The following is a 56,171-nucleotide window of genomic DNA, read 5'->3' as shown; positions in this document are numbered from 1 at the left end:
TGACACGATGGTGGCTTGGGCTAATAATTGACTGACCGATCGTTTAATTCAAGAGGCTTTCGAGAGCCCGCGGACGTGGTGAGACAAAACGGGAGAGAAACGTGGACGAAATCCTGATCGACGATCGGGGGTCTTGGCGCGTCGTCACGCTGAACCGTCCGGACCGGCTGAACTCTTTCAACGAAGCGATGCATCGCGCGCTGGCCTCGGCGCTCGACGGGGCGCGCGATCCGGCCTGCCGTGCCGTGCTGCTGACCGGCGCGGGCCGCGGCTTCTGCGCCGGGCAGGACCTCGCCGACGTCACTGTCGCGGAGGGCTCCGCGCCCGATCTCGGCGTCACCATCGAGACCTTCTACAATCCGCTGGTGCGGCAGATCCGCGGGCTCGACAAGCCCGTCGTCTGCGCCGTGAACGGCACCGCGGCCGGCGCCGGGGCCAATATCGCGCTGGCCTGCGATCTGGTGATCGCGGCGCGCTCGGCGAAATTCATCCAGTCATTCGCCAAGATCGGCCTGGTGCCGGATTCCGGCGGCACCTGGTTTCTGCCGCGTCTGATCGGCGACGCGCGGGCGCGCGGGCTGGCGATGCTGGCCGAGCCGATCAGCGCCGAGACCGCTGCGAATTGGGGGCTGATCTGGCGCGTCGCCGACGACGACAGGCTGATCAGCGAAGCCGAGGCGCTGACCGCGCATCTCGCCACCCAGCCGACCCAGGGGCTGGCGCTGATCAAGCAGGCGCTGGCGGCGGCGGCGACCTCGACGCTCGATGCGCAGCTCGATCTCGAACGCGACCTGCAGCGCCAGGCCGGGCGCACGCCGGACTACGCCGAGGGCGTCGACGCCTTCATCGGCAAACGCGCGCCGACATTCACCGGGAGAGCGCATTGACCATGACGACCGACCTCGCGCCCGACGAACTGGCGCGCGCCTGCGCCGACGCGATGTGGGCCAACGACCACGCCAGCAAGGCGCTCGGCATGCAGATCGTCGAGATCGGCGAAGGCCATGCGACGCTTTCGATGACCGTCACCACCGAAATGGTCAACGGCCACGGCATCGCGCATGGCGGCTTCATCTTCACGCTGGCGGATTCCGCCTTCGCCTATGCCTGCAACTCGCGCAACGAGAACACCGTGGCGGCGCAGGGCGCGATCAGCTTCATCCGCCCGGGCAAGCTCGGCGCCAGACTGGTGGCGAGCGCGCGCGAGGTCACCCGCGCCGGGCGCTCGGGCATCTACGACGTCCGCGTCACCTCGGGCGGCGTGGTGATCGCGGAATTCCGCGGCAATTCGCGCGCGATCGGCGGGACGCTGGTGCCGCCGCAAGACACCGAACAACGCTGAGGGAGACCAGAGCGATGGCCGCGAGCATCCATCAGTTCAAGACACCGGCGGGCTACAGCGCCGAACTCGACGAAACCGAACGCGCCTCGCGCGACGAGATCGTGGCGCTGCAGACCAGGCGGCTCGGCTGGACGCTGAAGCACGCCTATGACAACGTCGCGCATTACAAGACCGCGTTCGACCGCGTCGGCGTGCATCCGTCGGATTTTCGCGAACTCGCCGACCTTGCGAAATTCCCGTTCACGCAGAAGAACGATCTGCGCGACAACTACCCGTTCAGCATGTTCGCGGTGCCGCGCGAACAACTGGTCCGCGTCCACGCCTCCTCCGGAACCACCGGCAAACCGATCGTGGTCGGCTATACGGCGAACGACATCGACACCTGGGCCACGGTGATGGCGCGGTCGCTGCGCGCGGCCGGCGCCCGCCGCGGCATGATCCTGCACAACGCCTATGGCTACGGCCTGTTCACCGGCGGCCTCGGCGCGCATTACGGCGGCGAGAAGCTCGGCTGCACCGTGGTGCCCGTCTCGGGCGGCATGACCGAGCGGCAGGTGCAACTGATCAACGATTTCCGCCCCGACATCATCACCGTGACGCCGAGCTACATGCTGGCGATCCTCGACGAATTCAAACGGCAGGGCCTCGACCCGCGCAAATCGTCGCTGAAATACGGCGTGTTCGGCGCCGAGCCCTGGACCAACGCGATGCGGGCCGAGATCGAGCAGGCGTTCGACATGGACGCCACCGACATCTACGGCCTGTCGGAAGTGATGGGCCCGGGCGTCGCGCAGGAGTGCGTCGAGACCAAGGACGGGCTGCACATCTGGGAGGATCACTTCCTGCCCGAAGTGATCGATCCCACGACCGGCGCGGTGCTGCCCGACGGCGAGACCGGCGAGCTGGTATTCACCTCGCTGACCAAGGAAGCCTTCCCCGTGATCCGCTATCGCACCCGCGACCTGACGCGGCTGCTGCCGGGCTCGGCGCGGCCCGGAATGCGGCGGATGGAGAAGATCACCGGCCGCTCCGACGACATGATCATCCTGCGCGGCGTCAACGTGTTCCCGACCCAGATCGAGGAAGTGCTGCTCGGCACCGACTGGTGCGGCGGCCATTTCATCATCGAACTGACCCGCCAGGGCCGGATGGACGAGATGACCGTACTCGCCGAAGCGCGCCCGGAAAGCTGGGACGGCGCGGGACTCGTGCCCCACGCCGAGCGCGTCGCCACCTACATCAAGAACACCATCGGCATCAGCACGACGATCAAGGTCGTGCCGCCCGACACGCTGGAGCGCTCACTCGGCAAGGCGAAGCGCGTGTACGACAAGCGGCCGAAGGGGTGAGGCGCGAAGCGCTCGACTACGGCTGATCGCAGAACGCTTCCCTCTCGTTCGTCATTCCGGGGCGCGAGCGCAGCTCGCGAACCCGGAATCCATAACCCCTGTGCTCGTTGTTGGGCACGGCATGCGTCAATCAACTTCAACGAATTCACCGAGAGTCCAGGGAGTATGGATTCCGGGTTCGCCGCTGCGCGGCGCCCCGGAATGACGGACCTGGATGTGACCGCTTGTTTCAGAGATTCCGGGTTCACGCAGCTTCGCTGCACGCCCCGGAATGACGAACTTGGGACTGTTACAAGTGATCGTAGTCGACCACCACGCGGTCACTGGTCGGTTTCGCCTGGCAGGTCAGGATGAATCCCGCCTGCAATTCCCACGGCTCCAGAGAGTAGTTCAGCTCCATCGGCGCTTGCCCTTCGACCAGCTTGGCGCGGCAGGTCGAACACATGCCGCCCTTGCAGGCGAACGGCAGGTCGACTCCGGCGCGCAGCGCGGCGTCGAGGATCGCTTCGCCCTCCGCGACCGGCACCTCGCGGCGCTTGCCGTCGATGATCAACGACGCGATCGCCTTCGGTGGCGCGCCGGGCGCCACGACCGCTTTCGGCCGCGGCTTGCCGCCGAGGCCGGAGACGAAGCGCTCGACGTGAATGCGCTCCTCCGCGAGGCCGAGTTCGCGACACGCCGCCTTGACATCGTCGCTCATTCCGGTCGGGCCGCAGACGAAGACGTGATCCACCGACGACGCCGGCACCATCGCGGTGAGCAGCAGTCGCACCTTGTCGCGATCGAGCCTCCCCTGCATCACCGGCACGTCCTGCTCCTCCTGAGAGAGCACGTGGAACACCGCGAACCGATCGAGATAGCGGTCCTTCAGCGTCTCCAGCGACTCGCGGAACAGGATCTGGTCGGTGGTGCGGTTGCCGTAGAACAGGAAGAACCGGCTCGCCGTCTCGCGCGCCAGCACGCCCTTCACCAGCGACAGGATCGGCGTGATGCCCGAGCCCGCGGCGAAGCCGACATAGGTGCGTACTTCGCCGACCGCGTGCGCGACGCCGAACCGGCCGGTCGGCGTCATCACGTCGATGGTGTCGCCGGCTTTCAGCTCCTCGGTCGCCCACACCGAGAACGCACCGCCATCGACCTTCTTCACCGCGATCCGCAATTCGCCGTCGTCGGGCCCGGAGCAGATCGAATAAGAGCGCCGCACCTCCTCGCCGTCCATCGTCGTCCGCAGCGTCAAATACTGGCCCGGCGCGAACCGATAGGCATCGGCCAAGTCCGGCGGGATCGCGAAAGCGAGCGAGATCGCGTCGCCGGATTCGCGACGCAGGTCGCTGATGGTGAGCGGATGGAAGCGCGGGATGGTGGCGGAGATGTTCATGGGTGCGGCAACCGGGTCAATGACACTTGAAGTAATCGAACGGCTCACGACAGGCCTTGCAGCGCCACAACGCCTTGCAGGAGGTCGAGCCGAATTCCGACAGCTGCTCGGTGTCGATCGAGCCGCATTGCGGACACGCGATTTCCAGCGTGCCGAACAGAGCGCGGCGGGAGCTGGCGATCTGCGGCGGCGCGATGCCGTAGTCCTTCAGCTTGGCGCGGCCTTCCGCGCTCATCCAGTCGGTGGTCCAGGCCGGCGCCAGCACCGTTCTGACGCGCGCGTCGCTGATGCCGGCGCGCGCCAGCGCCATCTCGATTTCCAGCGTGATCATGTTCATCGCCGGGCAGCCCGAATAGGTCGGCGTGATCGCGATTTCGACGCGACCTTCAGCGACGGAGACCTCGCGCAGCACGCCGAGATCGGCGATGGTCAGCACCGGAATCTCCGGATCGACCACGGTCGCGGCGGCGTCCCAGGCGCGCTGGCGCAACTCGGCGTCGCCGGGCGCGGGACTCACCATGTCAGGCCCGGCAGCGAGCGCTGCATGTATTGCAGATCGGTGAGCAAGCGGCCGAGATGCTCGGTGTGCCGGCCGCTGCGCCCGCCCTGCTGCATCCAGGCATTGCCCGGCAGCGTCAGCGTCGCCTCCGACAGCACCGCCGCGATCGTGCCCTGCCAGCGCTCGCGCAATGTCGCCGGATCGATCGCGATGCCGGCGTCGATCAGGCTGCGCTCGCCGTCGTCGATATCGAACATCTCGCCGGTGAAGGGCCACAGCGCGTCGATCGCATCCTGGGCGCGGCGGTGGCTTTCATCGGTGCCGTCGCCGAGCCGGATCATCCATTCCGAGGCATGGCGGAGATGATACGCGCTTTCCTTCTCGGATTTGGCGGCGATCGCCGCGAGCGTCGCATCGCGCGAGCCCATCATCGCCCGCCAATAGGGATCGGCGAACGCCGAGTAGAACAATTGCCGCGCGATGGTGCGGGCGAAATCGCCGTTCGGCTGTTCGGCGAGCAGCAGATTGCGATACTGCCGCTCGTCGCGCAGATAAGCGAGCCGATCCTCGTCGTGGCCCCTGCCCTCGACCTGGCCGGCATAGCTGTAGAGTTCGCGCGCCTGACCGATCAGGTCGAGCGCGATGTTCGACAGCGCCATGTCCTCTTCGAGCATCGGCGCATGGCCGCACCATTCCGACAGCCGGTGCCCGAGGATCAGCGCATCGTCGGCGCGGCGCAGCGCGTAGATGAAGAGCGGCGTGTCGGCAATCTCGATCGAGGTGGTGGACATCGGCTGTTACTCTGCTTAGGCGCTGATCAGTTGCACAGCGGCGTCATCCCGAGGTGCGCGCGCAGCGAACCTTGACGGATCCGGCGACGGGTGCCGGCGGCCATCGACGTGAACTACATATGCCCGACGTCGTCGGGCACCTCGTAAAACGTCGGATGGCGATAGATCTTGCTCTCGGCGGGCTCGAACATCATGCCGGCCTCGGCGGGATCGGACGCCGTGATCGCGTTCGACGGCACCACCCAGATCGACAGGCCTTCGCCGCGGCGGGTGTAGATGTCGCGCGCGGCCTGCAAGGCCATCGTCGCATCGGCGGCGTGCAGCGAACCGACATGCTTGTGCGCGAGCCCATTGCGGCTGCGGATGAAGACTTCCCACAGCGCTGTATTCGGCGTGCTCATTGATGATCCTCCCAAAGGAAAGCGGAGCGCTTACGCCGCCAGTCTGTTCTTGCGCTTTTCGGCATAGGCGACCGCGGCGTCGCGAACCCAGGCGCCGTCGTCATGCGCCTTGCGCCGCGCCGCGAGGCGATCGCGGTTGCACGGGCCGTTGCCGGCCAACACCTGCTTGAATTCATCCCAGTCGATCGCGCCGTAGTCCCAATGCCCGGTCGCCTCGTTCTTCGTCAGCGCCGGATCGGGAAGCGTCAGGCCGAGGTAATGCGCCTGCGGCACGGTGGCATCGAGGAATTTCTGGCGTAGCTCGTCGTTGGAGAAGCGCTTGATCTTCCATTTGGTCGAGGTGTCGCTGTGCTGGCTCGCCTGATCCGGCGGGCCGAACATCATCAGGCACGGCCACCACCAGCGGTTCAGGGCGTCCTGCGCCATCGCCTTCTGCTCGGCGGAGCCGCGGCAGAGTGTCAACATGATCTCGTAGCCCTGACGCTGGTGGAACGACTCCTCCTTGCAGACGCGGATCATCGCGCGGGCATAGGGGCCATAGGAACAGCGGCACAGCGGGATCTGGTTCATGATCGCGGCGCCGTCGACCAGCCAGCCGATCGCGCCGATATCCGCCCAGGTCAGCGTCGGGTAGTTGAAGATCGAGGAGTACTTCGCCTTGCCGCTCAGCATCTGATCGACCAGCTCCTCGCGCGAGGCGCCGAGCGTCTCGGCGGCGGCGTAGAGATACAGCCCGTGACCGCACTCGTCCTGCACCTTGGCGAGCAAGGCCGCCTTGCGGCGCAGCGTCGGCGCGCGGGTGATCCAGTTGCCTTCCGGCAGCATCCCGACGATTTCGGAATGGGCGTGCTGGGAAATCTGCCGCGTCAGCGTCTTGCAATAGGCCGCCGGCATCCAGTCGTTCGGCTCGATCCGCTCCTCCGCGTCGATCCGCGCCTGAAACTGCGCGGCGCGGCCGGCATCCTCCAGATTTCGGTCGTCGCCGTCGGAGACATTGAGCGCCTGGGTGTACATCGTCGTTCCTCCCTGGAGCAGTTATGCGGATTATAATTGACCAATTGGACGGTCAATGCAAGTGTCGGAACCGGATCATCCGCAGGTCGCGCATGACGCACTGCGGCAAGCAAGGTAGAGCGCCGAAATGGCCCGCACACGTGCGAACGATTACGATCAGAAACGCCTCGGCATCCTCAGCCGTTCCGCAAAGCTGTTCGCCGAGCACGGCTACACCGGAACCTCGATCACCATGATCGCGGAGGCCTGCGGCGTCTCCAAGGCGCTGATGTATCACTACTACCGCTCCAAGGACGCGGTGCTGTTCGATCTGCTCGCCGACCATCTGCAACATCTCGTCGGCGTGGTCGAAGCCGCCGCGCATTCAGATGGCGACGCAAACGAGCGGCTGTTCGCGATCGCGGCGGCATTGCTCGAGGCCTATCGCGGCGCCGACGCCGAACACCAGGTGCAGATCTCCAGCCTCAAGCTGCTGCCGCCCGAGCAGCAGGAAGAGTTGAAGGCGCTGGAGCGCAAGCTCGTCAGCCTGATGTCGGATGCGATCAGCGCGGCGATCCCCGCCGCGACGGCCAGGCCGCATCTGTTGAAGCCGCTGACGATGTCGCTGTTCGGTATGCTGAACTGGCACTATCTCTGGTTCCGCGAAGGCAAGGGCCTGTCGCGCGAGACCTATGCCAGAATGGTGACGACCCTGATGGTCGCCGGCGCCGAGCAGGCGATGGAGGAGACCGAGGGCGACGCCAAAACCGCGTCCGGCGCGGCGCGCAAAAAGTCCGCGCGTCCGGCGGCCGCCGTGGCGCGGCGGGCTTAGCAAAAACCGTCATTGCCGAGGTGCGCGCCCTTGCGCGCCTCGCTGCGCGCGCCCTGGGGCGACGGGATGTGTCGTGCCCAAAAAGAAACGGCCCGCTTGCGCGGGCCGAGAATTCATTGATCAGACAATCGGCGCGCGATCGGCAGATGCCGATCAGAGCGGCTTGCTGAAGGTCTTGCTCAGATTGTCCTGAGCGGACTTGGCGCTGTCGCCGACCAGCTTGCCGAAATATTCGGTGCTCGACTTGGCACGCGACACCAGCACTTCACCGTGCGAGCGAACCAGATCGGACTGGATCTGCACCGCTTCGTTGATCGACTTCGCCGACGCGAGCCGGTCGAGGCCGGCGAAGAACGCCTGCGTGTCGGAGAAGAAAGCATGCTGGATGTTGCGGGTGATCTTGGCGGCTTCGCTGACCGAATTGGTGACGGCCTCTTCGATCGCGGCGGTGACCTTCTCCGAACCCGCATGGAAGTCGGCGGCCTTGTCCTTGGCGGTGCCGGCAGCGCGCTTGATGAAATCACGCGTCGCTTCCGGGACTTCCAGATTCTGGAAATTCTTGAACGCGTCGGTGACCGGAGCGAACGCCTGCTTGACGGTGTCGAACGCAGCTTCGTGAGTGTCGGTTGTCATCGGGTGTCTCCATCCTCGGTGGGTGAGCTATGGTCTCGCCCTGTCCTGATGCGGCCCGGGGCAAATTCAACATGGCACAATCCATGTTGCATTGCAACAAAATTGTGCAATGCAACATTCCGCGACGGGCTTAACCCTTTGATTGCGGGGGACAATCGAGTGGTAAAAGAGATCTTAACGGGTGCGTCTTTGCGCCTCCTGTCCTGAAACTGCTCATCCCCTCGGGAGGACGCCGCGGCCGCCCAAGCGCCCTATTTGGATCGTGGCTTCGGTGACGGATCGTCGCCAGCTGCCTCGCGACCCTGGCCGATCGCCGCGGTGAGCTGATCGAGCCGCGCTTCGATCGCCGACAGCCGGGCGGCGAATTCGTCCATCTGCGCGCGCGTCGGGACGTTGAGGCTGGCGAGATATTTCTCCATCATCTCGCCGAACTGCTTCTGCGCCTCCGCGGTGGCGCCGCCGACCTGGCCGACCACCTTGGCGACTTCCGGCGAGGCCATCGCCTGATTGGCGAGTGAGGTGAAGCCTCTGCTCATCTCGCCGAGCATGGCCTGCCACGCCGCGGCGGGGTCGTTGTCCTTGTCGGCCATTGTCGTCTCCTCGTTTGACTTACGCGCTCGCCCAGACGTCGAGCACATAGCGATTGCATGCGCCGAGATCGTCGATCCATGTCGACGCCGCCGCAGCATCGGCGCCGCTGCGCTCGCGATGGATCGCCATCAGCGCCGCCCTGACGTCGGGCTCCATTTTGCCGCCGTCGCCACAGACATAGATGATCGCGCCCTGCTCGATCAACGTGAACACCCGATCCTTCTGCGCGGCAATCAGATGCTGCACATAGGTCTTGGGCCCCTCGCCGCGCGAGAACGCGGTATGCAGCTCGACGACGCCCTCGGCCGCGAAGCCCTGCAGCTCGTCGGCATAGAGATAGTCCTGCGCCGGATGGCGGCAGCCGAAGAACAACAGCGCCGGACCGAGCGTCGCGCCGTTCTGCTTGCGCGCGGCGCGCTCCTGCAGGAAGCCGCGAAACGGCGCGAGCCCGGTGCCCGGCCCGATCATGATCAGCGGCACGCGGTCGTCGTCGGGCAGGCGGAAACCGGCTTTGGTCGCGCGCACCGTGGCGTGGATGTTGTCGCCGACGCTTCGGCCGGCGAGCCAGGTCGAGCAGACGCCGCGATAATGACCACGGCCGGACAATGCCGGGCCATCGACCACAGCGACGGTGATCGCGGCGCGCGACGGATCGCGCAACGGCGACGACGAGATCGAGTAGTAGCGCGGCGCCAGCGGCGACAGCATTTCCAGGTAAGCGTGGAACGGCAGCTCGCAGGCGGGATGCTCCTGCATCAGATCATAGACCGACTTGCGCTTCGCCAGAACGCCGGCGCGATAGGCCTCGTCGGCCGCGCCATCGCCGCCGGCGAGCGCTTGCAGCTTCGGCCGGGTCTGCGGACAGCGCGTGTGCTCGGCCATGGCTACGATCTGCTTGCGGGTCGCGACCTGCTGCAGTTCGACGAAGTCGCCGAGCAGGCGGCCGACCGAAATCGCTTCGCCGACCGGCAATTGCGCGCGGCGGCCGGGCGCGACCTGCAGCTTGATCTGATCATCCGGCGCAAAGCCGAGCCGCTGCGCGACGGCGGCGACCAGCGCGGGATCGTTGCGCGGCATCACGCTGAGGTGGTCGCCGACGCGATAGCTGATCCCTTCCGGCAGCGCGATCTCGATATGGCGGGTCGAGCGCCCCGAGGCGGCGCAGTCCTGCAGCTCGCGATTGGCGAGCACCTTCATCGGCACAGCGCCACCCGCTGCGGCGACCGCATTCCCCGCTGCGGGCGCCACCGGCTCGATCCGGTACAGCGGCGCATCATCGACCGCGCGAGCGAATTTGGCGTCGATGCCGAACTCCTTCACCGCCAGCGGGCCGAGTTTGGCGAACCAGGATTCGAACTGGCCTTCGAGATCGTCGCGGGCGTCGCCCTCGCCGCGCAAGAAGATGTTGCGGCCGCCATGCGCGGCGAGCCGCTCGTCGACCAGCCGGGGGATCGCCTGATAGGTCGCGGTCCAGTCGCGATTGCCACAGCCGAACACGGCGTAGCGCAGCTTGGCGAACGCATCCTTCGGCAGATCGCCCGACAGCCATTGCACGAACTGGGTCGCATTGTCCGGCGGCGCGCCGTTGTAGGAGGCGGTGAAGATCAGCACGCCGCCCTCTTCCGGCAGGTGCCCGACATATTGATCGAGCGCGCCGAGCCGCGTCGAAAAGCCGTTGAGTTCGGCGAGATCGGCGACGCGGGTCGCCAGCTCCTCCGCGGTGCCGAGGTTGGAGCCGTACAGCACCAGCAGCGGCGTGTTGTGGTCCGGACGCGCGCGCGGCGCGGCCTGGGCCAGTGCCGGCGTCGAAACTTGCGATGCGCCGGCCGCGACGAAATCGCCGCGATCCTTGTCACTGCGCGGACGCACCTTGATCTTGAAGCCCTCGGGCTTGATCGTCAGCGTCTCCTTCAGCACCATGCGATAGCGCTGGTGATCGATCAGCTTGAAGCGCTGCAGGATCATGCCGAGCGCCAGCGCCGCCTCGTGCATCGCGAAGCCCCGGCCGATGCAGGCGCGCTGGCCGTTGCCGAACGGCTTCCAGGCATTGGCGGGCCGCTTCGATTCGGCTTCCCGCGAAAAATTCTCCGGATCGAACGCGTCCGGGTTCGGCCCCCAGATCGCCGGGTCGCGATGCAGCGCCAGCACCAGCACGGTGACGAAGGTGCCGCGCTTCAGATGATATTTGCCGCCGATCACTTCGTCCTTGATCGGCGCGACGCCGTAAGCCGGCGCCGGCGGCCACATTCGCAGCGTCTCTTTCAGAATCTGCGTGATGTAGCTGAGCTGGTTGACCTGCTGATAGCTCGGCCGGACGGCGGTGTCGGGGCCGAGCACGCGGTCGACCTCGTCATACGCCTTCTGCAACACGTCGGGATGCTTCAGCAGCGCGTAGATCGCGCAGGACAACAGCCCGCTGGTGGTCTCGTGGCCGGCGATCAGGAACGTATTGATCTGGTAGCGGATGTTGACGTCGTCGAGCGGCTCGCCGGTGGCGCGGTCGACGCCCGCCAACATCGCGCCGAGCATGTCCTTCTTGTCGGCGGCGCTTTCCGACGCCTTGCGGCGCTCGGCGATGATTTCGTCGACCATCGCATTCATGAAGACGACATCGTCGGCGAGCGTCTCCCGCCGCTTCTTCATCCAGAGATTTTCCAGCGGCAGGCCGCGGGTCATCATGATGGTCTCGAGCGAGCGCACCAGCGATTCCACGAAGGGGTGGTAGTCGCGGCGATAGAACGAATTGAAGCGATAGTCGAAGCCGCACAGGCCGATGGTGTCGAGCGTCAGCGCGGTCATGTCGTGGACGACGTCGATCTCGTCGTCGGCGTTGAGCCGTTCCCACTTCTTCACGAGCTGCTCGGCGATATCGACCATGCTCGGGTGATACGACTGCATCGCGCGGCCGCCGAACGGCGTCAGCAGGATGTTGTGCGCCTTGCTCCAGTTCGGCTCCTTGGTGTCGGCGGTGAACAGGCCGTCGCCGCCGACCGCGCGCGCCCGGCGCAGCGCGCCGCGCACCGCCTTGTCGAACCGCTTCTCGTCGCTGATCTCGTCGACCAGATCGTAACCCGACACGATCACCAGCGGCGCGCCCATCATGTCGAGCCAGAAGATCGGCCCGAGCTCCTTGGCGAGCCGCACCAGATGCTGCACCGGGGCCGTCGTATCGAGCGACAGCATGTTGCCGACCACCGGCTTCTTCGGCGGATGCGGAATTGGATCGAGCTTGTTGGTGGACGGCATTGCGGAAGTCTCTCCCTGATCCGGTCATGCTAACGCGCGACGTCATCTCGAGAGCCCGGCGCAGTCGGGCGTCTCAAAGGATCGTCCGCCGACAGCCATTGCCGCATCCGTCGAGGCGCTCGCTTCGCTCGGGCGCTTCAGGATGACGGTGCTGTAGCCCGTAGACGGCCTCCCCTTCAACGACGGCTTGTATCACCCAAACCTGCGCCGCCGCCATTCGATCAGCCTGGCGCTGACCTCTTCGGGCTGTTCCTGCTGCGTCCAATGGCCGCTGTCGCGGATCAGCACCTTCTCCAGATCGGGAACGAGCTTCTCCATGCCGTCGGCGGCGGACGGCGGCAGAACGGCGTCGTTCTCCGCCATGATCATCAGCGACGGCACCCGCACGGTGTGATCGAGCTCGGCGGCGCGCCGCCAGTTGCGGCTCATGTTGCGATACCAGTTGATGCCGCCGGTGAAGCCGGTGCGGGTGAAGGCGTCGACGAACACCTGCTTCTCGTCCGGCGTCAGGATCGGGGCACGCGCGTCCCTGCTGGCGTCGTAGGCCGCGACCATCTGCGGAAACGCCATGTTGGTCGACGGCGTCGCGCCGAGGCCCGCGGTGGTCGTCGCGGCCGCATCGGCCTCCGGCTGTCGCGGCAGCGGCTTCTTCATGAAGGCGTCGAATGTCTGTTCGACACGGCTGTCGAAGATCCGGTCCGGCTCCTGTGAGGCATTGAACTGCACGATGTACATCGTCTCGCCGAACCGCTTGCGGAACAGGTCGATCGGATCGGCCGGCGCGCGCGCGGTGTGCGGCGTATTGATGCCGACCACGCCGGCGACGCGGGAGGGATGCCGCAGCGGCATCTGCCAGACGACAAAGCCGCCCCAGTCGTGGCCGACGAAGATCGCCTTGTCGATCTGCAGATGATCGAGCAGCGCGACGAGGTCGCCGGTGAGATGCTCGATGTCATAGGCCTCGACCGGCTCCGGCCGCGAGGTCGCGCCATAGCCGCGCTGGTCCGGCGCGATCACACGGATGCCGGCTTCACTCAGCGCCTTGATCTGATGCCGCCACGAGAACGCCAGCTCCGGCCAACCATGACACAGCACCATCGGCGGCGCGTCGGTGGTCGGGCCGGCCTCGTAGTAGCCCATTCGGATGCCGTTGAATTCGGCGAATTGCAGCGGCGGCATCTCGATCATCGGGAGTCCTGCGTCAGGAGGTGGGCGCGGCATAGGCCATCGCGAACGGCCCGGCGCGATCGAACGGCTGGAATTCGCCCTCCGGCTGCGCCAAACGGTCGGCGATCGCCCACAGCACCGCGGCGTTCACGGTGAGACCGATATGGCTGGCGAGCAGAACCTCGATGTTCTCCGCGTTCGGCGAAGGCCGCAGCAGCGAGGTGCGCCAGTTCACGATGCCGTCGGTGCGCGAATAGATCGACGTGGTCGGCACCGGCATGTCGCCGGCGAGCGCCTTCAGATCATCGAGCCGGACGCCGTCGAGCGGTTCGCCCGACAGCTTTTCATAGACCCGTCGTGCATTGGTCGCGGTGATGTCGCCGGAGAACGGACTGCCCAGCGTGATGATGCCGCGGATCGTCTCCGGCGCGTGCAGCGCGAGGTCGCGCGCATAGACGCCGCCGAGACTCCATCCGACCAGGCTGACCTTGCGGCCTGAAGCCGCATGGACCGCGTCGAGTCGCCGCCGCAACCGGTCCCGCATCCGGTAGACGCCGCCGAAATTCCGGCCGAGCTCCCAGGCGAAGGTCTGATAGCCGAGATGTCGCAGATAGCGCCGCAGCGGCGCGGTCGACAGGTCGCTCGCGAGCAGCCCCGGCAAAACCAGCACCGGATGTCCGTCGCCTTTCGGCGCCCGCAGCAGCAGCGGCGACAGCAGCACGCTGGCGTTGAACTCGAACAGGCTGCGGGCTTCCGCCAGCAGCAGCGCAACGCTCGGCGGTCGCAAGCGATCGTGCTTAGCCGCGCGGTCGACAGCCGCCATCCTGCCTCCTGTGGTGGTCTACTTCTTGTCTTTGCTCAGGGAGTTGCCGAGCCCCGCCATGCTCACGAACATATCCTGAAAACGCTCGGCGATCTTCGGATCGAAGGTGAACCAGCTCTGCATCAACGCCTCGGGCGAGACCTTGTCGATGTTGGACAGCATCTGCTGCTGCAGCCTGTCCATCACCGCCGTCTGCATCGGCTGCACGTCCGGCAGGCCAAAAAACGCCCGTGCTTCCTCGGGGGTGCAATCGATCTCGACGTTGACTTTCATGGCCGCTCCAGACTGGCGTTGCGCCTGGAGCCATTCCGGTTCTGATCGACTCAGAGCCGGCGCTCCAGATGATTGATGTGACGCGTCTTCTTCACGCGAACCGGGACCCGCTTCGCTCGAAAACGCTGGAAGTCTCAGCGACGCCCGGCGGAGCATCCTGAACACAACCGCCAGTATCGCCGCGAGTAGCGCTTCGATGCAAGCGATCTGAACCGTGGCGCGCGGCCGTCAGCCGAACCGCTCGACGGCGAAAGGCGTCGGATCAGCAAACGGCTCCTCGCCGGTCATCATCTCGGCCAACAGCCGGCCGGTGACCGGACCGAGCGTCAAGCCATGATGCTGATGGCCGAAATCGAACCACAGCCCGGGGTGGCGCGGGGCCCGGCCGATCACCGGCAGCATATCCGGCAGGCACGGCCGCGCACCCAGCCATGGCTGCTGCTCGATCGCGTCGCCGAGCGGAAACAGATCGCGCGCCATCGATCGGGCCTGATCGACCTGAGCCGGCGAAGGCGGCGCGTCGCGGCGGGCGAACTCCGCGCCGGTGGTGAGCCGGATGCCGCGGGTCATCGGCGCCAGCAGATAACCGCGGTCGGCGTCGAGGATCGGATGCTGCAGCACCGCATTGCCGCGCGAGGTGAAGTGCTGGTGATAGCCGCGCTTGACGCCGAGCGGAATGCGATAGCCGAGCGGCTTGAACACGAGGTCCGACCATGGCCCCAGCGTCACCACCACCTCGCGCGCCGTGATCGGGCCGTCGTCGGTCGTGATCCGCCAGCCGCCGCCCTGCTGCTGCAGCGTGCGCGCATCGCCGCGCGCGAACCGTCCGCCCTTGCGCAACAACAGCGCAGCATAGGCTTTCACCAGCGCGCCAGGATCGGGAATGAAGCCCGGCTCCAGCCAATGGATGGCGCCGGCGAACTTGCCCATCAGACTCGGCTCCCGCGTCGCGATCGCGGTGTGGTCGAGCACGTCGGCGGTGACGCCGAACTGCTTCGCGCGTGCGAGATCGGCGACGCTTTTGTCGAAGGATCGCTCGGCGCGAAACAGCTTGATCCAACCGGTCTTGCGCAACAGCTCCGGCACGCCGGCCTCGGCGATCAAGGCTTCGTGCTCGGCGAGGCTCTGCCGGATCAAAGGCAGCGACGCGCGCGCGGTGCGTGCCGCGCCCTCCGGTGACGACGCCTGAAAATAGCGCAGCAGCCAGGGCAGAAACTCCGGAAGGCCGGACAGCTGATAGCGCACATCTGCCGAGCCGTTAAAGGCGTAGCGCAGCAGATGCCCAAGATCGCGCGGAAACATATAGGGGAATACGGAGGCGACTTCGATCAGCCCGGCATTGCCATAGCTGGTCTCGTCGCCGGCCGCGCTGTTGCGATCGACCAGCACCACATCGCGGCCACGCCGCTGCAAGTGCAGCGCGGCGCCGACACCCACGATTCCGGCGCCGAGCACCAGAACATCAGTTTCGTTTTCTTTCATGAGACACCAAGTTTCATGAAACACCAAGTAAGGGCAGTGTGCCGATTAAGCAAACCGCCGACGCGTTCCACATCCGCAAATTCGCTTGCGCGGTCCGGAAACTCTGGCAACATGACGGCTTCGTTGCAACAGCGTGTCGCGCTTCACTACAATCACGGCCGGAGTCGGAATGACGATTTTGAACAAAACGGGGTTGCTTGCGGCCGCCGCTTGCATCCTCGCCCTCGCCACTCCCGCCTCCGCGCAGACATTGCGCTACGCAAATCAGGGCGACCTCAATTCGCTCGATCCCTACACGCTGAAAGAGACCACGACGATTGCGCATCACGCGCATATCTATGAAGGGCTCATCACCCGCGACAAGGATCTCAAGATCGTTCCGGCGCTGGCGGAAAGCTGGGAAACGCTCGACCCGAAGCACTGGCGCTTCCATCTGCGCAAGGGTGTGAAATTCCACAACGGCAATCCGTTCACCGCGGACGACGTGATCTTCTCCGCCGAACGGGTGCGCGCCAAGGGCTCGAACTATCTCTCCAACGTCCCGTCCGACGCCAAATTCGTCAAGATCGACGACCACACCGTCGACGTGTTGCTCGATACGCCAAATCCCATTCTGGTCTCGCAATGGGACAACTGGTTCATCATGGACAAGGAGTGGTGCACCGAGAACAATTCGGTAGCGCCGACGCCGGCCGCCGCGACGACGCCGAGCTATGCATCGCTGCATGAGAACGGCACCGGTCCGTTCGTGATCGACCTTCATCAACCCGGCGTGAAGACCGTGTTCAAGGCCAATCCGAACTGGTGGGGCAAGCCCGAGCATAATCTCAAGGAAATCGTGTTCACGCCGATCGGCTCGGCCGCGACGCGCGTCGCCGCGCTGCTGTCCGGCGAGGTCGACCTTATCGAGCCGGTGCCGATCCAGGACATCGAGCGCGTCAATGGCAGCGGCACGGCGACGGTGCTGACCGGGCCGGAACTGCGCACGATCTTCCTCGGGATGGATCAGAACCGCGACGAACTGCTGTACTCCAACGTCAAGGGCAAGAACCCGTTCAAGGACATCCGCGTCCGCGAGGCATTCTACAAGGCGATCGACGTCGATCTGATCAAAACGCGGGTGATGCGCGGGCTGTCGACGCCCACGGCGCTGATGATCGCGCCGCAGTTGTTCTCGCTGTCGAACGACTTCACCCGGCCGAAGTCCGACGCCGCGGCGGCGAAGAAGCTGTTGGCCGAGGCCGGCTATCCCGACGGCTTCGAAGTCACGATGGATTGCCCCAACGATCGCTACGTCAACGACGCGGCGATCTGCCAGGCGGCGGTCAGCATGCTGGCGCGGATCGGCGTCAAGGTCGAACTGCTGGCGCAGCCGAAGGCGCAATATTTCGCCAAGGTTCTGAAACCCGGCGGCTTCAAGACCTCGTTCTTCATGCTCGGCTGGACTCCCGCGTCGCTCGACTCGCACGGCGTGCTGCACGACGTCATGGGCTGCGGCAACGACCCGACCGACGCGACCCGCGGCGAAGCCAATCTCGGCGGCTATTGCAACAAGGAGCTCGACGCACTCACCGACAAGGTTCTGATCGAGACCGACCCCGGCAAGCGCGACCAGTTGATCAAGCAGGCATACGAGATCGGCATCAAGGACTATTCGTACATCCCGCTGCACCAGCAGGCGCTGGCCTGGGGCGTGTCGAAAAAGGTGAAGCTGACCCAGCGCGCCGACAATCGGGTGCTGCTGCATTGGGCGACCAAGCAAGATTGAGCGGCGCTGATCACGAGCAACGTTGAAGCGCCGCCATGCTGGCATTCACGCTCCGCCGGATGTTGCAGGCGATCGGGGTCATGATCGTCGTCTGCGCGCTGTCCTTCGCGATGTTCCGCTTCGCCGGCGATCCGGTCAGCCAGATCGTCTCGATCGACACCTCGACGGCCGAGCGCGCCGAAATCCGCAAGTCGCTCGGGCTCGACGACCCAGTGCTGCTGCAGTTCGGCCGCTACTTCGTCAACGCAGCGCAGTTCGACTTCGGCATGTCGTATCGCTTCCGCGAGCCGGTCGCCAAGCTGCTGCTGGAGCGGATGCCGGCGACGCTGGAGCTCGCGACCTGCGCGACGGTGCTGGCGATGACGCTCGGCATTCTGCTCGGGGTCTACACCGCGCTCCGGCGCAACTCCTGGCTGGCCACGCTGATGCAGGCGGTCTCGCTGATCGGCATCTCGCTGCCGACCTTCCTGATCGGCATCCTGCTGATCTATCTGTTCGCGGTGGTGCTGGGCTGGCTGCCGTCCTACGGCCGCGGCGAGACGGTTCGGTTCGGCTGGTGGACCACCGGCCTGCTCACCACATCCGGCCTCAAATCGCTGATCATGCCGTCGATCACGCTCGGCCTGTTCCAGATGACGCTGATCATGCGGCTGGTGCGCGCCGAGATGCTCGAAGTGCTGCGCACCGACTACATCCGCTTCGCCCGCGCCCGCGGACTGACCACCCGCGCCATCCATTTCGGCCATGCGCTGAAGAACACGCTGGTGCCGGTGATCACCGTCGCCGGCCTGCAATTCGGCTCGGTGATCGCCTTCGCGATCATCACCGAGACGGTGTTCCAGTGGCCGGGCATGGGGCTGCTGTTCGTGCAGGCGGTGCAGAACGTCGATATTCCGATCATGGCGGCGTATCTGCTGGTGGTGTCGCTGATCTTCGTCACCATCAATCTGGTGGTCGACATTCTCTACACGCTGGTCGATCCGCGGCTGCGCGCCAGCGCCGCGCGACGGACATAGCGGAGCCGCCGATGACCGAGATGCTCGCGCCCGAGGGCCACGATCCCGCAACGCCGCGCGGCCACTGGCTCGCCCGTGTCGCCGACAGCGATGTGTTCTACGCGTTCCGCCGCTCGCCGCTGGCGATCGGCGCCGCCATCGTCACGTTGCTGTTCTTCGCGGTCGCGATCTTCGCGCCGCTGCTCGCGGTGCAGAACCCGTTCGATCCGGCGCAGCTCGAACTGATGAACTCGCGGATCGCGCCGCTGTGGACCGCCGATGGTCAGGCGCCGTTCCTGCTCGGCACCGACGAACAGGGCCGCGACGTGCTGTCGGCGATCCTGTACGGCCTGCGGATCTCGCTTCTGGTCGGCGTGCTCGGCGTCGGGCTCGCCGCGGCGATCGGCATCGTGCTCGGCCTGATCGCCGGCTATTTCGGCGGCTTCGCCGACACCGTCATCATGCGGATCGCCGACGTCCAGCTCACCTTCCCGGCGATCCTGATCGCACTGCTGATCGACGGCGTGGTGAAGTCGGCGCTCGGCAACAAGCTCGACGAACGCACGATGTTGGCGGTGCTGGTGGTCTCGATCGGGCTGAGCTTCTGGGTGCAATACGCCCGCACGGTGCGCAGCTCGGTGATGGTGGAGCGGACCAAGGACTATGTCGCGGCGGCGCAGCTGATCGGCCTGCCGGCAGCGACGATCATGCGCCGGCACGTGCTGCCGAACACGATGGGCCCGGTGCTGGTGATCGCCACCATCAATCTCGCGCTCGCCGTCCTGACCGAGGCGACGCTGTCGTTCCTCGGCTCCGGAATGCCGGAAACCATGCCCTCGCTGGGCACGCTGATCCGGATCGGCAACAACTATCTGTTCTCCGGCGAATGGTGGGTGATCGCCTTCCCCGGCATCGCGCTCGCGACGTTGATCTTGTCGATCAATCTGCTCGGCGACTGGCTGCGCGATGCGCTCAACCCGAAACTGCGATGATGCGAGGACCGACTCGATGACCGAACCGGTTCTCTCCGTCCGCGATCTGCGGGTCGAATTCGAAAGTCGGCGCGGCGTGCTGCGCGCGATCGACGGCGTCTCGTTCGAGATCGCGCGCGGCGAAGTGCTCGGGGTGGTCGGCGAATCCGGCGCGGGCAAATCAGTGACCGGCGCCGCGGTGATCGGACTGATCGATCCGCCCGGCCGGATCGCCGGCGGCGAGATCAGGCTGTCGGGGCTGCGGATCGACAATGTGCCGGCGGAGGAGCTGCGCAGGATCCGCGGCAAGCGGATCGGCATGATCTTTCAGGACCCGCTGACCAGCCTGAACCCGCTGTACCGGATCGGCGATCAGTTGACCGAAACCATCCGCACCCATCTCGATCTGGCGGCGCCGGCTGCGCGCAAGCGCGCGATCGATCTGCTCGCCGAGGTCGGCATTCCCGCGCCGGAGAAACGCATCGATGCCTATCCGCACGAGTTCTCCGGCGGGATGCGACAGCGCGTGGTGATCGCGCTGGCGATCTGCGCCGAGCCCGAACTGATCATCGCCGACGAGCCGACCACCGCGCTCGACGTCTCGGTGCAGGCGCAGATCATCACGCTGATCAAGCGGCTCGGCCGCGATCACGGCACTGCGGTGATGCTGGTGACCCACGACATGGGGGTGATCGCCGAGACCTGCGACCGCGTCGCGGTGATGTATTCCGGCCGCATCGCCGAGATCGGCCCGGTGCGCGACGTCGTGCAGGAGCCGCTGCATCCCTATGCCAAGGGCCTGATGGGCGCGATCCCGACGCTTGCCGGCGACGCGCCGCGGCTGACGCAAATCCGCGGCGCGATGCCGCGGCTGTCGGCGATCCCGCCGGGCTGCGCCTTCCATCCGCGCTGCGACTTCGCGTTCGAGCGCTGCCGCATCGAACGGCCGGAGCCGCTGGCCCACAGCGCGCAACAGGTCGCCTGCCATCTGTTCGATGCCGGCTCGACGGAGCACGCAGCATGAGCGCGGCGCTGGTCGAGGTCCGGCATCTGCGGCAGGTGTTCGACGTCTCGAAGCCGTGGCTCAACCGCGTGATCGAGGGCGGCAAACCGGAATATCTCAAGGCGGTCGACGGCGTCTCGTTCGAGATCGCGCGCGGCGAAACCTTCGCGCTGGTCGGCGAGTCCGGATCGGGCAAGACCACGGTGGCGCGGATGGTGGTCGGCCTGCTGCAACCGACCTCCGGCCACGTCACGATCGACGGCGTATCGATGAGCGATACGGCGCAGGCCGGCGCACGGCGCAAGCTGCGGCGACGCATCCAGATGATCTTTCAGGACCCCTATGCCAGCCTCAATCCCCGGATGCGGGTCGACGCCATCATTGCCGAACCGATCCGCGCCTTCGATCTGATCCAGGGCAGCGACGACATCCGCGGCCGCGTCGGCGAATTGCTACAGCTCGTCGGCCTGCACCCCGACGACGGGCTGAAATTTCCGCACCAGTTCTCCGGCGGCCAGCGCCAGCGCATCGCGATCGCCCGCGCGCTCGCCTCCGAGGCGGATTTCATCGTCTGCGACGAGCCGACCTCGGCGCTCGACGTCTCGGTGCAAGCGCAGATTCTCAATCTGATGCGCGACCTGCAGGACAGGCTCGGCCTGACCTACCTGTTCATCAGCCACAATCTCGCGGTGGTGCGCCACATGGCGAGCCGGATCGGCGTGATGTATCTCGGCCGCATCGTCGAGATCGCCGAAGGCCGCGAGTTGTTCAGCCGTCCGCAGATGCCGTACACGCGGATGCTGCTCGGCGCGGTGCCGGACCTCGCAATGTCCGGCCGCCAGCGTATCCCGGTGAAAGGCGAAATCCCCAACCCGATCGATCCGCCGACCGGCTGCGCCTTCCACCCGCGCTGTCCCGAAGCCTTCGATCGCTGCCGCGCCGAACGCCCGGAGCTGATCGACGGCGTGGCGTGTCACGCCGTGAATAAATGACCGAGAGCGGATCCGAGGACCGCCTCATCCTACCCAAACTCTCGACCTGATTGCAGCGTCGTCCTTCGAGGCGCGCTGTTACTTGCGCGCCTCGAAGGACGGTCGAGTTCGGAGCTGGAGCGACACTCAGGTCGGCTTCAGCGACGGCGAGGAATGCTCCATCTCGTAGTCCTCGATCTGCTTGGCGCGTTCGGATTCCGACGCCGCGCGATGGTCGGTTCCGATCGCGACATAGACCGCCGGCAGCACGAACAGCGTGAACAAAGTGCCGATCAACATGCCGGACACCACGACGAGGCCGATCGAGAACCGGCTCGCGGCGCCCGCGCCCGAGGCGGTGAGCAGCGGCAGCAGGCCGGTGACCATCGCCGCGGTGGTCATCAGGATCGGCCGCAGCCGGACCCGCGCCGACATCTCGATCGCCGAGCGCTTGTCGAGCCCTTCCTTGAGCTGCAACTCGCGGGCGAACTCGACCATCAGAATGCCGTGCTTACTGATCAGGCCGACCAGCGTCAGCAACCCGACCTGGGTGTAGATGTTGATCGTCGCGACGCCGAAGAACAACGGGATCAGCGCGCCCGAAACCGCCATCGGCACCGAGATCATGATCACCAGCGGATCGCGCAGACTTTCGAACTGAGCGGCCAGCACCAGGAAGATGATGATCAGCGCGAAGCCGAAGGTGATGGCGAGCTGGTTGCCCTCCTGCACATATTGCCGCGCATCGGCGAGATAACTGTGGCTGAAGCCGGACGGCAGGTTCTTGGACTGCTGCTCGAGGAAGTCGACCGCCTGCCCGACCGTCACGCCCGGCATCGGCACCGCCTGGAAGGTGGCGGAATTCAGCTGGTTGAAATGCGTCAGCGCGTTCGGATCGGTGCCGGTCTCGATCGACACCAGCGTCGACAGCGGCACCTGCTGCCCGGTCGAACTCGGCACGTAGTAGCCGTCGAGCGAGTTCGGCGACAGCCGCAGTGCGCGCGGCACCTGCGGGATCACCTGATACGACCGGCCTTCGAGGTTGAATCGATTGGTGTAGTTGCCGCCGAGCAGCGTCGCCAGCGAGCTGCCGATCTGGGCCATCGTGATGCCGAGATCGTTGGCCTTGTTGCGGTCGATCTTCACCCGCACCACCGGCTGGTTGAAGTCGAGGTCGCTGTCGGAGACGATGAACAGGCCGCTCTTGCGCGCGGCGTCCTTCAGCTTGACCATCTCCTCATAGACCGCGCGGAAGCCGGTGGTGGAGTTGATCACCATCTGGATCGGCAGGCCGCCCGGGCCGCCCGGCAGAGACGGCAGGTTGAAGGCGAAGGCGTTGACGCCCTCGATCTTGCTGAGTTCGGCCTGCACCAACGGCTTGAGCTTGAGCGACGAGCGCGTGCGTTCGTCCCACGGCTTCAGCAACATACCGGCGACGCCGTTGTTCGGGCCGGCGGTGCCGTTCAGAATGAAGCGAAGGTCGGTCTCCGGAAACTGCGCGAACGCCTTGTCGAGCTTGTCGCCGTAGAAATCGGAATAGTCGATATTGGCGTATTTCGGCGCCTTGGTCACCGCGAACACGATGCCCTGATCTTCCTCGGGCGCAAGCTCCTTCGCCGTGTTCATGTACATGAACCCGACCAGCCCGAGGATCACCACGGCGAACATCGCGGTGATCGGCCGGTAGTCGAGCGAACGATCGAGCTGGCGTCCGTACCAGCGCGTGGTGGCGCCGAACACCTGATCGACCTTGCGGGCGAACCAGCTCTGGTTCGCCTGATGCTTCAACAGCACCGAGCACATCATCGGCGACAGCGTCAGCGCAACAACGCCGGACACGATCACCGCGCCGGCGAGCGTGAAGGCGAATTCGCGGAACAGCGCGCCGGTGAGACCGCCGAGGAAACCGATCGGCGCGTACACCGCGGCCAGCGTGATCGTCATCGAGATCACCGGGCCGACGATTTCGCGGGCGCCGATCAGCGAGGCCTGGACGGGACTCTTCCCCTCCTCGAGATGTCGATGGATGTTCTCGACCACGACGATGGCGTCGTCGACCACGAGGCCGATCGCGAGCACCATCGCCAGCAGCGTCAACAGGTTGATACTGAAGCCCATCGCCAGCATCGCCGTACAGACGCCGATCAGCGATAACGGGATCGTCACCACCGGGATGATCACCGATCGGAACGAGGCGAGGAACAGGAAGATCACCACGATGACGATCGCCACCGCTTCGATCAGGGTCTTTTCAACCTCGGTGATCGACGAGCGGATGAATCCTGTGGAATCGTAGGCGACCTTCATCTTCAGCGACGGCGGCAGGTTGCGCTCGATCTCGGGGAACAGCTTGCGCACACCACTGACGATGTTCAGAGGGTTGCCTTGCGGCGTCGCCTGGACGCCGATGAAGATCGCGCGGTCGCCGGACAGGGCGACGCTCGAATCGGTGCTCTGCGCGGCCAGCTCCACCGTGGCGACGTCCTGCAATCTGACGAAGCCGCCGTCCTTGGCCTTCACCGTCATCCGCTTGAACTGCTCGACATTCTGCAGGTCGGCGTTGGTACTGACGTTGGAGACCGTGAAATAGCCTTTGGTCTGGCCCGCGGCGGCCTGGAAGTTGTTGGCGCGAATTGCGGCGGCGACGTCGTCGGGCGACACGTTGCGGCCGGCCATCTTCAGCGGATCGAGCCAGACGCGCATGGCAAAGGTCTGGCCGCCGAGAATATCGGCGGAGGCGACACCTTCGACGGTGGACAGAACCGGCTGCACCACGCGGGTCAGATAGTCCGAGATGGCCGACCCCGACAGCTCGGTACTCGAGAAGCCGATATACATCACCGCGGTGGTCTGACCGGTCGATTTGACGATCACCGGGTCGTTGGCTTCCTTCGGGATCAGATATTTGACCGAATTGACCTTGGCGAGCACTTCGGTCAGCGCCTGGTTCGGATCGAAGTTGAGCTTGATGTAGACCGTGATCAGGCTCTGGCCCTGGGTCGAGGACGAGGTGATGTAGTCGACGCCCTCGGCGGAGGCGACCGCCTGCTCGATCGGCGTGGTGATGAAGCCCTGCATCAGGTCCGGCGACGCGCCGGGATACGCCGTGGTGATCGTGACCACGGTGTTCGACAGCTTGGGATACTGGCGGATCGGCAGCGTGGTCGCGGCCCGAAAGCCGATCAGCAAAATCAGCATGCTGACGACGACCGACAGCACAGGCCGCTTGATGAAGATATCGGTGAGGGCCATTCCGGTCGCTCCGTGACGCACCCCTCCCGCGCACGCGGCGGCGCGAGGTTGCGATTTGATCATTGTTTCCGGACGACGCCGATCGCCGGCCGGACAGATTTGTCATCGCCGGGACGCGCAGCGCGCGCCCCGCGCCTCGCTCAGTATCGCGGCGGCTTCGCCGGGATCTGCGGCATCGGATCCTTCGAGATCGCGACCGCGGCGCCGGACTGCAGCTTGAGCTGGCCGACCGCGACGACGCGATCGCCGGCCTTCACGCCGCTGAGGATCACGGCGCGGCCGTTGACCCGGTCACCGGTGCGAACGAAGGTCCGCACCGCGGTGAGATTGACCTTGCCGTCCTCGGCCTTCTCCTCGTGGATGAGGAAGACGGAGTCGCCGTACAGCGTGTAGTCGACCGCGGTTTCCGGAACGGTGACCACCGCCGGCTTCTCCGGCAGCACCACCGTCGTGGTCGCGAACATGCCCGGCTTCAGGATCTTCTCGGGATTCTCCAGCGTGCCCTGAACCCGGATGTTGCGGGTGTCGGAGCTGATCTGCGGCTCGATCGTGGTGATCTTGCCTTCGAACACCTTGCCCGGATAGGCGTCGACCGAGACGCGAACGACCTGCCCGACCTTCAGCGTGCCGCTGTCCTTTTCGGTCACGGTGAAGTTCGTATAGACCCGCGACAGATCCGTCAGCGTGACGATCTGGGTGCCGGCGGTGAGATACTGGCCGACCTCGACGCGACGCACGCCGAGCACGCCGTCGAACGGCGCCCGCACCAGCTTCTGGGAGATCACCGCTTCGGTTCGCGCGATGCCGGCACTGGCCTGATCGAACGACGCCTGGGCCTGATCGACGGTCGCCTGCGGTCCGAACTGCCGCGCGGCGAGCTGCTTGGCGCGGTCGAGCGACAGCTCGGCCACCTTCGCCTGCGCCCTGAAATTGGCGAGGTCGGCCTGCTCCGGCGCATCGTAGAGCTGCAACAGCTTGCTGCCGGCTTTCACCTCGGCGCCCGCGGTGAACAGGATATCGGTGATACGGCCGTTGACGTCGGAGGTGACGTTGACCTGGTGCACGGCGGCGAGATCGCCGACCGCGGTCAGCAGATTGGGCACCACCTCGGCGTTCGCCTCGGCGACCGACACCGTAATCGGCGGCGGTTTGTTGTTGGCGAAGAACTGCGCGATCATGTGGCTGCGGAAGGCGTTGAAGCCGACCAGCCCGCCGACGAGCAGCGCCAGCAGCAACCCGACGATGATGATCCATCGGGTCATCCGCACCGGGCGGGGACGCGGCTTTTCGGGGGTCGACCGCGCGGCGGACGGGTTTTCTGTCGCAATCGTCATCTATGCACTCTCTGTCGTTTCCGCGCGCGTCTGTTCGGGCGAAAGCTCGCGATCCAGATGGGCGGCAATTACGTCGTCGTTCAGTCCAATTCCACGCAAAATAAATTCACAGGTCTGACGCTCGAGATCGGCCGCGTCGCCGTACCCCAGGCACGGCGGCGACGGCAGCCGCGTCAGCGCCGTCATCACCAGCATATGGTGCGCGAACCAGAACAGGTTCAACGGCTGCTGCCCAACCCGCGTCGCCTCGCCCGCCGCCACCGCGCGATCGAGCGACGCTGAGAACTTCGGCCCGATCAGACCGGAGACCTTCTCGAACACCAGCCGGGCGAATTCGCCATCGTCGAGCTGGCTCGTGACCAGAAGCCGCAACCGTTGCGCCTCCTCCTGCTCCGGTCGATCCGAAACATGCAGGAAATACGCGACCATATTGCGAACAACCACGACCAGCGTTTCGGTCGAGGGCGGCAGATCGAGCAGGTGAATCAGCCCGGGGTCGGCCTCGCACTCGTCCGCCAGAATCTCGGCGTAAAGCGCCGATTTGCTCGGAAAATGCTTGAACAGCAACCCTTCCGAGATCGAAGCCGCGGTGGCGACGCTCTTGGTCGTGGTCCCGGCAAAGCCGTTTCGGGCAAAACACCGCTTCGCCGCGCCCAGAATCAATTCCCGGCGCAGATCGCGCGTCATTCGCAATGAACTCATGTTTGTGAGTAGTCACTCACCCGCCGGGTTGTCAATTGTGTGTCGCTGCGATGCACTAAATCGTGAGCGTTGAAATTGCCACAAGGCTGCCTCTTCACACGCAGTCAGGGTCAATAAAGTCGAAACTGGTTGAACGGCGGTCGCCCGCAAAGGCCGGGAGGGGGCCGATCCGGCGAGACCTGCCGCGCGCCACCGCGCGCGCTCTCTGTCAGCGCCCGGTATCCACGTCGCCGCAAAACGATCTATAAAGAGAAAAACGGGAATGACATGGAAACGGCTCCGATCGAGTTGGCGGCGGCGTTCGATCTCGAACGGCTGACGCGCGATTTCTACGACGATCCCTACCCCACCTATCACGCCCTGCGGACGCACGAGCCGATCAAGCGGTTGCGCAATGGCGGCTATTTCCTGACCCGCTACGACGATCTGGTCGAGGTCTACAAGAACACCACGCTGTTCAGCTCCGACAAGAAGCGCGAGTTCGCGCCGAAATACGGCGACTCCCTGCTGTTCGAGCACCACACCACCAGCCTGGTGTTCAACGATCCGCCCGCGCACACCCGGGTGCGACGGCTGATCACCGGAGCGCTGTCGCCACGCGCGATCGCCGGGATGGAGCCGGACCTGATCGCGCTGGTCGACCGGCTGCTCGATCGGATGGCGGCCAAAGGCACGGTCGATCTGATCGAAGACTTCGCCGCCGCCATCCCGATCGAGGTCATCGGCAATCTGCTCGGCATCCCTCATGACGAGCGTGGCCCGCTCCGCGACTGGTCGCTGGCGATTCTGGGTGCGCTGGAGCCGGTGATCGGGCCGGAAACCTTCGCGCGCGGCAATGATTCGATTCGCGACTTCATCGCCTATCTCGAAACCCTGATCGCGCGGCGCCGCGCCAATCCCGGCGATCCGGAGCGCGACGTGCTGACGAAGCTGATCCAGGGCGACGGCGGCGGAGAGCGATTATCTGCCGGGGAGCTGCTGCACAACTGCATCTTCCTGCTCAACGCCGGGCACGAGACCACGACCAATTTGATCGGAAACGGTCTGGTCGCGCTCGCGGCCCACCCCGCGGAGAAGCAACGGCTGATCGCGCAGCCGGGGCTGGTGCGGACCGCGGTCGAGGAAATCCTGCGCTACGAGAGTTCGAACCAGCTCGGCAACCGCATCACGACGGCCGACGTCGAGATCGGCGGCGTGGCGATGCCGGCGAACACGTCGCTGACGCTGTGCATCGGCGCCGCCAACCGCGACCCGGAGCACTTCCCCGATCCCGACAGATTCGACGTCGCGCGGTCGCCGAACCGGCACCTCGCCTTTGCGACGGGACCGCATCAATGCGCCGGGATGGCGCTGGCGCGGCTCGAGGGCGCGATCGCGCTCCGGCGGTTTCTGGCGCGTTTCCCGAACTATGCGCTCGCCGGCGCGCCGACGCGTGGCGGACGCGTGCGGTTTCGCGGCTATCTGCAGGCGCCGTGCCGGATTTAGCACGCCGCAAGAGCGGCGCGGTCTTGCAGGCCGCAGACGCGCCGCGACGCCTGCTACGTCCGCGCAATCTCGACCAGAAGGGTCGGGATGTGGCAGGTGCCGCTGCGCACCGTGACCACGCGCGTCCCCGGCTTGCGGCCGGCGCGCGGCACGGTCACCGTGACGCCGGCGTCGATCAGACGCGCGCGGGCGGCGTCGAGATCGTCGACGCGCCAGCTGATGCCCCACAATTTGTCATTGTCGGCGTCGGAGCCTGCCACCGGCCGGTGAACCACTTCGACGGTGAGATCGCCGCAGCGGAAGAACATCAGCCGACCCCACTCCTGGTGCGAACGGTCGAGCGCCATGTCGAGCCCAAGCCGCGAGCCGTACAGCGCCGCCGCGCGCTCCGAATCGGTGGTCGAGATCACGATATGATCCATCGCGGTGGCGGGCGCCGGCGCGGTCACCTCGGAATGAGGACGCTCGGCGTCGAGTTCGAGAAAGAACAGCCGCACGCCGCGGGTGAGATGGGTCGCAGCACGCGTCCGCTTCCAGGTCAGCGTCGCGCCGGTCTGGGTGTCGCTCGCCTCGACCTCAGCCACCGGATCGGGCTGCATCGCCAGCCGCTCCAGCCTGCGATGCATCCGGCCGATGTCGGAGACGCGGAAGCACAGGCTTGCCAGCCCCTCGCCCTGCAGCTTGATCACGGTGCGGATGCGATCAGCGTTGCCGCCTGCGCCGGCCGGCGCCATCAGTTCGAGCGACATGTTGTCGAGCGTGAACAGCACGTTTTGCGAGCCGTCGCCGGCACCATGCCAGGCCGGCGCGCGCCCGAGCAGCGTCCGATAGGCTGCGACCGCGGCCGGCAAGTCGCTGACCAGAACGACGAGGTGATCGATCGCCGTGATCGCCGGGCGCCGATCCGATGGCCCGTCCTCTGTCTTGCGCTCTTCGCCGCTCATCGCAACCGCCCTCGCATGTCCTTCGCCGCCGCCCTGACTTGACGCGCCTCCTCACCCCCGATCATCGTCGCTGTGGCGGGCAGGCCCTGTCGCGCTCGCGAGGATCGGATATTCGCGGCGCGTTGCCCAGTTCGTCCGATCCCCGGCCCGGCCGGTCTGCGGCCAAGGCTTCGCTGGGAAAGGCCCGGCTTAAGCCACCAACTCGAACTGGACCGGAATCGATCGACACGTCTCTCCTCACTGCTCTCCCCTTTGGGCACTCCGACCGGAACAAGGCAGCGCGCGCCTGGTTGTGATCGGATTTTCAGCGAAAGGCCTATCCCAACCCCTTCATCGTTGCGAATTATTTTAGCGAATGGCCTGCAGGAAGCAGTGCTATTGTCTTCAAGCCGGAACAGCCCCGCAGTACGGAACGCTCATGCACGCACTTTTCATCGGACAAACCTATATCGACGTCACCTTCATCACCGACCATCTGCCGACCGGCGACGAAAAACATGTGGCGTCCGACTACGCGGTGTCATTCGGCGGCAACGCGGTGACCGCGGCGTTCTGCTGCGCCAAGCTCGGGATCGTGCCCGACCTGATCGCCACCGTCGCCAATGACTGGCTGGGGCGGATGTTTCAGGACATGAGCGCCAAATACGGGATCGAGATCCATCCGCGCAAGGTCGCCTCCTCGTCGCTGTCCTTCATCATGCCGAAGGACGGCAAGCGCGCTATCGTGCGCTGCCGCGACGACGACCACATCCATCCGTTCCCGCTGCTCAACCTCGGCAATTGCCGCGCGCTGCATGTCGACGGCCATCAGCCCGACGCCGCGATCCACTACGCCAAGCTGTGCCGCGAGAGCGGCATCCTGACCTCGCTCGACGGCGGCGGGCTGCGCACCAATACGCACGAGCTGCTGGAGTTCATCGACGTCGCCATCGTCGCCGAGCGGCTCTGCGAACAGATGGACATGACGTCAGATCAGATGCTCGATTATCTGAAAGCACGCGGCTGCAAGGTCGGCGGTGTCACGCAAGGCGAGCGCGGTCTCCTCTGGTACGACGAGACGGGCACGGTGCACACACTGCCCGCGCTACCGGTCCCCCGCGAGCGCGTGCTCGACACCAACGGCGCCGGCGACGTCTTTCACGGCGCCTACGTGTTCTCGTATCTCAACAGCCCCGAGAAGAGCTGGCAGCAGCACTTCGAGTTCGCCCGCGCCGCTTCGACCTACAAGATTCAGAAGCTCGGCAACGAAGCCGGGCTGCCGGCCATCGCTGATATCGAAGCGGTGCAGCGCGAGTTCGCGGCCGCGGCCTGATCCGGACGGTGCGACGCAACACAAACCAAAACGGCGACGCCGGCTTGACGCGTAGATCACCGTTGAGTCGGCCGTCGAATTGAGTTAAACTCAGTTCGATATTATAGTCGTGTCGCTCTTTTTTTAGCCGTTGATAGCAACCGCGCCCGATGTCGCGGTCGATCAGCTTACGAGACGATCAGCTTACGAGACGATCAGCACATAGGCTGATTTTCGATTTTCTGATAAGCAGACTATTCCAACGAATACGTGACCTCAGATTACAGAAACGACTGAATACACGCACGGCGCATGTGGCGCGCCGGGCGGACAGATTTTTCGATTGGACCAAATTTTATAGTCACCATCGAATTTCATCGAGGGCGAGCGCATGACCATTTTCACAGGTCCTCCATCGAGCGCGATCCGGAACAAACCGATCTCCGAACAACTCAAACGCGTGCTCGCCTCTGCGGCGCAATCTGCGGGGATCGACACCATCATCATCACCTCCGGCGGACAGGACGTGCTCGGCGATGGTCCGCGCCGCACCGGCTCGACGCGCCACGACCGCGGGCGAGCCGCCGATCTGCAACTGGTGGTTCGCGGAACGACGCTCAGTTTCACCAACCAATCGGCTCCGGCTGCGATGCTGGCCTTCATCGAGGCCGCCGCCGCCGCCGGAGCCACCGGCATCGGCGCGGGCGTCGACTACATGGGCCCGCGCACGATTCACGTCGGCTTCGGAAAATCGATCGACGACCATGAGACGCTGACATGGGGGGCCAACGGCAGTTCGAGAAATGCGCCGCAATGGCTGCGCGACGCCGCCGAAGCCGGCTGGGGAGCACCGGCGGCGCTTGCCGACTCCGACGTCGCCGCCTCCGACCTTGCCGGTGCGGAGACGCCCGGCCGCTACGCGGTCATCGCGCGAACCGGCCTGAAGCTGCGCGGTGGTCCGGGGCCCGATTTCGGCTCCGAGAAGACCCTTCCGTTGGGCACCGAATTGACGGTGACCCAATTCGGCGGGGCATGGGCGTGCGTCGACGTCGAAGGCGACGGCGTGCTCGACGGCTACGTCTTCGCGTCGTTTCTCGCGCCCGTCGTTTCGGACCACGCCGAGGGCGGCGTCGCTTAGCGGCGCGCAGTCTCGATCGGGTCGAAGATCATTCCGAGACATCAATTTGCAACGGAGTTCGCAATGCCTACGACCGACGACATGCGATGGTTCAAGCAGCAGTTCCGCAACCAGATCGAAGCGGCTTTGCCCGGCACGCCGCTCGACGTCGATATGATCACCGCGATCGCCTGTCAGGAAACCGGCTACATCTGGTCGGCGCTCCGCAAGAAATCACTGCCGATCCCGCGCATCCTGGCGCTGTGCGTCGGCGATACGATCGACTACCAGGGCCCGGGGAGAGGCCGACAGGCGTTCCCCCGCTCGAAGGATTCGCTGATTGCCGAGGCGAACGGCCGCCGGATGTTCGATATCGCCCGCGGCGCGCTCGAAGACATGGCGGCCTATATTCCCGGCTATCGGGGCGCCGTCGCCAATCCCGACAAATTCTGTCACGGCTTCGGCGTTTTCCAGCGTGACCTGCAGTTTTTCAGGAACGACCCGAACTACTTCCTCGACCGGCGCTACGAAGACTTCGGCGACACGCTGGCACAATGCCTCGGCGAACTGCGCCGCGGCTTGAAGAAGCTCGGCTTCGAATCCCGCAGCAGCCTCAGCGATCTCGAATTCGCATCCGTCGCCATCGCTTACAACACCGGCGGCTACAATCCTGCGCGGGGATTGAAGCAAGGCCATTTCGATGGTCAGAAATATTACGGAGAGCATATTTTCGACTACCTGACCACGTCGCGCGGCGTCCATGTCGAAGGTGTCGACGCGGCGGGCGCTGCTGCGACCGGGGCCGGCGCCGCGGCGCTGGTTCCCGGCCGTTACGCGGTGATCGCCCGCGGCGGCCTGAAATTGCGCGGCGGGCCCGGCGTCGGCTTCAATTCGGAGAGAACGCTGGCGTTGGGCGCCGAACTCACCGTCGTCGCGACCGGCGCGACGGACCCGGCCTGGGCCCAGGTCGATATCGAGGGCGACGGGGTGCTCGACGGCTACGTCTTCGCCAGCTTTCTCGCGCCGCTCGAACAACATGCGCTGCTGAACGAGCAGGCCCCCGAGCCCGCGTGAGCGAGCCGGAAGGGCGGACTACGCGATCGCCTTCTTCAGGTCGAAGGTGAGATCGGCGGCTTGCTCCGGCGTGATCGACTTGTCGAGCGGCAGGATCTTGCGGCCGAACACGTGGTCGGCGGCGCGATTGACCGACTCGACGCCGATCAACTTGCCGTCCTTGTAACAGAACGCCGAGAACGAGCGCTCGGTGACGCTGCCGCGCACCGCGACGCTGTCGAAACCGGCGGTGAGGCCCGCGATCTGCAGCTTGTCGTCGCCCTGATCGGACCAGAACCACGGATAGCCGTCATAGGTCTTCGGCTCGCCGGTGAGCCGCGACGCGACGCAGCGCGCCTGATCGGTGGCATTCTGCACCGACTCCAGCCGCATCACCTCGCCGAACCGCACGCTGTTGAACAACGCGCAATCGCCGATCGCCGAGATGTTCGGATCCTCGGTGAGGAGCTGCTCGTCGACGATGATGCCCGACGCGGTCGGCAGCCCGGCCGCCGATGCCAGCTCGACATTCGGGATCACGCCGACGCCGACCACGACCAGATCGCACGGCAGCGTGCGGCCGTCGCTGAGCGCCACGCCGCTGACGTGGCCGTCCTTGCCTTCGATCTCGGTGGCGCGCACACCGTAATGGATGCGGATGCCCGCCGCGGTGTGGCGGTCGTGGAAGTAGCTCGAGATTTCCGGCGTGACCGCGCGCGCCATCACCCGCGGGGCGAGCTCGACGACGTCGACCTCCATGCCCTTGCCGCGGGCGGTGGCGGCGAATTCCAGACCGATGAAGCCGGCGCCGATCACCACGACGTGCTTCTTTTCCGGCATCCGCTGGCGCACCATTTCGCTCTCGTCGAGCGTGCGCAGATACAACACGTCGTCGAGCGTCGCGTTCGGCACGTCGAGCTGGCGGTTGCGTGCGCCGGTGGCGAGCACCAGATGGCCGTAGTCGATCGCTTCGCCGGAGGCGAGCAGCAGCTTGCGGGCGGCGCGATCGATCGACACTGCACGATCCGAGATCAGCTCGATGGTCTGGTCCTGGAAGAACTTCTCCGGCCGGAACATCAGCGAGTTCGGATCGCCACCGCTCTTGAGATAGGCCTTCGACAGCGGCGGCCGCTGATACGGCAGATGCTTCTCGTCGTTGATCAGCGCGATGCGACCGGTGTACTTGGCCTGGCGCAGCGAGACGGCGACCTGAAATCCGGCGTGTCCGGCTCCAGCAATCAAGACCGTGTCGTTCATCATGTCACTCGTGTCGTTGGAAATGGCGCGGCGCGCGCCCGGCGGGCGGAGAATGCGGCAGCCTCTAGCACAAACGAAACCGACTGGGCAGCGTGCCAGATCAAGGGTTTAGACTAAAGTACCGGCCGCGGGCCGGCTTCAATAGACCGGAGGCGAATTGTCGAGCACGTCGCGCTTGGCGCCTTCGAGAATGTCCAGTTCCAGCGTGTCGACCAGCAGCGGCCCCCGCCTGCGCTCGACCGCGCCGACCTTCTCGATCCGGCTGAACGTCGCCCGCAGCGCCGGATGGGCGGCGGCATTGGTCTCGCCGACCAGCAGCAGCTTGCCCGCGAGCTGCTCCGGGGTCGGCGGCGGCACTGCGAGCCAGCGATAGCGCTCGTTGCGCTGCGCGACGCAGGTGCCCTTCGGCAGATAAAACGCCAGCCAGGCCGTATTACCGTAATCATTGGCGAGCACGCAGGTCGCCCCGGTCCGTTCCCGCACGGCTGCGATCTCGGCGGCGATCTGCGGGAAGCCGACGCCGACCGCGCGCACGCTGGCGTCGCGGCGATGGCCGGTCAGCACGCCGGTGTTGGCCTGGACCACGACCAGCACGAACATCACCACGCCGACCGGTGCGGCCCAGCGGATGCAGACATCGACCACGCGCCGCGCCCGCTTGCCCCATGGCGCGAAGGTCGCGGCGACAGCGCCGGCCACCGCGAAGGCAGGATACAGCGCGCTGAGCCAATTTCCCTCGACCCGATCGTGCGTCGCCTGCCAGGCGAAATACAGCGCGATGGTCCAGACGATCGCGCTGATCAGCACACGCGCGCCAGCCGCGCCGGCGCCGCGCGCCAACGCGTACAGCCCCATCAGGCCGAGGATGTAGACCAGCGGCGTCGCGAGCACGAACTGGGTCGGGACCAGTTCCAGCAGATAGCCCGGGTTGAAGCCCTCGACCTTGGCGCGGCCGAACTGCTTGACGAATGAAATCCACTGGTGATCGGCATTCCACAGCACCACCGGCGAAAACATCGCAAAGGCGATCAGGCCGCCGAGATAGGGCCACGGCGACAGCAGCCAGCGCCGCTGTTCCGGCACCCACAACAACCAGATCAAGATCGCCGGGCCGAAGAACAAGGCGGTGTATTTCGACAGCAGTCCGGCGCCGACCGCGACGCCGACCGCAAGCCACCACGCGCCTTTTCCGGACGACAGCACCTGCGCGAGGGCATAGAGCACGAAGGCAGACGCAGCCAGCAGCGGCGCATCCGGCGTCACGATCACGGTGCCGATCGAGACCATCATCGTGGCATTGAGCAGCAGCGTCGCATGGGACGCGAGGCGCCCGCCGCCGAACAGCAATTCCGCAGAGCGCCAGGTCGCCCAGCTCATCGGCAACGCCAACAACACCGAGATCAGCCGGACGCCGAATTCGGTGTCCCCGGCGATCAGCGTGCCGAGCCGGATCACCAAGGCGACCATCGGCGGATGATCGAAATAGGAGGCGGCGAGATGCTTCGACCAGGTCCAGTAATAGGCTTCGTCGAAGGTCAGCGGCGTCACCGCCGCGGCGACGAGGCGCAGCGCCACCATGGCGGCGACGGCCAGAGCGGTGCCGCCGACGAAACGTCGCGCCGTCATCGTCATCGCCGCATCAACGCTTGCGCCAGACGAACAGGCCCGACATCGCGTAGTTCCAGACCACGCCCATCACCGCGCCCGCCGCGCCCGCCAGCCACCAGGTGATGTGCTCGTTGTACACCGCGAAGGCGACGCCGACATTGGCGATCAGACCGACGCCGCACACCAAGTAGAACAACAGCAGCCCGCGCAGGATCGCAAAACCCTTCAGTCGTTGATCGCGATAGGTCAGAAAATTGTTGAGGATGAAGTTGCTGGTCATCGCCACCGCCGCCGCCGCCCCCTGCGCCTCGGCGAACGGCTGCTCGAACACCTTCAGCACCAGATATAGCGTCAGGAAATGGACGACGACGCCGGTCGAACCGACCAGCGCGAACAGGATGAAGCGCAGCGACAGGATGTCGTTGCTGTATTTCGCCAGCACCAGACCGAGGAAATCCAGCGCCACCATCGAGTCGAGCTTGCTCTCGCCGTGCAGCCGCGAGCCGAACGTGAAAGGCACCTCCACGGTCCGCAGGGTGCCCTGCCCGGTGGCGACGATGTCGAGCAGGATCTTGAAGCCCTGGGTCGAAAGCTGCGGCGCAAGCTGTTCGAAGCGGTCGCGGCGGATCATGAAGAAGCCGCTCATCGGATCGGCGATCTCGACCTTCAGCACCTTGCGCGCCACCGCGGTGGCCAAGGCGCTGAAACCCGCGCGCTGCCGGTCGAAGCTGTCGGCGCTGCCGCCGGCGATATAGCGGCTGCCGACCACGAGATCGGCGGCGCCACGCTCCAGCAGGTCGAGCATTTTCGCGAGCTGGGTTTCGTCGTGCTGCAGGTCGGCGTCCATCACCGCCGCGAACGGCGCGCTGGCGGCGAGGATGCCCTCGATGCAGGCGCCCGAGAGGCCGCGCCGCCCGATCCGCCGGATGCAGCGCACCCGCGGATCGCGCAAGGCCAGTTCGCGCACCACCTGCCAGGTGCCGTCGGGAGAATTGTCATCGACATAGATGACTTCCCACGCCACGCCCGCGAGCGCCGCCTCCAGCTTGCGGAACAGCACCTCGACATTGTCGCGTTCGTTGAAAGTCGGAACGACAACGGACAACTGCAGCGCAGCCGATGGCTGCACGCGCGTTCCGGCGACCGCTGGGCTGGCTTGCGTCATGGCGCCAGCGTATATCGAGGCTCATGGACGCTGCCAAGCAGCGTTCCGCCACAAATATCCAGCGGGAAACGGAAAACGGGTGGGAAACGGGGCGGCCAGTGGCTCAAAAAGCGGCTCAAAAAGCGAACTCGAGCAGCCACAACCAGAAAGCCGCACTCAAAAGCTAACGACCACGAACAACAGGTGCGCGTACATCCGGCGCTCCCTACTATTCTGTGGTCGTTCGGCGTTCCTGTACGTGGCTTGTGAGCCAACAGCATAGGCTTCGCCGTTGTAACCAAGATAGGTGCGCACCTGGCGTTGCGCAAGAGGGAGGCCGCCATGAAAGGCAACGCAGGCAGTATACGCATCGGTATCGGCGGCTGGACCTACGAGCCGTGGCGCGGCGTATTCTATCCCGACAAGCTGCCGCAGCGGCGAGAGCTTGAATACGCCGCCTCCAAACTGACCTCGATTGAAATCAATGGTACTTTCTACGGCTCGCAAAAGCCTGAAAGTTTCCGCAAATGGGCGAGCGAAGTGCCGGACGGCTTCGTGTTCTCATTGAAGGGTCCACGGTTCGCGACCAACCGCAAGGTGCTGGCCGAGGCCGGCGACAGCATCAAGCGGTTCTACGATTCCGGCGTGCTGGAACTCGGCGACCGGCTCGGCCCGGTGCTGTGGCAATTCGCGCCGACCAAAAAATTCGACGAGGCCGATTTCGGCGGGTTCCTGGACTTGCTGCCGCGCGCGATCGACGGACGCAAGCTGCGCCACGTCGTTGAAGTCCGACACGACAGTTTCTGCACGCCGCAATTCATCGCATTGTTACGAAAGCACAACATTCCCGTCGTGTATTCCGAGCACGCGACCTATCCGGAGATCGCCGATGTGGTCGGCGACTTCGTCTATGCCCGGCTGCAGAAGGGGCAGGACGACATCAAGACCGGCTACCCGCCGAAAGCGCTGCAAGCCTGGGCGAAACGGCTCGAAGCCTGGGCCGAGGGCGGCGCGCCCGCCGATTTGCCGAAGGTCGGCGACGGCCAGCCCAAGAAACAGGCGCGCGACGTGTTCGCTTATGTCATTCATGAGGGCAAGGTGCGTGCGCCGGCCGCGGCGATGGAACTCATCAGGCTGATCGGATAGTTTGCTTCGTCGGCAGAGGATCGCGCGAATGGCCAAGGCAAAGACGCTGTTCACCGTCGGATACGAGCAGACGCCGGCCAAGGCGGTGCTCGACGAACTGCAGCGAGCGGGCGTCAAGCTGCTGGTCGACGTTCGCGCGGTGGCGTCGTCGCGCCGGCCGGGCTTCTCCAAAACACAGCTCGCCGCCGGGCTCGATGAACGCGGCATCGGCTATCTGCATCTGCGCGGGCTCGGCACACCGAAAGACGGCCGCGTCGCCGCGCGCGGCGGTCGGTTCGACACCCTGCACAGCATCTATCAGGCTCATCTGAAGACGCCGGCCGCCCGAGAACAGCTCGACGAATTATCATCGCTGGTGATGAAGACCGGACCCGTCTGCATCCTGTGCTACGAGCGCGATCATCAGCAATGTCACCGGCAATGGATCGCCGAGACCATCGTCGCGCGCGACTGCGTCGCCGTCGATAATCTGCTGCCGCCGCAGATCTAGTTCGGCGGAACACGCCAACCGCGGCGTGTTGTCGCTTGCGCCTCTCGCTTGCGCCCGATCAATCACCAGGCGGCGACGAAGTGATAGGGTTCGCGCAACGAAATAAGGAACAGTAGCGATGGACAAACTCGACTTCATGAATGGCCAGGTCAAGGCGTTGTTGAATTTTGCGAACGCCGTCATCAAGGCGCATCCCGCGCCGGAACAGCTGCGCCATCATTTCGAGACGATTGCCCGCGCCAACCCGACCTCGCCCGAAGGTCTGTCACTGTCCGAAGCCTATGTCGACGGCATGACCGACATCGACCGCAAGATCGCCGTCGCGCTGGAGCACGTCATCGCGAGCCGCCAGCGCTGACCCGCTCGATCAGTTACGTTCGCCCCGCAGAGGCATAATCCTGATAAGTGGATAACAGCTTTCGGAAAGATCGTGCTCAAACGAGAACCCGAGCAGGATGACGAGTCGAAGACGCGTCATCCTGCTCTGGACAACAGCAAAGACCGCTGTTTTAATCACTGCTTATTCTGAGCAAGTCATTGCGTTTTGGATGAGTAGTGGTGCGTTTTGTCGGTTGGGTGCGCGCGTTTGGCGTCGCCACGGCTATCCTGGCCGGACAAATCGCCGCGACTGCGCAACTGCTTGGCTCGTCTGCGCCGCCGTTCGGCGCTGATGCGCAGGCGAACAATCCCGGTCAGACGAATAATCCCGGTCAGTTGCCCCCTGGGTCTGCCGAGGCTGAGGATTTCGGCCAAGGTGAGTTCGGAGCCGGCGAGTTTGGAAATGGTGGGTTCGGAGCTGGCGAGGTTCAGTCGCCCGCTTTCGACCTCTGGGGGTTCGAGGACACGATGTCTTCGGCATCGCTTTCGCCCTCGACCGAGCTGTTTTCAGCCTCCAGTCCCGCATCGGTCGATCCGCTCAGCGGTGGCTCCAAGGCCGATCAGGTCCTGTTGTTCGGCGGCTACGATCTGTGGCGCAACGGCGTCTCCAACTACGCCGGCCTGCATTGGGCCACGAACGGCCTGAACGACGACGGCTTCATCCTCCGCCTGTCGATGTCCAACGGCCTCGATAGCTATCGCACGCGCAGCCGCACCTATACCACGGAGATTTTCCGCGCCGCGCTGCTGCCAGGCTGGCGCTTCAAACGCGGCGAGTTCGAAGTGAAGCTGTTCGTCGGCCCCGATTTCGAGAACCACAAGCTCACCCCCGACAGCCTCACGGCAAAATGGCGCGGTGCGCATCTCGGGTTGCGTATCGCCGCGGAGACCTGGGCGCAGCCGATCCCGGAACTGATGCTCGCCGCCTCGTTCTACGCCGCCACGATCGCCAGCGGCTACGGCTTCCGCGCCGCCGCCGGCTGGCGGTTGATCGACGCGTTCTGGCTCGGGCCCGAACTATCCGGATCGCGCGACGAGTTCAGCCGGCAGACGAGGTTCGGCATTCACCTCACCGGGCTGCAGTCCGGCCCCTTCGAATGGTCCGCGGCGTTCGGCTATGTCAGAGACAGTTTCGGCCGCTGCGGCGGCTACGGACGGCTCGCCACGCAAATGCGCCTCTGAAATACGCATCGCGATCGTTCGGCCGCAGACGCCGCCGAAGCCGACGCCACAGGCCGTCAACCCAGCCGCCACACCGCCATCGGCTCGGCGTAGCCACGTATCGGAACGCTGCCGAGCAGCTCGGCGTCGCTCGCCCCCGCGTCGAGCTCGTCGCGGATCGCCGACGAAATCAGGAGCTGCGTGCCGAATTCCTTGTTGAGGGATTCGAGCCGCGAGGCGAAATTCACGGTGTCGCCGATCACCGTGTATTCCTTGCGCCGCGGCGAACCGACGGTACCGACCACCACGTCGCCGATATGAATGCCGATGCCCATCCGCAGCGGCCAATCCTGTCCCGCATTGTGCTCGTCCATCGCGGCCAGCATCTCGCGCGCCGCCGCCACGGCGCGCGGAGCCGCGCGCGCATCCTCGATCGGCGCGCCGAACAGCGCGAGAAATCCGTCGCCCAGAAACTTGTTCACGATGCCGCCGTGGCGCTCGAGAATGTCGATCAGCACCGCGAAGGCCTCGTCGAGCCGCACCACCACCTCGCCCGGCAACCGCACCCGCGCGTCGCGGGTGAAGTTGCGGAAATCGACGAACATCACCACGACCTTGCGGGTCTCGCCGGTGACCTGGGTCCCCGCTGCGAGCAGTTGGTCGACCACTTGCGGCGAAACATGCTGGCCGAACAAATTGGTGATGTGATCGCGCGCACCGGCGGCTGCGATCGACGATTCGAACTGCCGGCGTAGCTGCGCCCCCACCGCACCGGCGAGGACGCCACAAGTCAGGATCACAACGCTGCGGATCAAATGGAAGGCGAGATCAGGCGGCGGGTCGTCAGCAAATCCCGGCGGGTGATACAACATCGCCATCGCGAGCAGTTCGGCAGCGGCGACGAATCCGGTGAACAGCGACAGCCGGAAATCGAGCCACAGCGTCGACAGGATGATGAAGATGAAATAGGCGAACGGAACGGCGAAGGCGAGCGCCTGCGCAGACCCCATGATGTTCATGTGCATATAGAGGCCGACCGTCGGCAGGCTGGTTTCGACCAACACCCCGATGTAGCGCCCGATTTTCGGCAAGTCGCGCCCAAGCGCCAGCCGCCGGCGTAGCGTCGCGATGACGCTCAATTCGAACAGCAGCAAAGGCACGTAGGACACCAGCAGTGGTGCCGGCGAAAACTGTCCGCGCCAGATCTTCTCGATCGCCCAGGGGAACATCCAATACGAGACGAGCATGCTCGTCATCAGCAGCGAGACGGTGATCAGGAGCACCGTCGCCCGCAGCAATTCGGTCCGCAGAATCTCGCGCGTCAGCGCGCTGCGAAGATCATCCGACAACGTCGAGCGCTGCGACGAGGTCGGCGACGCCAGTCGCCACGGCATTTGCATCGGACGCTCCCCAATCCTGACGTCCGCCTCAGTCCAGCGTCCGCCGGAACCTCGTCACCGCGATCGTCATCGCCACCAGCATCAAGGCCGCCAGCGCCAGCGTATCGTAGCGCAGATTCTCCAGCGTGGACCCCTTCAGCATGATCGCCCGGACGATCCGCAGGTAGTGCGTCAGCGGCAGACATTCGCCGACAATTTGCGCCCAGGCCGGCATCCCCGCGAACGGAAACATGAAGCCGGACAGAAGGATCGACGGCAGGAAGAACATCATCGAGGCCTGCATCGCCTGCAGCTGGTTCTGCACCAGGGTCGAGAAGGTGTAGCCGATCGCCAGATTGGTGGTGATGAACAGGGTCGACAGCAGCGCCAGCATCGCCAGGCTGCCGCGCACCGGCACGCCGAACAGCAGCACGCCGATGCCGATGATCAGCGACGCCTGGATGAAGCCGACCACGACATAGGGCAGGATCTTGCCGAGCATCACCTCGACCGGGGTGATCGGCATCGACAGCAAATTCTCCATCGTGCCGCGCTCGATCTCGCGCGTCACCGACAATGCGGTGAAGATCAGCATCGTCATGGTCAGGATGGTGCCGACCAGTCCGGGGACGATGTTGAGGCGCGACGAAGCCGCCGGGTTGTAGCGCGCATGGGCGCGGATCTCGAACGGCGGATCGCCGGGCTCGCCGGCGACGCGGTCGTGTTCGAGCGCGGTCTGCACGATCGCGCCGAGCGCCGACAGCGCGGAGCCCGCGGCGACCGGATCGGTGGCGTCGGCGGCGACCAGAATTGCCGGCCTCTCGCCGCGCCGGACCGCGCGCTCGAAGCCGCGCGGGATCTCGACGCCGAACAGCACCTTGCCCGACAGCAGCAGATTGTCGAACTCCGCGACGGTGTGCACCTGCTGGGTGAACTTGAAATACGAGGTGTTCTCCAGCGCTTTCAGGATCGAGCGGCCCAGATCGGAGTCTTCCTGCAGCAGCACTGCGGTCGGCAGATGCCGCGGCGTGGTGTTGATGGCGTAGCCGAACAGCAGAAGCTGCATCACCGGAATGATGATGATCATCGCGAAGGTGAGACGATCGCGGCGAAGCTGAATCAACTCCTTGACCAGCATCGCGTAGGTGCGACGCAGGAACCCGAAGGATCGAGCCTGGATCGGCGCGATGCGGCCGGTTGGATGGTCCTCCTCGGCGCTCATTGGAAATTGTCCTTGGTGCGGCTCATCAGTTCGATGAACACGTCCTCCAGCGACGGCGCGCCGTGCTGCCAGTGCTGGCCGGGTTGGCCGCGATATGGCGCGATACTGGCTTCGAGCGCGGCGTGATCGCGGCCGGAGATGTGCAGGCTGGTGCCGAACGGCGCCACCATGTCGACGCCCGGCTTGCCGGCGAGTTCGTGGGGCAGCGCGCTCAGACCCTCGCCGGTGACGACCCAGGTCGCCAACGCGGATTTGGCGATCACTTCGTCGACGGTGCCGTGCGCGAGCAGAGCGCCGTAGGCGATGTAGGCGATCTCGTGACAGCGCTCGGCCTCGTCCATGTAGTGGGTCGACACCAGCACGGTGAGCCCTTCGGCGGCGAGGCCGTGGATCTCGTTCCAGAAGTCGCGACGCGCCTTGGGGTCGACGCCCGCGGTCGGCTCGTCGAGCAGCAGCAATTGCGGATTCGGCAGCGTGCAGGCGCCGAGCGCCAGCCGCTGCTTCCAGCCGCCCGACAATTCGCCGGCGAGTTGCTCCTCGCGGCCGGACAGGCCGAGCCGCTTGATCATCGCGCGCGCAGCATTGCGGGCGTCGGGCACGCCGTAGAGTCTTGCCACGAACTCGAGATTCTCGCGCACCGAAAGATCCTGATAGAGGCTGAAGCGCTGGGTCATGTAGCCGACCTGACGCTTGATCTTGTCGGCATCGCGCCTGATGTCGTAGCCGAGGCAGGTGCCCTCGCCGCTGTCCGGCGTCAGCAGGCCGCACAGCATCCGGATCGTCGTGGTCTTGCCGGAGCCGTTCGGCCCGAGAAAGCCGTAGATCGAGCCGCGCTTCACCTGCATCGACAGGTCGTGCACCACCTCACGGCCGTTGAAGGATTTCGTCAGCCCCTTGACGTCGATGGCGATGTCGTGGGCCGCCAATGCGTCGGTCATGACTTGCCGCCTGCCGCGGCCGGCGGCTGCGCCGGACTCTTCGGCTTGACATAGACGTTGATCGGCTGGCCGACGCGCAGGCTGGTCGGACGGTCGGGTCGCGCCTGGATCAGATAGACCAGCTTGTTGCGCTCATCGAGGCTGTAGATCACCGGCGGCGTGTATTCCGCCGTGGTCGCGATGTAGTAGATCCTCGCGGTGAGATCCGGCGCGCAATTGTCACAGGTCACGCGGATCTCGTCGCCGATCGAAAGCTTCGGCAACGCCGCTTCCGGCACGAAGAAGCGCAGCTTCATGTTGCCGGGCGGCAGGATCGACAGCACCGGCTTCTGCGCCGCGGCCATCTCGCCCTCGCGGAAATAAATCTGCTGCACGGTGCCGGTGACCGGCGCGCGGATTTCACGGCGCATCAGCCGGGTCTTCGATGTCTCGACCCGGGCTTCGGCGACGCGCAACGCCGACACCGCGGCATCGAGATTGGCCTGGGTGCCGGAGCCGGTCTTCGAGAGCGATTGCGCGCGGTCGAAGCTCTGCCGGGCGTTGGCCAGCGTCGCGTTGTTCTGGTTGAGATCGGCTTGCTGCAGATCGTCGTCCAGCGTGTAGATCAGGTCGCCCTTGCGGGTCTCGTCGCCCTCGCGGACGGTCAGCTTGGTGACGCGGCCGGATTCGTCAGGGCTGACGAAGATCAGGTCGGCCTCGACCCAGCCCTGATAGCCGGGATCGGTGGTGTTCGAGCAGCCGGCGAACGCAACCAGCATGGATAGTGCAAGAGCGGCTTGGATCGGGCGCGCGATCATGTCGCTTTTCCTTCGTCGAAGATGATGTCGATGTGAGCGCGCAGCATCGCGAGCGCGTCGAGCGGCGCGTAGCGGCCGAACAGGCCCTGCCAGAGCACCGTCAGCATCGCCGGCGCCATGACCAATTGCGGAAAGCGCTGCAGCGCATCGTGGCGGATTTCGCCGCGTTGAATGCCGTGACAGATGACGGCGCGGATTGCCGTGAGTCCGCGCTCGACGATCTCACGATAGTGAAACTCGGCGAGCGACGGAAACCGCGGCCCCTCAGCCATCATCAGCCGCAGCAGATCGGCGCGTCGGGTCTGGGTGACTTCGCGCACGAAGATCTGTGCGAAATTCTCCAGCATCGCCCGCGCCGACACGTCGGGCAGCGGCGGCGAACTGATTCGCTCGATCAGCGGCAGCAAGGCCGAGCGAAGCAGTTCCTGAAACAGCGCCTCCTTGTCGGCGAAGTGCAGATAGATCGTGCCTTTGGCGACGCCGGCGCAGCTCGCGACGTCCTCGAGCCGCGTCGCGGCGTAACCGCGGGCGGTGAATTCCTCGAGCGCCGCGTCGACGATCGCGGCGCGACGCCCGGCGGCACGCAACGCGCGGGTCGATGCGGCGCCCGGCTTCGTGGGCTCCGTCGCCTCCAGCGCGCCAGCCTGCTTCGGCGGCTTGCTGGGGTTGCGAGCTTTGGTCGGGGTTTTCGCGAGAATAGGGGTATTCGGCGCGGTGCGTCGTTCGTGATCGGCCATTGGTTGAACATGACTGACCAGTCAGTCATGTTCAACTCCGGATGTTTCCGGAGGGCGTTGTTTAACGTCGGGGCTTTCCCGGACAGCAGAGGAACGACCGCCCTACCCCCGGATTGTCATGCAGCAACACGACAACCGGGAGGAAACCATGTCGATCGAATGGCTTTGGGGGATCGGACTTCTCGTCCTGCCGGCCGCAATGGCCTATGCGGTGATGCGCAACCGCAACCGCACCGCCGCGGAAAAGCAGCGCACGGACACGGCGACCAAGGAGGTCTATCGGGCGCAGGAGCGGGAGGACACCGGCCAGCCACTGCCGGGCGATCGGACGTAAGGGATGCCGTAACCGGCGCGCCACTGCGCCGAGCCAAGGCTCGGAAGCGTGACTTCAGCTGGTCGAGGATCGATTAGCGGGCATGGCGAGCCCGCCCGGATCGCGATCGGCGCTTGCGAGCGCGCGCGTCAAAGCGCGCCGTCAACCCTTGGCGTCGCAGGCCCAGGCCCGGATCACGCATTCCTTGCCGCCATATTCGTAGCACTTGCGGGTGGCTTCGTTGAGCGAGCTGGAGATCTTCGGCTCGACCGCATAGCCATGCGGGCCGCAGGGATTGAGCAGATCGATCGCCAGCGCCGCGCAGGCGCGCCGCATCGTGATCGTCGTGCAGTCGCCGCGGCATTGCTTGCGCGCCGCAGCAATGGCGGCGGCTTCGGCCGGATAGTCGAAGGCCTTGCCGTAAGCGCCGCATTTGCCGACGGCGAAAGCGCCAGCGGCTTGGGCGGATGTCAAAATGCTCGAACCAACAATCAAAGCAACAAGAAGCGCAGCGCCACAGCGCGCAGCCGACGAAAGCCCCAACGTCCCCTCCCCCGAGGTATTTGCCGGCGGACACTAAAGCGACAGGACTTTCAACTTGATGAACGAACTACCAGTCCGTCGACCGCGGTATTATAACACCTATGGCGCGTTTTCGGTATTCACCCTGCTAGCCGCGGCGCGCGTCTTCGAGCGCCTGCGGCGTGTCGATATCGAGAAACGCGGCGTGGCCGTCGACCGGCACTTCGGTCACGGCCTCGCCGTGTTTGGCGATCAGATGCCGCGCGCCGATGTCGCCGTCGAGCGTCATCAGCTCGCTGAAGAAGCGGCGCGACCACAGCACCGGATTGCCGCGCCGACCATCCGCGACCGGCACCACGATCAGCCCGCCGCGATCCGGATCGAACGCGCCGATCAGCCGGTCGATCAAGAGGGAATCGATCAGCGGCATGTCGCCAAGACAGACCACCGCGCCATCCGCATCGTCGGCGACCGCGGCGATGCCGGCCTTCACCGACGAGGCCAGGCCTTCGGCAAAGGCGGGGTTGTGCACGAACGAGACGTCGAGGCCGGACAGCGCCGCCTCGACCTTGTCGGCCTGGTGCCCGGTGACGACGATCGCGCGCGACGCCTTCGACGCCATCACCTGTTCGGCGACGATCCGCACCAACGGCGTGCCGTTCAGCTCCGCGAGCAGCTTGTTCGGCCCGCCCATCCGGGTCGAGCGGCCGGCGGCGAGCACGATCGCGGCGACTTTGCGGCCGCCTTCGGCCAGCGGCAGGCGCGGCTGCGGCCGCGTCACGATTTCCATCAACAGGCCGCCGACGCCCATGCCGGTGATGTCCGCGCGCGTCACCTGAAGCCCCGCGAGCAGCCGCATCAGCACCCAGTCGAAGCCGTTCTCGACCGGCGAGCGCGCGCAGCCCGGCGCGCCGAGCACCGGCACGCCCGACGCGCTGCCGATCAGCAGCAGATTGCCGGGGTCGACCGGCATCCCGAAATGCTCGATCGTGCCGCCGATGGCGCCGATCGCGGCCGGGATCACGTCCCGCCGATCGGCGATCGCGGAGGCGCCGAACACGACCACCAGTTCGGCGCCGAGCCCGAGCAGCTCCTTCAGCGCCGCCGACAACGCGGCTTCATCATGGGCGATGCGGCGCTCGGCGATGATCACGGCACCGGCGGGCGCCAGCCGCTCCGCTGTGACGCGCAGCGTCTTGTCGATCACTTTCGGCGCGAGGCCCGGCAACTGGGTCGACACTACGCCGACGCGCTTGACCATGTAGGGCGCGACACGCAACGCGCCGCCTTGCGCGGCCAGCACCGCGGCGTCGCGGAGCTTTCCTTCGACGCCGAACGGGATCAGCTTGACGGTCGCGATCATCTCGCCTTCGACCACCGGCTTGAACGCGGCAAGCGTCGCGAAGGTGATCGCCTCGTCGATGGCGTTGACGCGATCCACCACGGCACGCTCGACCACCAGCACGCCCGGACGCTTTGCAAAGAGATTGGCGCGGCCGGTGAAGGCGCGCTCGACACTGACGCCGTCGCCGGCGACCGCCTGCGCCACATCAGCGGCGGCGACATCCTCGGAGACGTCGCCCGGCTCGAGCTGCACCACGACGATCTCGGCGACACCAGCGTGCTCCAGCGCCGCTACTTCGGCTGGACCGATTGAGGTGCCCTTCTTCAGCAGCAATCCGTTCTGCCGCAGCGAATGCACGGTGACGCCGCCGATCGCATCCGCCGGGCGTCGCGGGCCGAATCTCATGCTGCCGGCGCCTTGGCCGCGTTGGGCATCCGCAGAGTCGCGGTGATCTCGGCCATGATCGACACCGCGATCTCCGACGGCGACACCGCGCCGATCGACAGACCGATCGGCGCATGAATCCGGGCGACGTCGGCCTCGGACGCGCCCTGCTCCTTCAGGCGGTCGACGCGCCGCGCATGGGTCTTCTTCGAGCCGAGCGCGCCGATATAGAAGCAGTCGCGCGCGAAGGCGTGCAGCAGCGCCGGATCGTCGATCTTCGGGTCGTGGGTCAGCGCGACGAAGGCGGTGTAGTGATCGATGTTCAGCGGCGGCAATGCGACGTCCGGCCACTCCGCGATCAGCGGCACGTCGGGAAACCGCTCGGGGCTCGCGAAGGCGGTGCGCGGATCGACCACGGTGACGTCGTAGCCGAGCGAGCGGGCGAGCGGCGCGAGCGCCTGGCTGATATGCACCGCGCCGACGATCACGAGCTTCGCGGTCGGCGCGTAGATATTGAGAAACAGCTTCCGGCCGTCGGCTTCGATGGTCGCGCTCTTGCCCATCCGGAGTTGCTTCGACAATTCCGCCGCGAGCGGATCTGCGGCGATCTCGGCCGCCTTCACCAGCCGCTGCTCGCCGGTCGCGGTGTCGGTGACGACGATCGCGGGCCGCCGCGCGGCGCGCTCCGTGTTCAACTGCTGCAAGGTCTCGAGTTTCACTGAAGCCCCACTTCCCTCGTCGCGCGCGATGCTGCGACTAGCCGACCTTCTCGACGAACACCCGGATCGTGCCGCCGCAGGACAGCCCCACTTTCCACGCGGTCTCGTCGGCGACGCCGAATTCCAACAGCTTCGGCTGGCCGCTCTCGATCACGTCGAGCGCCTCGGTCACCACCGCGCCCTCGACGCAGCCGCCCGACACCGAGCCGAGAAAGCCGCCGTCATTGTTGATCACCAGGCTGGAGCCCGCGGGGCGGGGCGCCGAGCCCCAGGTCTCGACCACGGTGGCGAGCGCGACGCCGTGGCCGGCGTTCTTCCAGTCTTCCGCCGCTTTGAGAATGTCTTCGTCGCGGTCGAGCATGGAGCGTCTCCTCTGCGATGGCTTGGTTATGCGGCCGAGCGGATCGCACTGAAATGGTGCGGCGGCGGCGCGGAGGACAGCGCCTCGATCAATCCCTGCATCGAGGTCAGATTATGCACCGGGCGGAATTCGTCAACGTGGGGTAGCATCATTTTGATGCCCTGCGCGCGCGGCTCGAAACCGCCGAAGCGCAGCAGCGGGTTGAGCCAGATCAGCCGCCGGCAGGAGCGATGCAGCCGGTCCATCTCGAAGGCGAGCTTGCTATCGGCCTCGCGTTCCAGCCCGTCGGAGATCAGCAGCACGATCGCACCCTGCCCCAGCACGCGGCGCGCCCATGCCTTGTTGAAGACATGCAGCGAGGTCGCGATCCGCGTGCCGCCGGCCCAGTCCTCGACCGACGACGTGCAACTCGCCAGCGCCTCGTCGGGATCGCGCGCCCGCAGCGCGCGGGTGACGTTGGTCAGCCGCGTGCCGAACAGGAAAGTCGAGACCCGCTTGCGATCGTCGGTGATGGCGTGGAGGAAATGCAGGAACAGCCGCGTGTACTCGCTCATCGAGCCGGAGATATCGAGCAGCGCCACGATCGGCGCCGGCTTGTCGATCAGGCCGAGCCTGCGGATATCGACGATATCGCCGCCGGTGCGGAGCGACGCGCGCAGCGTGCGGCGCAGATCGAGCTTGAGGCCACGCTTGTCCGGCCGAAACCGGCGCGTGCGCAATTCCGCCTGCGGCAGCCGCATCCGCGCGATCGAGCGAGTGACCTCGGCGATCTCCGCAGCGCTCATCTGCGCGAAGTCCTTCTTCTGCAGGATCTCCTTGTCCGACACTGCGAGCCGGATTTCCTGCTCCTCGGCGGAGGGGAAGTCCCGGGTCGTCGACGGCGCCATCGCTTCCTGAACCCGGCGCGAGGCCGGCGGCGGCTTCTTCCTGGCGTGATCCGGCAGCGGAATCGAATCCAGCATGTGCTGCCACTCCTCCGCGGCGCGGAAGAACAGCGCGAACGCCTGCGCGAAGATCAGCGCGTGCTCGCGACGCTTGACGAAGATCGCCTCCAGCGTCGCGTAGAGATCGTCGCGATTGCCGATCTCGATCAGTTGCAGCGCGTCCAGCGCATCGATCACCGCGCCGGGACCGACCGGCAACCCGGCGGCGCGCAGCGCGCGGGCAAAGCCGACGACATTGTCGGCCATCATGCCGGTGGGCGGATTGAGGTGATCGATTGTGGGCATGTCGAACTCGCTCAAAGTTATCGAGCAAAGAATGAGCAACAACTTCGGCCTGCTCCCTCTCCCGCTTGCGGGGGAGGGCTGGGGTGGGGGCGACGCGAGCACGGTGCTTGTTGCTGCCCCCTCCCCCGCAAACGGAAGAGGGGGCGCGCCTCGATCGGGGCAACGATGAGATCGAGCAACTAACCAACTAAGTCTCGCTGGTCGCTTCCTTCAGCACCTTCTGCAGCGTGTCGCCCTGCATTCGCACGATGTCGTCCTGGTACTTCAGCAGCGCGCCGAGCGTGTCGCCGACGATCTCGGCGGTCAGCGCGCGGGCGTCGAGTTCGGTCAAAGCGGTCGCCCAGTCCAGCGTTTCCGCGACGCCGGGCGATTTGTAGAAATCCTGCGCGCGCAGCGCCTGGACGAAGTTCACCACCTGCTGCGACAGCTTGGCCGAAATCCCCGGCACGCGCGACTTGACGATCGCGAGCTCGCGGCTGGCGGAGGGATAGTCGACCCAGTGATACAGGCAGCGCCGCTTCAGCGCATCGTGGATTTCGCGGGTGCGATTCGAGGTCACGATCACGATCGGCGGCTGCGGCGCCCGGATGGTGCCGAATTCCGGGATCGTCACCTGATAGTCGGAGAGCACCTCCAGCAGATAGGCCTCGAACGCCTCGTCGGCGCGGTCGAGTTCGTCGATCAGCAGCACCGGGGCGCCGGCCAGATCCGGCTCCAGCGCTTGCAGCAGCGGCCGCTTGATCAGGTATTGCTCGGAAAAGATATCGCTCGAAAGCTGGGCGCGATCGGTGTCGCCGGCGGCTTCGGCGAGGCGGATCGCGATCATCTGCGCCGCGCTGTTCCACTCGTACACCGCGGAGGCGACGTCGAGGCCCTCATAGCATTGCAGCCGGATCAGGCGGCGGCCCAGCGCGGCCGACAGCACCTTGGCGATTTCGGTCTTGCCGACCCCGGCCTCGCCTTCGAGAAACAGCGGCCGCCTCATTCGCAGCGACAGAAACACCACGGTCGCCAGCGCGCGCTCGGCGAGATAACCACGGCTGGTCAACAGCTCGAGCGTCGCGTCGACCGAAGCCGGGGGCGGCGTGATGCTCATGGGGTGACGCTCATGGCAGGGCCGATCGCAAGGTCATGCCTTGCCGTTGGCGGCATCGACCGCGCGCTTCGCCAGCACGCCGATCAGATGCGCGCGATATTCCGCGCTGCCATGCAGGTCGCTGTTCAAGCCGTCATGCGGCACATGGATGCCATCGAGCGATTTGGAGTTGAACCGCGCCTTCAGCGCCTCCTCGAACGCGGAGACGCGGAACACGCCGTCCGACCCGGCGCCGGTGACCGCAACGCCGACATCCGACGGACGCCGCGCCACGAACACGCCGACCAGCGCATAGCGCGAGGCCTGGTTGCGGAATTTGATGTAGGCCGCCTTCTTCGGCAGCGGAAACAGCACCTTGGTGATGATCTCGTCCGGCTCCAGCGCGGTCGTGAACAGGCCCTGGAAAAACTCCTCCGGCTTCAGCTTGCGCTTGTTGGTGACGATGGTGGCGCCGAGCGCCAGCACCGCCGCCGGATAGTCCGCGGTAGGATCATTGTTGGCGAGCGAGCCGCCGATCGTGCCCTTGTGACGCACCGCCGGATCGCCGATCATCGACGCCAGCTCCGCAAGCGCGGGAATCGCCTCGCCGACGATCGGCGAACTGGCGACTTCGGCATGTTTGGCGGTCGCACCGATCGCCAGCGAGCGGCCCTTGATCTCGATGCCGCCGAGGCCTTCGATATGGGACAGATCGACCAGATGCGGCGGCGCGGCGAGGCGCTGCTTCATCACCGGCAGCAGCGTGTGGCCGCCGGCGATCAGCTTGGCGTCCTCGTTCTTGATCAGCAGGTTGGCGGCCTGACGGACGGTCGCGGGGCGGTGATACTTGAATTCGTACATGCAGCTTCCTCGAGCCCTGGCCTGCGCTTCTCACGCTTATCGTCGTCCGAACCTGATCAGGCGAGATCGGAATTCGCCATCGCCTTGGCGCCGGCCGCGATCGACACCACGATGTTCTGATAGCCGGTGCAGCGGCAGAGATTGCCTTCGAGTTCTTCGCGAATCGTCTGGTCCGACAGATCGTTGCCCTTGCGGTGCACCAGATCGACCGCGGTCATGATCATGCCGGGCGTGCAGAAGCCGCATTGCAGGCCGTGATTCTCGCGAAACGCTTCCTGCATCGGATGCAGCGGCGCGCCGTCGGCGGCCAGCCCCTCGATCGTGGTCACCTCATGGCCGTCCGCCATCACCGCGAGCGTGGTGCAGGACTTCACCGCCTTGCCGTCGAGATGCACGACGCACGCGCCGCACTGCGAGGTGTCGCAGCCGACGTGGGTGCCTGTGAGCCGCAGATGCTCACGCAGAAACTGCACCAGCAACGTGCGCGGATCGACATTCGCGGACACCGGATTGCCGTTGACGATCAGGGAAATCTTGGCCATCGGCCCTCTCATTCATGCCGCACCGCCGCGTTGCACGGCAGTCATTTCACGTCTTGGTTGCGTTTCTTGAAGATATCTTAGGGGGCATCCCCCTGATCGGCAACCTCCGATCGGAACATCGGAGTTGAGCAAGCTGATAACAGCCGCGTGATCGAACTCTGCTCATGGCACGCTCAGGCGCCGCCATTGCCCTGAACGGCCTTGGAGAAATTGACGAAGAATTCGTCGGCGAGCTTCTTGGCCGATCCATTGATCAGCCGCTGACCGAGCTGCGCGAGCTTGCCGCCGATATGCGCCTCGACGTCGTAGGACAGCAACGTGCCGCCATCCTTGTCGGCGAGGCCCACAACTGCGCCGCCCTTGGCGAAACCGGCCACGCCGCCCTCGCCTTCACCCGTGATCTTGTAGCCGTTCGGCGGATCGAGATCGCTGAGCGTGACGCGCCCTTTGAAGCGCGCCGAGACCGGTCCAACCTTCAACTTCGCGACCGCGCGAAACCCGCTGTCATCCTCGGTCTTCTCCAGCTCTTCGCAGCCGGGGATGCACTGCCTCAGCACTTCGGGATCGTTCAGCTTGCTCCACACCAAGTGCTTCGGCGCGCCCAGTTGGACTTCGCCGTTCATCGTCATGGCCATGGACTGTCCTCCCGCGATCGTCGGCAGCCTTGATCGGCACCGTTGCGGGACAAATAAAGCACGCTATTTGCAAAAGCAAAAGTAGCTCGTTCAACGGCATGAATTAGCGCTGCGCCGCAACTTGAAGCGGGCAACTCTGAAGGGCGCTGCGCGTCAGGATATGGAAGAGATATCGAAGACGCAGCCGGCCCCGGCAGACGCGGGTCAGGATTTCTGTTGCGCGTGCGGATAGTTCGGCGTCATCGCGGGCGACTCCGCGGCCGTCGTGGCGGCTGCCGCCGGCTGCTCGACCAGCATTACGATTGCGGTGCCGAGCAACAGCAGCAGCTCGGTCGCGTGCAGCCGCATCGCTTCCGCCTCGCCCACTTTGGACGCCATGACCATGCTGGCGAAGCTGATCACGCTGCCGATCGTCAATGCGATCCCGAGCGCCTCGTCGCAGCCGCCGGTCTTACGGATCGACGGTCGCGTCAGCAGCGCGACGAACACCGCAAAGAATGCCGCCACCGTCAGCTTCGCAAGTGCGAGAAGCCAAGCGGTCCGCACCGTGGCGGTCGCGGCGAGATGGAAGTGATCGCTGACGAAGATCGCCACCGCGATGTTCGGCCGGTCGTACAGCGCGTGGATCGGCGACACCATGATGTTGAAGGCGACGATCAACCAGGTCGGGACGAAATAAGCGGCGAGGAACACGCCGTTCACAGAACTCATCCGCCAGTGCGTCTTCATCATGGGTTCCCGCTGCCGACCGCTTTCCACTCAGAAAGCTGGCTCAGCGAGCTAACTACGGTTAACGCAAAGCGACAACGGAAACGCTTTGTTAACCTTAATTTTCATTAACTCCTGTGGATGAGCCGTCAGCCCCCGCAAATGCGGATAATCGGCACGACACTTGCCTTGACCGACACTCGCGCTTTTCAGCGGATTTCCAAGTCTCATTCAAAGCCCGATCCGGCTTTGCCGGCGCAACGCCGTGCGGGTGGCGCGATGCTTGCGGGGCGTTTCCACGACCATCGCGTGTCGACATGAACCGACTGCGTGCGCGACCGTCGTCAACGGGAAGAAGGTAGCATTGGCCGGCTGTTGCCGTAACCACTTCCCACTGTTACAAAATCCGATAAGCGCAGCGATGTGCCGACTGTCGGGCCGCTCGCCGCATCGTGCATTCAGCGCGAGCGGTTGCCCTTGACGGTTGCACGCCGCGCGTGCAATATTCGAATCCCTTTGGACGTCAGACCACGGTAGCGCATGGACTATTTCGCCCAGCAGCTCATCAACGGCCTTGTCCTCGGCTCAATCTACGGCCTGATCGCGATCGGCTACACGATGGTTTACGGCATCGTCGGCATGATCAATTTCGCCCATGGCGACATTTTCATGATCGGCGGCTTCATCGCCCTGATCAGCTTTTTGATCCTGGTGTCGTTCGGCCTCACCTTCGTGCCGCTGATCCTGCTGGTGGTGCTGCTGGTGTCGATGGCGATCACCGCGCTCTACGGCTGGACCGTCGAGCGCATCGCCTACCGGCCGCTGCGGCATTCATTCCGACTCGCCCCGATGCTGTCGGCGATCGGCATGTCGTTCGTGCTGATGAACTACTCGCAGGTGGCGCAGGGCGCACGGGTGAAGCCGGTGCCGCCGATCATCACCGGCGGCTACACGCTGCACGAGAGCGCCGACGGCTTCAACGTGCAGCTCTCCAACGTCCAGATCCTGGTGGTGATCACCACCATCGTGCTGCTCGCGATCTTCACCTGGCTGGTGGCGAAGACCCGGCTCGGCCGCGACATGCGCGCCTGCGAGCAGGACCAGACCATGGCGTCCCTACTCGGCGTCGACGTCGACCGCACCATCTCGATGACCTTCGTGATCGGCGCTGCGCTCGCCTCGGTCGCGGGCATGATGTACCTGCTGTATTACGGCCTGGTCGATTTCTTCATGGGCTTCGTCGCCGGCATCAAGGCGTTCACCGCCGCCGTGCTGGGCGGCATCGGCTCGCTGCCGGGCGCGATGCTCGGCGGCCTCCTGATCGGACTGATCGAGACGATGTGGTCGGCCTATTTCTCGGTCGAGTACAAGGACGTCGCGGCGTTCTCGATTCTGATCGTGGTGCTGATCTTCATGCCGACCGGCCTGTTGGGCCGGCCGGAAGTCGAAAAAGTCTGAGTGGTGCGCGTGGCCAGCATTGCCCCCGCCGAGTCGAAGGCCGCCGCCCAAGCCGGCGCCGGTTTCATCTTCAAAAAAGCCCTGATCAGCGCCCTCGTCGCGCTGGTTCTGTTTTCGCTGATGATCGGCGTGCGGACCGAAGCAGGCCCCGAAGGGCAACTGATCTACTGGACCCGATTCCAGGAACTCGCCGGCATGGTCGCAGCGGTGTTCGTTGGTTCGATCGTGGTCGAATTGCTGCGACGCTGGTGGGGTCCAGTCGATACGCCGAGGCTAATGCCCGAAGGCGCACGTAAGACGCTCGCTGTCGCCGGCCGCGCCGTCGCCCCGGCTCTGCTGATCTTCACCTTTCTGGTGCCGGTGATCTTCTACGACCAGCGCTACATTCTCGACCTCGGCATCCTGGTGCTGACTTACGTGATGCTCGGCTGGGGGCTGAACATCGTGGTCGGCCTCGCCGGCTTGCTCGACCTCGGCTATGTCGCGTTCTATGCCGTCGGCGCCTATTCCTACGCGTTGCTCGCCACCAATTTCGGGCTGTCGTTCTGGGTCTGCCTGCCGCTCGCCGGCATTCTCGCCGCGTTCTGGGGCGTGCTGCTCGGCTTCCCGGTGCTGCGGCTGCGCGGCGACTATCTCGCCATCGTCACGCTCGCGTTCGGCGAGATCATCCGCCTCGTCATCATCAACTGGCAGAGCCTCACCGGCGGCCCGAACGGCGTCAGCGGCATTCCGCGACCGACCTTGTTCGGCATTCCGCTGGTGCCCGGCGAAAACGGCCTCGCCGCGCTGCTCGGAATTCCGTTCTCGCCATCGCAGCGGCTGGTGTTCTTGTTCTATCTGATCCTGGCGCTGGCGCTGGTGACCAACTGGGCCACGATCCGGCTGAGACGGCTGCCGATCGGCCGCGCCTGGGAAGCGCTGCGCGAGGACGAAGTCGCCTGCCGCGCGCTCGGCATCAACACCACCACGACCAAGCTGACAGCATTCGCCACCGGTGCGATGTTCGGCGGCTTCGCCGGCGCCTTCTTCGCGACGCGGCAGGGCTTCATCTCTCCGGAATCCTTCACCTTTCAGGA

55 protein-coding genes (1 of these 55 cut by a window edge) are annotated in these 56,171 nt (G+C 65.4%); 20 read left to right on the top strand and 35 right to left on the bottom strand.

Annotation, left to right across the window (positions count from 1 at the left end):
* The first annotated feature begins 101 nt into the window (after positions 1–101).
* From paaG to paaK, 3 genes are read left to right on the top strand one after another with little or no spacing between them, the layout of a single operon-like run.
* Positions 102–887, top strand: a complete 786-nt coding sequence (gene paaG, locus BMY71_RS09420; protein WP_092683318.1) for a 2-(1,2-epoxy-1,2-dihydrophenyl)acetyl-CoA isomerase PaaG — start codon at positions 102–104, stop codon at positions 885–887.
* 2 nt (positions 888–889) lie between these two features.
* On the top strand, positions 890–1,342 hold the full coding sequence (gene paaI / locus BMY71_RS09415) for a hydroxyphenylacetyl-CoA thioesterase PaaI (RefSeq protein WP_092683317.1): 453 nt from the start codon (positions 890–892) through the stop codon (positions 1,340–1,342).
* 14 nt (positions 1,343–1,356) lie between these two features.
* Complete coding sequence (gene paaK, locus BMY71_RS09410; RefSeq protein ID WP_092683315.1) at positions 1,357–2,691, top strand: phenylacetate--CoA ligase PaaK; 1,335 nt, start codon at positions 1,357–1,359, stop codon at positions 2,689–2,691.
* A 289-nt stretch (positions 2,692–2,980) separates the two neighbouring features.
* On the opposite strand, the gene paaE is transcribed toward paaK, so the two are convergent.
* The 5 genes from paaE to paaA all read right to left on the bottom strand — a co-directional run bounded on the left by paaE (position 2,981) and on the right by paaA (position 6,774).
* The gene (paaE, locus tag BMY71_RS09405; protein ID WP_139202617.1) at positions 2,981–4,069 is read right to left on the bottom strand and encodes a 1,2-phenylacetyl-CoA epoxidase subunit PaaE; all 1,089 of its coding nucleotides are present in this window, start codon (positions 4,067–4,069) and stop codon (positions 2,981–2,983) included.
* Between the two features lie 16 nt (positions 4,070–4,085).
* Entirely contained in the window at positions 4,086–4,589 is a 504-nt protein-coding gene (gene paaD, locus BMY71_RS09400) for a 1,2-phenylacetyl-CoA epoxidase subunit PaaD (RefSeq protein ID WP_041805231.1), read from the bottom strand.
* Positions 4,583–5,359: a 1,2-phenylacetyl-CoA epoxidase subunit PaaC gene (gene paaC, locus BMY71_RS09395; RefSeq protein ID WP_092683313.1), complete on the bottom strand. Its 777-nt coding sequence runs from the start codon at positions 5,357–5,359 to the stop codon at positions 4,583–4,585. The genes paaD and paaC overlap by 7 nt, the downstream gene beginning before the upstream one ends.
* Before the next feature lie 113 nt (positions 5,360–5,472).
* Positions 5,473–5,760, bottom strand: coding sequence for a 1,2-phenylacetyl-CoA epoxidase subunit PaaB (gene paaB, locus BMY71_RS09390; RefSeq protein WP_092683311.1), 288 nt, complete (start codon positions 5,758–5,760; stop codon positions 5,473–5,475).
* A gap of 30 nt (positions 5,761–5,790) precedes the next feature.
* A complete protein-coding gene (paaA, locus tag BMY71_RS09385; RefSeq protein ID WP_092683309.1) occupies positions 5,791–6,774 on the bottom strand; it encodes a 1,2-phenylacetyl-CoA epoxidase subunit PaaA in 984 nt (327 codons plus the stop codon).
* A 127-nt stretch (positions 6,775–6,901) separates the two neighbouring features.
* Here paaA and BMY71_RS09380 point away from each other — a divergent pair, with 127 nt between their 5' ends.
* A complete protein-coding gene (locus BMY71_RS09380; protein WP_092683307.1) occupies positions 6,902–7,585 on the top strand; it encodes a TetR/AcrR family transcriptional regulator in 684 nt (227 codons plus the stop codon).
* 153 nt (positions 7,586–7,738) lie between these two features.
* Here the strand turns inward: BMY71_RS09380 and BMY71_RS09375 are convergent, their stop codons facing one another.
* The 7 genes from BMY71_RS09375 to BMY71_RS09345 form a co-directional block, all read right to left on the bottom strand.
* Positions 7,739–8,218 carry a phasin family protein gene (locus tag BMY71_RS09375; protein ID WP_092683305.1) on the bottom strand — a complete coding sequence of 160 codons (480 nt, stop codon included), beginning with the start codon at positions 8,216–8,218 and terminating at the stop codon, positions 7,739–7,741.
* 251 nt (positions 8,219–8,469) lie between these two features.
* Entirely contained in the window at positions 8,470–8,808 is a 339-nt protein-coding gene (locus BMY71_RS09370) for a poly(R)-hydroxyalkanoic acid synthase subunit PhaE (protein ID WP_011502241.1), read from the bottom strand.
* 19 nt (positions 8,809–8,827) lie between these two features.
* Complete coding sequence (locus BMY71_RS09365; protein WP_092683303.1) at positions 8,828–12,055, bottom strand: bifunctional cytochrome P450/NADPH--P450 reductase; 3,228 nt, start codon at positions 12,053–12,055, stop codon at positions 8,828–8,830.
* Positions 12,056–12,247: 192 nt separating this feature from the next.
* A complete protein-coding gene (locus tag BMY71_RS09360) occupies positions 12,248–13,243 on the bottom strand; it encodes an alpha/beta fold hydrolase (RefSeq protein WP_092683301.1) in 996 nt (331 codons plus the stop codon).
* 13 nt (positions 13,244–13,256) lie between these two features.
* Positions 13,257–14,045, bottom strand: a complete 789-nt coding sequence (locus BMY71_RS09355) for an esterase/lipase family protein (RefSeq protein ID WP_092683299.1) — start codon at positions 14,043–14,045, stop codon at positions 13,257–13,259.
* A gap of 18 nt (positions 14,046–14,063) precedes the next feature.
* Positions 14,064–14,318, bottom strand: a complete 255-nt coding sequence (locus tag BMY71_RS09350) for a DUF6489 family protein (RefSeq protein WP_011502237.1) — start codon at positions 14,316–14,318, stop codon at positions 14,064–14,066.
* Between the two features lie 228 nt (positions 14,319–14,546).
* Positions 14,547–15,800 carry an NAD(P)/FAD-dependent oxidoreductase gene (locus BMY71_RS09345; protein WP_092683297.1) on the bottom strand — a complete coding sequence of 418 codons (1,254 nt, stop codon included), beginning with the start codon at positions 15,798–15,800 and terminating at the stop codon, positions 14,547–14,549.
* A 169-nt stretch (positions 15,801–15,969) separates the two neighbouring features.
* Between BMY71_RS09345 and BMY71_RS09340 the strand changes: the two genes are divergently transcribed.
* The 5 genes from BMY71_RS09340 to BMY71_RS09320 are packed head-to-tail and all read left to right on the top strand — an operon-like array spanning position 15,970 to position 21,529.
* On the top strand, positions 15,970–17,568 hold the full coding sequence (locus BMY71_RS09340; protein WP_092683295.1) for an ABC transporter substrate-binding protein: 1,599 nt from the start codon (positions 15,970–15,972) through the stop codon (positions 17,566–17,568).
* Between the two features lie 35 nt (positions 17,569–17,603).
* Positions 17,604–18,584 carry an ABC transporter permease gene (locus tag BMY71_RS09335; RefSeq protein WP_011502234.1) on the top strand — a complete coding sequence of 327 codons (981 nt, stop codon included), beginning with the start codon at positions 17,604–17,606 and terminating at the stop codon, positions 18,582–18,584.
* Between the two features lie 11 nt (positions 18,585–18,595).
* A complete protein-coding gene (locus BMY71_RS09330) occupies positions 18,596–19,555 on the top strand; it encodes an ABC transporter permease (protein ID WP_011502233.1) in 960 nt (319 codons plus the stop codon).
* A 16-nt stretch (positions 19,556–19,571) separates the two neighbouring features.
* A complete protein-coding gene (locus BMY71_RS09325; protein ID WP_011502232.1) occupies positions 19,572–20,558 on the top strand; it encodes an ABC transporter ATP-binding protein in 987 nt (328 codons plus the stop codon).
* On the top strand, positions 20,555–21,529 hold the full coding sequence (locus tag BMY71_RS09320) for an ABC transporter ATP-binding protein (RefSeq protein WP_092683293.1): 975 nt from the start codon (positions 20,555–20,557) through the stop codon (positions 21,527–21,529). The genes BMY71_RS09325 and BMY71_RS09320 overlap by 4 nt, the downstream gene beginning before the upstream one ends.
* A 126-nt stretch (positions 21,530–21,655) precedes the next feature.
* On the opposite strand, the gene BMY71_RS09315 is transcribed toward BMY71_RS09320, so the two are convergent.
* The 3 genes from BMY71_RS09315 to BMY71_RS09305 all read right to left on the bottom strand — a co-directional run bounded on the left by BMY71_RS09315 (position 21,656) and on the right by BMY71_RS09305 (position 26,796).
* Positions 21,656–24,760, bottom strand: a complete 3,105-nt coding sequence (locus BMY71_RS09315; RefSeq protein ID WP_092683291.1) for a multidrug efflux RND transporter permease subunit — start codon at positions 24,758–24,760, stop codon at positions 21,656–21,658.
* Positions 24,761–24,900: 140 nt separating this feature from the next.
* Positions 24,901–26,094 carry an efflux RND transporter periplasmic adaptor subunit gene (locus tag BMY71_RS09310; protein WP_092683289.1) on the bottom strand — a complete coding sequence of 398 codons (1,194 nt, stop codon included), beginning with the start codon at positions 26,092–26,094 and terminating at the stop codon, positions 24,901–24,903.
* Positions 26,095–26,796 (bottom strand): TetR/AcrR family transcriptional regulator, encoded by a 702-nt coding sequence (locus BMY71_RS09305; RefSeq protein WP_092683287.1) that lies wholly within the window; start codon positions 26,794–26,796, stop codon positions 26,095–26,097.
* Positions 26,797–27,063: 267 nt separating this feature from the next.
* On the opposite strand from BMY71_RS09305, the gene BMY71_RS09300 reads away from it, so the two are divergent.
* Complete coding sequence (locus BMY71_RS09300; protein ID WP_092683285.1) at positions 27,064–28,281, top strand: cytochrome P450; 1,218 nt, start codon at positions 27,064–27,066, stop codon at positions 28,279–28,281.
* A 53-nt stretch (positions 28,282–28,334) separates the two neighbouring features.
* Here the strand turns inward: BMY71_RS09300 and BMY71_RS09295 are convergent, their stop codons facing one another.
* Positions 28,335–29,225: a VOC family protein gene (locus BMY71_RS09295; RefSeq protein ID WP_092683283.1), complete on the bottom strand. Its 891-nt coding sequence runs from the start codon at positions 29,223–29,225 to the stop codon at positions 28,335–28,337.
* 418 nt (positions 29,226–29,643) lie between these two features.
* On the opposite strand from BMY71_RS09295, the gene BMY71_RS09290 reads away from it, so the two are divergent.
* The 3 genes from BMY71_RS09290 (at position 29,644) to BMY71_RS09280 (ending at position 32,707) form a co-directional block, all read left to right on the top strand.
* Positions 29,644–30,537, top strand: a complete 894-nt coding sequence (locus BMY71_RS09290; protein ID WP_041805230.1) for a sugar kinase — start codon at positions 29,644–29,646, stop codon at positions 30,535–30,537.
* Between the two features lie 370 nt (positions 30,538–30,907).
* Positions 30,908–31,654, top strand: a complete 747-nt coding sequence (locus BMY71_RS09285; protein WP_092683281.1) for an SH3 domain-containing protein — start codon at positions 30,908–30,910, stop codon at positions 31,652–31,654.
* Positions 31,655–31,717: 63 nt separating this feature from the next.
* Positions 31,718–32,707, top strand: a complete 990-nt coding sequence (locus tag BMY71_RS09280; protein ID WP_011502223.1) for an SH3 domain-containing protein — start codon at positions 31,718–31,720, stop codon at positions 32,705–32,707.
* 18 nt (positions 32,708–32,725) lie between these two features.
* On the opposite strand, the gene BMY71_RS09275 is transcribed toward BMY71_RS09280, so the two are convergent.
* The 3 genes from BMY71_RS09275 to BMY71_RS09265 all read right to left on the bottom strand — a co-directional run bounded on the left by BMY71_RS09275 (position 32,726) and on the right by BMY71_RS09265 (position 36,716).
* Entirely contained in the window at positions 32,726–33,943 is a 1,218-nt protein-coding gene (locus BMY71_RS09275; RefSeq protein ID WP_092683690.1) for an NAD(P)/FAD-dependent oxidoreductase, read from the bottom strand.
* Between the two features lie 138 nt (positions 33,944–34,081).
* The gene (locus BMY71_RS09270) at positions 34,082–35,575 is read right to left on the bottom strand and encodes a glycosyltransferase family 39 protein (RefSeq protein ID WP_092683279.1); all 1,494 of its coding nucleotides are present in this window, start codon (positions 35,573–35,575) and stop codon (positions 34,082–34,084) included.
* Between the two features lie 7 nt (positions 35,576–35,582).
* Positions 35,583–36,716: a glycosyltransferase gene (locus BMY71_RS09265; protein ID WP_092683277.1), complete on the bottom strand. Its 1,134-nt coding sequence runs from the start codon at positions 36,714–36,716 to the stop codon at positions 35,583–35,585.
* Positions 36,717–37,037: 321 nt separating this feature from the next.
* Between BMY71_RS09265 and BMY71_RS09260 the strand changes: the two genes are divergently transcribed.
* The 3 genes from BMY71_RS09260 (at position 37,038) to BMY71_RS09250 (ending at position 38,689) form a co-directional block, all read left to right on the top strand.
* Entirely contained in the window at positions 37,038–37,841 is an 804-nt protein-coding gene (locus tag BMY71_RS09260) for a DUF72 domain-containing protein (protein ID WP_092683275.1), read from the top strand.
* 28 nt (positions 37,842–37,869) lie between these two features.
* On the top strand, positions 37,870–38,331 hold the full coding sequence (locus tag BMY71_RS09255; protein WP_092683273.1) for a DUF488 domain-containing protein: 462 nt from the start codon (positions 37,870–37,872) through the stop codon (positions 38,329–38,331).
* 118 nt (positions 38,332–38,449) lie between these two features.
* Complete coding sequence (locus tag BMY71_RS09250) at positions 38,450–38,689, top strand: hypothetical protein (RefSeq protein WP_011502217.1); 240 nt, start codon at positions 38,450–38,452, stop codon at positions 38,687–38,689.
* A gap of 176 nt (positions 38,690–38,865) precedes the next feature.
* On the opposite strand, the gene BMY71_RS25230 is transcribed toward BMY71_RS09250, so the two are convergent.
* Positions 38,866–39,084, bottom strand: a complete 219-nt coding sequence (locus tag BMY71_RS25230; RefSeq protein ID WP_244526016.1) for a hypothetical protein — start codon at positions 39,082–39,084, stop codon at positions 38,866–38,868.
* Between the two features lie 93 nt (positions 39,085–39,177).
* Between BMY71_RS25230 and bcsS the strand changes: the two genes are divergently transcribed.
* Positions 39,178–39,891 (top strand): cellulose biosynthesis protein BcsS, encoded by a 714-nt coding sequence (gene bcsS, locus BMY71_RS09245; RefSeq protein WP_011502216.1) that lies wholly within the window; start codon positions 39,178–39,180, stop codon positions 39,889–39,891.
* Between the two features lie 56 nt (positions 39,892–39,947).
* On the opposite strand, the gene BMY71_RS09240 is transcribed toward bcsS, so the two are convergent.
* From BMY71_RS09240 to BMY71_RS09220, 5 genes are read right to left on the bottom strand one after another with little or no spacing between them, the layout of a single operon-like run.
* Positions 39,948–41,270 (bottom strand): adenylate/guanylate cyclase domain-containing protein, encoded by a 1,323-nt coding sequence (locus BMY71_RS09240; protein WP_092683271.1) that lies wholly within the window; start codon positions 41,268–41,270, stop codon positions 39,948–39,950.
* Positions 41,271–41,298: 28 nt separating this feature from the next.
* Positions 41,299–42,471, bottom strand: coding sequence for an ABC transporter permease (locus BMY71_RS09235; RefSeq protein WP_092683269.1), 1,173 nt, complete (start codon positions 42,469–42,471; stop codon positions 41,299–41,301).
* Complete coding sequence (locus BMY71_RS09230; protein WP_092683267.1) at positions 42,468–43,409, bottom strand: ABC transporter ATP-binding protein; 942 nt, start codon at positions 43,407–43,409, stop codon at positions 42,468–42,470. Before BMY71_RS09230 ends, BMY71_RS09235 begins: the two co-directional genes overlap by 4 nt.
* Positions 43,406–44,206, bottom strand: a complete 801-nt coding sequence (locus tag BMY71_RS09225) for an HlyD family secretion protein (protein WP_011502212.1) — start codon at positions 44,204–44,206, stop codon at positions 43,406–43,408. The genes BMY71_RS09230 and BMY71_RS09225 overlap by 4 nt, the downstream gene beginning before the upstream one ends.
* Positions 44,203–44,943: a TetR/AcrR family transcriptional regulator gene (locus BMY71_RS09220; protein ID WP_092683265.1), complete on the bottom strand. Its 741-nt coding sequence runs from the start codon at positions 44,941–44,943 to the stop codon at positions 44,203–44,205. The genes BMY71_RS09225 and BMY71_RS09220 overlap by 4 nt, the downstream gene beginning before the upstream one ends.
* Positions 44,944–45,091: 148 nt before the next feature.
* On the opposite strand from BMY71_RS09220, the gene BMY71_RS09215 reads away from it, so the two are divergent.
* Positions 45,092–45,277 (top strand): hypothetical protein, encoded by a 186-nt coding sequence (locus BMY71_RS09215; RefSeq protein WP_011502210.1) that lies wholly within the window; start codon positions 45,092–45,094, stop codon positions 45,275–45,277.
* Between the two features lie 141 nt (positions 45,278–45,418).
* On the opposite strand, the gene BMY71_RS09210 is transcribed toward BMY71_RS09215, so the two are convergent.
* The 10 genes from BMY71_RS09210 to BMY71_RS09165 form a co-directional block, all read right to left on the bottom strand.
* Entirely contained in the window at positions 45,419–45,751 is a 333-nt protein-coding gene (locus BMY71_RS09210; RefSeq protein ID WP_430715325.1) for a DUF4189 domain-containing protein, read from the bottom strand.
* A 175-nt stretch (positions 45,752–45,926) separates the two neighbouring features.
* Positions 45,927–47,528 carry an NTP transferase domain-containing protein gene (locus tag BMY71_RS09205; RefSeq protein ID WP_092683261.1) on the bottom strand — a complete coding sequence of 534 codons (1,602 nt, stop codon included), beginning with the start codon at positions 47,526–47,528 and terminating at the stop codon, positions 45,927–45,929.
* Positions 47,525–48,226: an XdhC family protein gene (locus BMY71_RS09200; protein ID WP_092683259.1), complete on the bottom strand. Its 702-nt coding sequence runs from the start codon at positions 48,224–48,226 to the stop codon at positions 47,525–47,527. Before BMY71_RS09200 ends, BMY71_RS09205 begins: the two co-directional genes overlap by 4 nt.
* A 37-nt stretch (positions 48,227–48,263) precedes the next feature.
* Complete coding sequence (locus BMY71_RS09195; RefSeq protein ID WP_011502206.1) at positions 48,264–48,587, bottom strand: XdhC family protein; 324 nt, start codon at positions 48,585–48,587, stop codon at positions 48,264–48,266.
* 26 nt (positions 48,588–48,613) lie between these two features.
* A complete protein-coding gene (locus tag BMY71_RS09190) occupies positions 48,614–49,816 on the bottom strand; it encodes a vWA domain-containing protein (protein ID WP_092683686.1) in 1,203 nt (400 codons plus the stop codon).
* A gap of 187 nt (positions 49,817–50,003) precedes the next feature.
* Positions 50,004–50,912 (bottom strand): AAA family ATPase, encoded by a 909-nt coding sequence (locus tag BMY71_RS09185; protein ID WP_092683257.1) that lies wholly within the window; start codon positions 50,910–50,912, stop codon positions 50,004–50,006.
* A 33-nt stretch (positions 50,913–50,945) separates the two neighbouring features.
* The gene (locus BMY71_RS09180) at positions 50,946–51,752 is read right to left on the bottom strand and encodes an FAD binding domain-containing protein (protein WP_092683255.1); all 807 of its coding nucleotides are present in this window, start codon (positions 51,750–51,752) and stop codon (positions 50,946–50,948) included.
* Between the two features lie 56 nt (positions 51,753–51,808).
* Positions 51,809–52,294, bottom strand: a complete 486-nt coding sequence (locus BMY71_RS09175) for a (2Fe-2S)-binding protein (RefSeq protein ID WP_041805227.1) — start codon at positions 52,292–52,294, stop codon at positions 51,809–51,811.
* A gap of 173 nt (positions 52,295–52,467) precedes the next feature.
* On the bottom strand, positions 52,468–52,929 hold the full coding sequence (locus tag BMY71_RS09170) for an SRPBCC family protein (RefSeq protein ID WP_011502201.1): 462 nt from the start codon (positions 52,927–52,929) through the stop codon (positions 52,468–52,470).
* Between the two features lie 204 nt (positions 52,930–53,133).
* Positions 53,134–53,658 (bottom strand): hypothetical protein, encoded by a 525-nt coding sequence (locus BMY71_RS09165; protein WP_041805805.1) that lies wholly within the window; start codon positions 53,656–53,658, stop codon positions 53,134–53,136.
* 519 nt (positions 53,659–54,177) lie between these two features.
* On the opposite strand from BMY71_RS09165, the gene BMY71_RS09160 reads away from it, so the two are divergent.
* Both BMY71_RS09160 and livM read left to right on the top strand, forming a co-directional pair.
* A complete protein-coding gene (locus tag BMY71_RS09160; RefSeq protein ID WP_011502199.1) occupies positions 54,178–55,095 on the top strand; it encodes an ABC transporter permease subunit in 918 nt (305 codons plus the stop codon).
* A gap of 9 nt (positions 55,096–55,104) precedes the next feature.
* On the top strand, positions 55,105–56,171 hold the 5' portion of the coding sequence (gene livM, locus BMY71_RS09155; RefSeq protein ID WP_092683684.1) for a high-affinity branched-chain amino acid ABC transporter permease LivM. 259 nt of this gene lie beyond the right edge of the window; only the first 1,067 of its 1,326 coding nucleotides appear in the window; its start codon is at positions 55,105–55,107; its stop codon lies off the right edge, out of view.

The sequence above is a fragment of the Rhodopseudomonas pseudopalustris genome (genome assembly GCF_900110435.1).
GTDB lineage: Bacteria > Pseudomonadota > Alphaproteobacteria > Rhizobiales > Xanthobacteraceae > Rhodopseudomonas > Rhodopseudomonas pseudopalustris.
Note: the sequence above shows the minus strand (reverse complement) of the source record. Positions and strands in the feature narration are given on the sequence as shown.

Bases quoted from the DNA above. Each gene is read 5' to 3' on its own strand.
- BMY71_RS09205 (WP_092683261.1), bottom strand. From the start codon at position 47,528: ATGAGATTCGGCCCGCGACGCCCGGCGGATGCGATCGGCGGCGTCACC.
- paaD (WP_041805231.1), bottom strand. From the start codon at position 4,589: ATGGTGAGTCCCGCGCCCGGCGACGCCGAGTTGCGCCAGCGCGCCTGG.
- BMY71_RS09215 (WP_011502210.1), top strand. From the start codon at position 45,092: ATGTCGATCGAATGGCTTTGGGGGATCGGACTTCTCGTCCTGCCGGCC.
- BMY71_RS09305 (WP_092683287.1), bottom strand. From the start codon at position 26,796: ATGAGTTCATTGCGAATGACGCGCGATCTGCGCCGGGAATTGATTCTG.
- BMY71_RS09255 (WP_092683273.1), top strand. From the start codon at position 37,870: ATGGCCAAGGCAAAGACGCTGTTCACCGTCGGATACGAGCAGACGCCG.
- BMY71_RS09320 (WP_092683293.1), top strand. From the start codon at position 20,555: ATGAGCGCGGCGCTGGTCGAGGTCCGGCATCTGCGGCAGGTGTTCGAC.
- BMY71_RS09235 (WP_092683269.1), bottom strand. From the start codon at position 42,471: ATGAGCGCCGAGGAGGACCATCCAACCGGCCGCATCGCGCCGATCCAG.
- BMY71_RS09225 (WP_011502212.1), bottom strand. From the start codon at position 44,206: ATGATCGCGCGCCCGATCCAAGCCGCTCTTGCACTATCCATGCTGGTT.
- BMY71_RS09350 (WP_011502237.1), bottom strand. From the start codon at position 14,318: ATGAAAGTCAACGTCGAGATCGATTGCACCCCCGAGGAAGCACGGGCG.
- BMY71_RS09365 (WP_092683303.1), bottom strand. From the start codon at position 12,055: ATGCCGTCCACCAACAAGCTCGATCCAATTCCGCATCCGCCGAAGAAG.
- BMY71_RS09190 (WP_092683686.1), bottom strand. From the start codon at position 49,816: ATGCCCACAATCGATCACCTCAATCCGCCCACCGGCATGATGGCCGAC.
- BMY71_RS09230 (WP_092683267.1), bottom strand. From the start codon at position 43,409: ATGACCGACGCATTGGCGGCCCACGACATCGCCATCGACGTCAAGGGG.
- BMY71_RS09250 (WP_011502217.1), top strand. From the start codon at position 38,450: ATGGACAAACTCGACTTCATGAATGGCCAGGTCAAGGCGTTGTTGAAT.
- BMY71_RS09265 (WP_092683277.1), bottom strand. From the start codon at position 36,716: ATGACGCAAGCCAGCCCAGCGGTCGCCGGAACGCGCGTGCAGCCATCG.
- BMY71_RS09290 (WP_041805230.1), top strand. From the start codon at position 29,644: ATGCACGCACTTTTCATCGGACAAACCTATATCGACGTCACCTTCATC.
- BMY71_RS09375 (WP_092683305.1), bottom strand. From the start codon at position 8,218: ATGACAACCGACACTCACGAAGCTGCGTTCGACACCGTCAAGCAGGCG.
- BMY71_RS09195 (WP_011502206.1), bottom strand. From the start codon at position 48,587: ATGCTCGACCGCGACGAAGACATTCTCAAAGCGGCGGAAGACTGGAAG.
- BMY71_RS09370 (WP_011502241.1), bottom strand. From the start codon at position 8,808: ATGGCCGACAAGGACAACGACCCCGCCGCGGCGTGGCAGGCCATGCTC.
- BMY71_RS09325 (WP_011502232.1), top strand. From the start codon at position 19,572: ATGACCGAACCGGTTCTCTCCGTCCGCGATCTGCGGGTCGAATTCGAA.
- BMY71_RS09165 (WP_041805805.1), bottom strand. From the start codon at position 53,658: ATGAAGACGCACTGGCGGATGAGTTCTGTGAACGGCGTGTTCCTCGCC.
- BMY71_RS09345 (WP_092683297.1), bottom strand. From the start codon at position 15,800: ATGAAAGAAAACGAAACTGATGTTCTGGTGCTCGGCGCCGGAATCGTG.
- BMY71_RS09335 (WP_011502234.1), top strand. From the start codon at position 17,604: ATGCTGGCATTCACGCTCCGCCGGATGTTGCAGGCGATCGGGGTCATG.
- BMY71_RS09270 (WP_092683279.1), bottom strand. From the start codon at position 35,575: ATGACGATGACGGCGCGACGTTTCGTCGGCGGCACCGCTCTGGCCGTC.
- BMY71_RS09280 (WP_011502223.1), top strand. From the start codon at position 31,718: ATGCCTACGACCGACGACATGCGATGGTTCAAGCAGCAGTTCCGCAAC.
- BMY71_RS09160 (WP_011502199.1), top strand. From the start codon at position 54,178: ATGGACTATTTCGCCCAGCAGCTCATCAACGGCCTTGTCCTCGGCTCA.
- BMY71_RS09220 (WP_092683265.1), bottom strand. From the start codon at position 44,943: ATGGCCGATCACGAACGACGCACCGCGCCGAATACCCCTATTCTCGCG.
- BMY71_RS09380 (WP_092683307.1), top strand. From the start codon at position 6,902: ATGGCCCGCACACGTGCGAACGATTACGATCAGAAACGCCTCGGCATC.
- BMY71_RS09170 (WP_011502201.1), bottom strand. From the start codon at position 52,929: ATGGCCATGACGATGAACGGCGAAGTCCAACTGGGCGCGCCGAAGCAC.
- paaB (WP_092683311.1), bottom strand. From the start codon at position 5,760: ATGAGCACGCCGAATACAGCGCTGTGGGAAGTCTTCATCCGCAGCCGC.
- BMY71_RS09240 (WP_092683271.1), bottom strand. From the start codon at position 41,270: ATGCAAATGCCGTGGCGACTGGCGTCGCCGACCTCGTCGCAGCGCTCG.
- paaK (WP_092683315.1), top strand. From the start codon at position 1,357: ATGGCCGCGAGCATCCATCAGTTCAAGACACCGGCGGGCTACAGCGCC.
- BMY71_RS09175 (WP_041805227.1), bottom strand. From the start codon at position 52,294: ATGGCCAAGATTTCCCTGATCGTCAACGGCAATCCGGTGTCCGCGAAT.
- BMY71_RS09180 (WP_092683255.1), bottom strand. From the start codon at position 51,752: ATGTACGAATTCAAGTATCACCGCCCCGCGACCGTCCGTCAGGCCGCC.
- BMY71_RS09340 (WP_092683295.1), top strand. From the start codon at position 15,970: ATGACGATTTTGAACAAAACGGGGTTGCTTGCGGCCGCCGCTTGCATC.
- bcsS (WP_011502216.1), top strand. From the start codon at position 39,178: ATGTCTTCGGCATCGCTTTCGCCCTCGACCGAGCTGTTTTCAGCCTCC.
- BMY71_RS09260 (WP_092683275.1), top strand. From the start codon at position 37,038: ATGAAAGGCAACGCAGGCAGTATACGCATCGGTATCGGCGGCTGGACC.
- BMY71_RS09360 (WP_092683301.1), bottom strand. From the start codon at position 13,243: ATGATCGAGATGCCGCCGCTGCAATTCGCCGAATTCAACGGCATCCGA.
- BMY71_RS09310 (WP_092683289.1), bottom strand. From the start codon at position 26,094: ATGACGATTGCGACAGAAAACCCGTCCGCCGCGCGGTCGACCCCCGAA.
- paaE (WP_139202617.1), bottom strand. From the start codon at position 4,069: ATGAACATCTCCGCCACCATCCCGCGCTTCCATCCGCTCACCATCAGC.
- BMY71_RS09185 (WP_092683257.1), bottom strand. From the start codon at position 50,912: ATGAGCATCACGCCGCCCCCGGCTTCGGTCGACGCGACGCTCGAGCTG.
- BMY71_RS09295 (WP_092683283.1), bottom strand. From the start codon at position 29,225: ATGAGCGGCGAAGAGCGCAAGACAGAGGACGGGCCATCGGATCGGCGC.
- BMY71_RS09355 (WP_092683299.1), bottom strand. From the start codon at position 14,045: ATGGCGGCTGTCGACCGCGCGGCTAAGCACGATCGCTTGCGACCGCCG.
- paaA (WP_092683309.1), bottom strand. From the start codon at position 6,774: ATGTACACCCAGGCGCTCAATGTCTCCGACGGCGACGACCGAAATCTG.
- BMY71_RS09275 (WP_092683690.1), bottom strand. From the start codon at position 33,943: ATGAACGACACGGTCTTGATTGCTGGAGCCGGACACGCCGGATTTCAG.
- BMY71_RS09315 (WP_092683291.1), bottom strand. From the start codon at position 24,760: ATGGCCCTCACCGATATCTTCATCAAGCGGCCTGTGCTGTCGGTCGTC.
- BMY71_RS09330 (WP_011502233.1), top strand. From the start codon at position 18,596: ATGACCGAGATGCTCGCGCCCGAGGGCCACGATCCCGCAACGCCGCGC.
- BMY71_RS09300 (WP_092683285.1), top strand. From the start codon at position 27,064: ATGGAAACGGCTCCGATCGAGTTGGCGGCGGCGTTCGATCTCGAACGG.
- paaI (WP_092683317.1), top strand. From the start codon at position 890: ATGACGACCGACCTCGCGCCCGACGAACTGGCGCGCGCCTGCGCCGAC.
- BMY71_RS09285 (WP_092683281.1), top strand. From the start codon at position 30,908: ATGACCATTTTCACAGGTCCTCCATCGAGCGCGATCCGGAACAAACCG.
- paaC (WP_092683313.1), bottom strand. From the start codon at position 5,359: ATGTCCACCACCTCGATCGAGATTGCCGACACGCCGCTCTTCATCTAC.